The sequence below is a fragment of the Pseudomonas sp. 10C3 genome (assembly GCF_036346185.1).
In the GTDB taxonomy this organism is placed as follows: domain Bacteria; phylum Pseudomonadota; class Gammaproteobacteria; order Pseudomonadales; family Pseudomonadaceae; genus Aquipseudomonas.
In genome coordinates this window covers 114,901-171,950 of the sequence record NZ_JASJVE010000012.1, presented here as the reverse complement: position 1 = coordinate 171,950, position 57,050 = coordinate 114,901, and the positions used below count along the sequence as shown (strand labels likewise).

Sequence of the window (57,050 nt, the reverse complement as noted above, 5' to 3'; positions counted from 1 at the left end):
GCGCGTCGGTTTCCAGCACCACACTGTCCAGCGGCAGGTCGGCGATGACCCTGTGCATGCGCAGTGCTTGCGGCCAGGTCGCGGCACCGCCCAGGCCAAGCTTGAACCCCAGCTTGATGTATTCCCGGGCTTCTTCCCGACTGCCGGCAAAGGCGTGGATGATCCCGCTGCGTTGCAGTGTGTAGCGTTTGAGCGTGGCAATCACCTGTGCATGGCTGCGCCGCACATGCAGCAGGACGGGCAGTTTGAAGTCGTCTGCGAGTTGCAGTTGCGCCTCGAAAAGCACTTGCTGACGTTCGCGGTCCAGGGCTTCCAGGTAATAATCCAGGCCGATTTCACCGACTGCACAGACTTGCCTATGGCCCTTCAGCCGTGTCAGCCAGTCGCCTAGCTCCGTCAAATGCTCCGGACGATGCTCATCGAGGAACACAGGATGCAGGCCGAACGCGGCGTACAGTCCCGCATCGCTTTGCACCAGATCCCACACGCGCTGCCAGTTGCGCTGATACACGCCCAGCACCACCAACCGTTGCACACCCATGGCCCGACAATTGGCCAGGACTGTCTGACGATCTGCGTCGAAATCCGGGAAGTCCAGGTGGGTGTGGGTGTCGATCAGCGCCATGCTCAGGCCTCGCGAATCCGCTGCTTGAAGGTCCGCGCGATGGCGTGGACGCCAGGTTGGTAGTCATCCTTCTCGATGGCCGCCAGCGCCAGGGCCAGTGCTTTCTCTGCGATCAGGTGATGCTGCTGGGCCATGGCGTTGACCGGCAGGGGTAAAAAATCCAGCAACTGCGTGTCGCCGAACGTGCCCAGGTGCAAGTGTGCAGGGTTGAGCGCGTGGCTTTGCAGCAGGTCGAAAACACCCTGCAACAGCACGTATGAAGTGGTGACCAACGCATCGGGTAAATGCCCGAGCCGTTCGAGCAAATCGCCGGCCAGACGCCGACCGCAGGCACGGCTGAAGGCCTCGCCCTGTTCGAGTATCACTGCGCCCTCGAAACCTTCGAGCGCGTGTTGAAAGCCGGAGGCGCGAGCGCGGCTGATACTGAGCTCAGGGCGCGCACCGATCAGCGCAATGTGTCGTGGCAGCGGCTTGAGCAGGCTGCGGGTAAGTTGCAGGCTGGCTTCATGGTCGTCACTGACCACTGAGCAAAAGCGCGTGGCGTCCATTTCCCGGTCGATGGCAATGATCGGCAATCCGGCTTTCTGTAGCTCGCCGTAGCTGTCATCGCTGTCTGGCAGGCAGCTGGCGACGAACAGGGCATCGCAGCGTCGGGCGCGAAACAGCTGTAACAATTGCAATTCACTGACAGGCGCATCATCGGAGCTGGCGATCAGCAGTTGATAGCCGTGGGCGCGGGCGCCTTGCTCCAACGCTTTGGCGATGCAGGCGTAGCTGGGGTTTTCCAGGTCAGGCAGGATAAAACCGAGGGTGCGGGTGTGGCGGCTGCGCAAACCGGCGGCCTGCGGATTGGGGCGGAAGTCATGCTCCTCGACCACCTTGCGCACGCGCTCGACCGTAGCGCTGCTGATGCGCTGCTGTTCGGCCTTGCCGTTGATCACATAGCTGGCGGTCGTAACGGACACACCGGCCAGACGGGCAATATCAGTGAGTTTCAAGCCGAGAATTCCTTTCGTTGTTTGTGTGCGCGCCGATCTGTGTGGAAATTCTATGTTGCCTGGTGAATGTTCTGCGTCAATCACTCCTCATGAAGCTCCCTGCTTTTTCGTGGGGCTTTGAAAAAACTTCCGCCTGCCATCTGACGGTTGGACTTCAACGGCAGCAGATTATCGAGTAACGTGCCGGACTTGATAGATTAAACGATTCAGCAAGGCAAATTTTCTGCCGTAATCTACAACACGGGACTGTCAGACAGTTATCCCTTCATCGCCTAAGCTGTCGTTCAATTCAACCCGTTCTTGTTCATCGGTTCCTAAAACAAGAAGCAAGCGCCCAACGGCGCTACAAAGGAGAAAGGCATGCTCGAACTCACCGTAGAGCAAATATCCATGGCCCAGACGGCTGTGGATAAGTCCGCCGCATTGCACCTGCTTGCCGATAAGCTGGCTGCCGATGGACTGGTCGCCGAGGGCTACCTTGAGGGTTTACAGGGCCGTGAAGCACAAGGCTCGACTTTTCTGGGCCAGGGCATCGCCATTCCCCACGGTACTCCCGAAACCCGTGACCTGGTCTTCGCCACAGGCGTGCGCTTGCTGCAGTTCCCCGAGGGCGTGGACTGGGGCGATGGGCAGATGGTTTATCTGGCCATAGGTATAGCTGCGAAATCCGACGAGCATCTGCGTTTACTGCAATTGCTCACGCGTGCATTGGGCGAAACCGATCTGGGCGAAGCGTTGCGTCGGGCGAAGAGCCCCGAGGCGTTGCTGAAATTACTTCAGGGTGCGCCGCAGGAGTTGGCGCTCGATGCGCAGATGATCAGCCTTGGCGTGTCGGCGGATGACTTTGAAGAGCTGGTATGGCGTGGCGCGCGGCTGTTGCGCAAGGCCGATTGCGTCAGTAATGGCTTCGCGGCCGTACTGCAACAGGTTGAAGCGCTGCCTCTAGGCGATGGTTTGTGGTGGCTGCACAGCGAGCAGACGGTCAAGCGTCCAGGGTTGGCGTTTGTCACGCCAGATAAACCGATTCGCTTTCTGGGTCAGCCACTCAATGGCTTGTTCTGTCTCGCCAGCCTGGGCGAGGCCCATCAGGCATTGCTTGAGCGTCTATGTGCGCTGCTGATCGAAGGCCGTGGCCACGAGTTGGGCCACGCCACCAGCAGCCGTGCGGTGCTCGCGGTATTGGGGGGTGAACTGCCGCAGGATTGGCCGAGTGAGCGTATTGCACTGGCTAACGCCCATGGCTTGCATGCACGCCCGGCGAAAAACCTCGCGCAATTGGCTAAAGGTTTTGAAGGCGAGATTCGGGTGCGCATCGTCGACAGTAGTGAAGCCGCCGTCTCGGTCAAGAGCCTGAGCAAGCTGCTCAGCCTGGGTGCGCGCCGCGGCCAGGTGCTGGAGTTTATTGCTGAACCGAGCATCGCCGCCGATGCCTTGCCCGCGATACTCGCCGCTGTGCGAGAAGGTCTGGGCGAAGACGTCGAGGCGTTGCCACAGGAAGCCCTGGCCGTTGAAGTTGATGTTGTAATCACCACCGTATCTGAGGCTGAGGCATGGGGCCCGAGTCTGGTTGCACCGGCCGAGGGCAGCCTGATTCAGGCCATCGCAGCGGCCCCCGGTATCGCCATGGGGCCGGCGCACATTCAGGTGCCACAGACCTTCGATTATCCGCTACGCGGAGAGTCCTTCTCTGTCGAACGTGAGCGTTTGCAGCAGGCGCTGGGCGAGATTCGCCAGGATCTTGAAAGGCTGATCCAGCACAGTCAGGCGCAAGCCATTCGCGAGATTTTCACCACCCACCAGGAAATGCTCGATGACCCCGGCCTGACCGATGAAGTCGGCAGCCGCCTGGAGCAGGGCGAAAGCGCGGAAGCGGCCTGGATTGGCGTGATTGACGCCGCCGCACGGCAACAGGAGCTGTTGCAGGACGCCCTGCTGGCCGAGCGCGCCGCGGACCTGCGTGACATCGGGCGTCGGGTGCTGGCTCAGCTGTGTGGTGTCGAGACCATAGTCGAGCCTGAACAACCCTACATTCTGGTGATGGAGGAAGTGGGGCCATCGGACGTGGCGCGCCTGGATCCGGCACGAGTGGCGGGTATTCTGACAGCCCGGGGCGGCGCGACGGCGCACAGTGCGATTGTCGCCCGTGCCTTGGGCATTCCGGCGCTGGTGGGGGCGGGTGATGCGGTGCTGCTGATCGCTCCGGGCACGTTGCTGCTGCTGGATGGTCAGCGGGGACGTCTGAGTGTCGCACCGGATTCGGCGGCCTTGCAGCGTGCCACGCAAGAACGTGATACCCGCGACCAACGTTTGCAGGCTGCGGCGGCGTTGCGTCTGGAGCCTGCGTTGACCCGGGACGGGCATGCCGTCGACGTGTTCGCCAATATCGGCGACAGCGCGAGCACGGCCATTGCGGTCGAGCAGGGTGCCGAGGGCATTGGCTTGTTGCGCACCGAACTGATTTTCATGGCCCACACCCAGGCGCCGGACGAAGCGACCCAAGAAGCCGAATACCGCCGTGTGCTTGATGCGCTCGCCGGGCGGCCTTTGGTTGTCCGGACTCTGGATGTGGGTGGCGACAAGCCCCTGCCGTACTGGCCGATCGATAAAGAGGAGAACCCTTTCCTCGGTGTGCGCGGGATTCGTCTGACCTTGCAACGCCCCCACATCATGGAAAGCCAGCTGCGCGCCTTGTTGCGCGCAGCAGACAATCGCCCGCTGCGAATCATGTTTCCCATGGTTGGCACCGTCGAAGAATGGCGCCAGGCGCGTGACATGACGTTGCGTTTGCGCGAAGAGATCCCGGTCGCGGATTTGCAGTTGGGCATCATGATCGAGGTACCGTCGGCGGCACTCTTGGCCCCGGTGCTGGCCCGTGAGGTGGACTTCTTCAGCGTGGGCACCAATGACCTGACCCAATACACCCTGGCCATCGACCGGGGTCATCCGACGTTGTCCGGGCAGGCCGATGGTTTGCACCCGGCCGTCTTGCAATTGATCGACATCACCGTGCGTGCCGCCCACGCCCATGGCAAATGGGTGGGGGTGTGTGGCGAGTTGGCGGCGGACCCGTTGGCGGTGCCGATCCTGGTCGGCCTGGGCGTGGATGAGCTGAGTGTTGGCGCGCGCAGCATTGGCGAGGTCAAGGCCTGCGTGCGCGAGTTGAACCTGCGTACGACGCAGCAGTTGGCGCAGCAGGCGCTGACCCTGGGGACTGCTGGCGAAGTGCGCACAATGGTGGAAGCCATGTTCATGGAGGTCATGTAATGGCGAAAATTCTGACCCTGACCCTGAACCCGGCGCTGGACCTGACTGTGCAGTTGGATCAGTTGCAGGTCGGCCAGGTCAATCGCAGCAACGCCATGCTCAGCCATGCGGCAGGCAAGGGCCTGAATGTTGCGCAAGTGCTGGCTGACCTCGGGCATGACCTGACGGTGGCGGGCTTTCTTGGTGTCGATAACCAGCAGGCGTTCGAATCGCTGTTTGCGCATCGACAGTTCACCGACGAGTTCATTCGCGTGGCCGGGGAAACCCGCAGCAACATCAAACTGGCGGAAAGCAGTGGACGCATTACCGATCTGAATGGTCCAGGTCCGTTCGTCAGCGAAGACGCGCAGCAGGCGCTGATGGCCCGTCTTGAACAGATCGCTCCCGACTTCGATGTGGTGGTGGTCGCGGGCAGTTTGCCGCGTGGCGTCAGTCCTGAATGGTTGCACGCGCTGCTACTGCGCCTGAAAGCACTGGGCTTGAAAGTGGCGCTGGATACCAGTGGCGAGGCATTGCGGGTTGGATTGACGGCGGGCCCGTGGCTGATCAAACCCAATACCGAAGAGCTGGCCGACGCTCTGGATGCGCCGATCATTTCCATCGCGGCACAGGCTGAGGTGGCGAGCCGCTTGCGGGCACAGGGCGTCGAACATGTGGTGATTTCCCAAGGGTCGGAGGGTGTGCACTGGTTCAGTACCGGTGTGGCCCTGCAAGCCTTGCCGCCCAAGGTGGTGGTTGCCAGCACCGTGGGTGCCGGTGATTCGCTGTTGGCCGGGATGGTTCACGGGTTGCTCGGCGGCCATCCGCCGCAACAGATTTTGCGCACGGCCACCGCCATTGCGGCGATGGCGGTGACACAGATTGGCTTTGGCATCAGCGATGTCGCACACCTGAAGCTGCTGGAAAAAGGCGTCAGCGTGCGCGCCCTGACAGAACAATAAGAGGGATTGTGATGAAGTTAGCCATTGTTACGGCCTGCCCGAACGGCCAGGTCAGCAGCGTGCTCAGCGCCCGGTTGCTGGACGCGGCAGCGCAGCGTCAGGGTTGGAGCACCAACGTTGAAATCCATGATCCGCACACGCCCGGCAATCGTTTATCGCCCGAGGCCGTAGCGGCGGCGGATTGGGTATTGGTCGTCAATACCGGTCCGCTGGACCTGAGCCGGTTTGTCGGCAAGCGTCTGTTTCAGACGTCACCGGCCCAAGCGTTGCAGGATGTCGAAAGCTTTTTGCGCATGGCAGCCGAGCAGGCGACGGTCTATGTCGCCCCGCAAACGGCGCCACTGCAAACGGTCGCAAGTACTGGCGCAAAGCCAAAGCTGGTCGCGGTCACTGCTTGCCCGACCGGGGTTGCCCATACCTTTATGGCCGCCGAAGCCATCCAGCAAGCGGCCAAGCGCCTCGGCTACGACCTGCAGGTCGAAACCCAGGGCTCGGTCGGCGCGCGTAACCCGCTCAGTGCCCAAGCCATTGCCGACGCCGATGTGGTGTTGCTTGCCGCAGACATCGAGGTCAACACCGAGCGTTTCGCCGGTAAGCGCATTTATCGTTGCGGCACCGGCATTGCCCTCAAACAGGCTGAGGCCACGCTGAAAAAAGCTTTGGCTGACGGGCAGGTCGAGTCTTCGGCTGCCGCCGGTCAAGTCGCCCCGAGACAAGAGAAAAGTGGGGTCTATAAGCACCTGCTGACGGGCGTGTCGTTCATGCTGCCGATGGTGGTGGCGGGGGGCTTGTTGATTGCGCTGTCGTTCGTTTTCGGCATCACCGCGTTCAAGGAACAGGGCACCCTGGCTGCCGCGCTGATGCAGATCGGTGGAGACGCTGCGTTCAAACTGATGGTGCCGTTGCTCGCCGGTTACATCGCCTATTCCATCGCCGACCGTCCGGGCCTGGCGCCGGGGATGATCGGCGGGTTGCTCGCCAGCACCCTGGGCGCCGGTTTTATTGGCGGGATCATCGCCGGCTTCCTGGCCGGTTACAGCGCATGGGCGATCAATCGTTATGCGCGATTGCCCGCCAGTGTCGAGGCGCTCAAGCCGATTTTGATCATCCCGCTGCTGTCGAGTCTGTTCACCGGGCTGGTGATGATCTACGTGGTCGGCAAGCCGGTAGCAGGCATGCTCGAGGCGTTGACGCATTTCCTCGACAGCATGGGCACGACCAACGCGATCCTGCTCGGTGTGTTGCTTGGCGCGATGATGTGCGTCGACCTGGGCGGGCCGATCAACAAGGCGTCTTACGCGTTCTCGGTCGGGCTGTTGGCGTCGCAGAGTTATGCCCCGATGGCCGCCGCGATGGCAGCGGGCATGGTGCCGCCGATTGGCATGGGGATCGCCAGCTTTATCGCGCGGCACAAGTTTGCACAGAGTGAACGCGAGGCCGGTAAAGCTGCGCTGGTGTTGGGGTTGTGCTTCATCTCCGAAGGCGCGATTCCTTTTGCGGCCAAGGACCCGTTGCGGGTGATTCCCGCGAGTGTCGCTGGCGGCGCGTTGACCGGTGCTTTGTCGATGTTTTTCGGCTGCAAACTGATGGCGCCTCACGGCGGCCTGTTCGTCATGCTGATCCCCAACGCGATCAACCATGCGCTGTTGTATTTAGTCGCCATCGTCGCAGGGAGTTTACTGACGGGGGTAGCGTATGCGGTTTTGAAGCGGCCGGAAGGGGTGGAAATGGAAGGGGTGCCGGTGGTCTGACGGACCGAGCCTCCTATCAAAAAACCTATAACAAATTGATTGATAAGTAATTTTTAAAAAATAAAATGATCCCATGTAGGCGCTGACTTGTTTGCGAATCGGCTACGCAGCAGTCGTAAAATGGCTGGATTCACCCCCGCATGAAGGTCGTCCCGCCCTTTTCGCAGACAAGTCAGCTCCTACGTCCATGGGCCTATTGCACGATTCCACTTCCACTACCCTCGCGTGGTGGATTGCCAGTACGCCTCAGAAAAGGGACGGGGGCGCTCTACAAAACGCAAATTCCCTGCGGCTTTAGAATCCTGGCTGGCCTATCATTAGCCACCTAACGACAGGTCAGGGTTTGAACCGCATGCTGGGTATATTTTTTGAAACCCTGAACATCACCGCGCCCGTGTTTGCCATGCTGTTTCTGGGCGTGTTGCTCAAGCGGGTGGGCTGGATCAACGACAGCTTTATCCATACAGCTTCCGCGCTGGTGTTCAACGTCACCATGCCTGCGCTGTTGTTTCTCGGCATTATTCATGCGGATCTGCATGCGGCCTTGCAGCCCAGGCTGCTCGCTTATTTTGTCGTGGCGACGTTGCTGAGTTTTGCCTTGTCCTGGGGGTGGGCGATCTGGCGTTGCCCACATGAGGATCGCGGGATTTATACCCAGGGCGCCTTTCGCGGGAACAACGGCGTCATCGGCCTGGCCCTGGCTGCCAGCATGTACGGCGACTATGGCATTTCCCTGGGGGCGATTCTCGCTGCGCTGGTGATCCTGTTTTACAACACGCTGTCGACCATCGTGTTGGCAGTCTACAGCCCGGTGATCAAGTCCGATCCGTGGAGCGTATTCAAAAGCATCCTGTGCAACCCCTTGATCATCAGCGTGCTGGCAGCCGCGCCTTTTGCCTATTTCAACATCGGCTTACCGGGTTGGCTGGAAACGTCCGGCAAGTACCTGGCGCAGATGACCTTGCCGCTGGCATTGATCTGCATCGGCGGCACCTTGTCACTGGCGGCATTGCGCAAGAGTGGTGACATGGCAGTCAGCGCCAGTCTGGTGAAGATGGTCTGGCTGCCGGTGTTCTGTACCTTGGGCGCCTGGCTGTGTGGTTTTCGCGGGGCGGAACTGGGGATTCTGTTCCTGTACTTCGGCAGCCCGACCGCTGCGGCCAGCTTTGTCATGGCGCGTGCGGCCAATGGCAATCATGAGCTGGCTGCGGCGATCATCGTCATCACCACCCTGGCGGCGGCGGTGACGACTAACCTCGGCATTTTCATTCTGCAATGGGGCGGTTGGATCTAGTCCGCTTTTTGGTAGGTGTCGATCACTTCCTGCGCTGCACGAAACGCATCGATCGCCGCCGGTACGCCGGCATACACCGCACAATGCAGCAGCGCTTCGCGAATCTCTTCGACCGTACAGCCATTGTTCAACGCGCCGCGCACATGGCCTTTGAGTTCTTGCGGGCATTTGAGCGCGGTAAGGGCAGCAAGGGTGATCAGGCTGCGGGTTTTCAGCGGCAGACCTTCGCGGTTCCAGACGCTGCCCCACGCATGTTCGTTGACGAAATCCTGCAGCGGTTGGGTGAAGTCGGTGGCGTTGTTCAGCGCCCGGTCGACGAATGCATCACCCATTACCTGGCGGCGCATGTTTACGCCGCTGTTATTGCTGTCAGTCATGGCAATCTCCTCAATGTTGGCGCCGCCAGGCTCGAACTGTACTGAGCGCAAGCAAGGCGGCAAGCAGGGGTAGCACGAAATGAATCATCAGTTTTTCAAGGGTGTCAGCCAGCGGCATGCCGGTGGTGAACGAAATAATATGCAGCCCATAGGCGCCATACAGGGCCAGGAGCAGCAAGCCTTCAGCGCGGGTTACCCGCAGACCTGAATAGAACACTGGCAGGCAGAGTGTCGCGACAGCCAGCATGACCGGTATATCGAAACTCAGCGCGTTGGGCGAGACCGATAGAGGGGCCGGCGCGATCAAGGCGGTCAGGCCGAGCACCCCCAGCAGGTTGAACAGATTGCTGCCAATCACGTTGCCGGCGGCAATGTCCCGCTCGCCACGCCACGCGGCGATCAACGAGGTGGTCAATGCCGGCAGCGAGGTGCTGACGGCGATAACGGTCAGTCCGATTATCCGTTCGGAAAGGCCCAGGTCCTGGGCTATCACCACGGCGGCTTCCACCAATAAGCGTCCGCCGACCACCAGCAAGGCCAGACCGCAGGCCATTACCACCAGACTGCTGAACCATGGAGCTTTCTTGTGCAGTGCCTCTGTCGGGGTATTTTTCTGAAGATGACTGTGGCTACTGCCATGCGCGGATCGACGCAGCAGGATCAACAGATAAATCAAAAGGGTAATCAGCAGGATCGAGCCATCCAGCGCGCTGAGCTCACCATTGTACGAGAGGCCGAAGACCAACAGGCTGGCGCCGATCATCAGTGGAATATCCACGCGCACCAACTGTCTGGCCACCCGTAGCGGAATGATTAGCGCCGAGAAACCAAGGGTTACCAGGATATTGAAGATATTGCTGCCGATCACGCTGCCCACGGCGATGTCCGGGCTGTCGGAAAAGGCTGCTTGCAGGCTGACCGCCATTTGCGGGGCGCTACTGCCCAGTGCGACCACGGTCAGGCCAATGATGAGCGGGCGGACCTTAAGGCTGGCGGCCAGACGCACAGCAGCGCGTACCGACAGCTCGGCACCGATCACCAGCAGGAGCAAGCCACCAAACAGCTGAAGCAGGCTTGGCAGCGGAAGCGTCGATAGCTCGAGAATTCAGATCACCCTTCAGTCGCTCAAGGTTTGCACGCGCACTCGCGTTACGCCGCTGTGCAGCATACCCAGTTGTGCAGCGGCTTTGCGTGACAAATCAATCAAGCGCCCACGGACATGCGGGCCTCGGTCGTTGATACGTACTACGACGGTCTTGTCGTTGTCCAGATCGGTGACCAACACCCGCGTGCCGAAAGGCAGCTCGCGATGGGCGGCGGTCAGGGCGTTTTGATCGAAGCGTTCACCACTGGCGGTACGTTTGCCTTGATGTTTGGCGCCGTAATAGCTGGCGCCGCCGACTTCGTTGTAACCGCGTGGGTCGATGTTATGGCTGGCGCAACCGGCCAGTAGAGTAAGCAGTGCACAAGCGCTGAAGAGCCGCCACATGGATTTTGGTCCTTCATGTTGAGCAGGTTTGGGTCGGCACAAATCCCCTGATACAGGAGCTGACGCGCAACTACGCGTCCCGCTGTGAAGACCAGGCAGCGCGGTCGGTCAGATACTCCGCGCCGTATGGCCTTCGCAGACAAGTCAGTTACTACCCTGGGCCGATGTATCAGCCTTCGAGCTTGCTTTTGAGCAATTCGTTCACTTGTTGTGGGTTGGCTTTGCCCTTGGATACCTTCATTGCCTGACCAACGAAGAAACCGAACATTTTGCCGCGTTTGGCTTCATCGGCGGCGCGGTACTGTTCGACCTGTTCGGCGTTGGCGGCCAGCATCTCGTCCAGCATCGACTCAATGGCGCCACTGTCGGTGACTTGTTTCAGACCGCGCTGGGCAATGACCTCGTCAGCGCTGCCTTCACCGTTGGCCATGGCCTCGAACACCATTTTGGCAATTTTGCCGGAGATGGTGTTGTCGGTAATGCGCAGCAACATGCCGCCCAGCTGCTCGGCACTGACCGGTGCTTGCTCGATTTCCAGGCCCAGTTTGTTCAACAGGCTACCCAGTTCGACCATGACCCAGTTGGCCGCCAGCTTGGCGTCGCCGCCGATGCTGACTACTTTTTCGAAGTAATCGGCTTGCTCGCGGCTCGACGCCAGCACGCTCGCGTCGTAGGCCGACAGACCGAATTGCGCCTGGAAGCGCTCGCGCTTTTGCGGCGGCAGCTCAGGCAGGGTGGCGCGCACTTCAACCAGGAACGCGTCTTCGATCACCACGGGCAGCAGGTCTGGATCGGGGAAGTAACGGTAGTCGTTGGCTTCCTCCTTGCTGCGCATGGAGCGGGTTTCGTCTTTGGCTGGGTCGTACAGGCGGGTTTGCTGGATGACCCGGCCGCCGTCTTCGATCAGCTCGATCTGGCGTTGTACTTCGGTGTTGATCGCCTTCTCGATGAAGCGGAACGAGTTGACGTTCTTGATCTCGCAACGCGTGCCGTATTCAACCTGGCCCATTGGCCGGATCGACACGTTACAGTCGCAGCGCAGCGAACCTTCGGCCATGTTGCCATCGCAGATGCCCAGGTAACGAACCAGCGCGTGGATCGCCTTGACGTAAGCCACGGCCTCCTTGGCGGTGCGCATGTCCGGCTCGGACACGATTTCCAGCAATGGCGTGCCAGCGCGGTTGAGGTCAATCCCAGTCATGCCGCTGAAGTCTTCATGCAGGCTTTTGCCCGCATCTTCTTCCAGGTGCGCGCGGGTAATGCCGACCCGTTTGACCGTGCCGTCTTCCAGCGTGATATCCAGGTGGCCTTTGCCGACGATTGGCAGCTCCATCTGGCTGATCTGGTAGCCCTTGGGCAAGTCCGGGTAGAAGTAGTTCTTGCGCGAGAACACATTGTGCTGACCGATCTCGGCATCAATCGCCAGACCGAACTTGACCGCCATGCGCACCGCTTCTTCGTTCAGCACCGGCAACACGCCTGGCATGCCCAGGTCGATCAGGCTGGCCTGGGTGTTGGGCTCAGAACCGAATGTGGTGCTGCTGCCGGAGAAAATCTTCGATTGGGTGGCGAGCTGGGTGTGAATTTCCAGCCCGATCACAACTTCCCATTGCATGTTCATTCCTCAAAAAATGCCAGGGAGATTTGAAAGTGTAGCGAGCGACGGCAAGACAAGGCGGAAACTGGCGAGCAAGCGGAGTTGACTTTAGTCAATGAGCATTGCGAGCCAGTTTTCAACGCAGTATTACCGAGCGCAGCAGCTTTCAAAATCCCTGGGGGGCGCGGGTGTGCCAGTCAGTGACTTGCTGATACTGATGCGCGACGTTGAGCAGGCGGCCTTCCTGGAAGTACGGGGCGAGCAGTTGCACGCCGACCGGCAGGCCCTCGACGAAACCGGCAGGCATGGACAAGCCCGGCAGGCCCGCGAGGTTGGCGGTAATGGTGTAGAAATCTTCCAGATAGGCAGAAATCGGGTCGTTGTTCTTGGCGCCGATTTTCCAGGCCGGGTTAGGCGTGGTCGGACCGAGGATCACGTCGACTTCAGCGAACGCGTTCATGAAGTCGTTCTTGATCAGGCGCCGGACTTTCTGCGCTTGCAGGTAATAAGCGTCGTAGTAACCGGCCGACAGTACGTAAGCACCGACCAGGATCCGCCGCTGAACTTCCGGGCCGAAGCCTTCGGCGCGTGAGCGCTTGTACAGATCGGTCAGGTCTTTCGGGTCTTCGCAGCGATAGCCAAACCGCACACCGTCGAAGCGCGAGAGGTTGGAGGATGCTTCCGCCGGGGCGATCACGTAATAGGCCGGGATCCCGTGTTGCAGGTTCGGCAGGCTGACGTCCTTGACCACGGCACCGAGCTTTTCCAGCTCCTTGACGCTTTCAAGTACCAGCTCGGCGATGCGCGGGTCGAGACCCGCGCCGAAGTATTCTTTCGGGATGCCGATGCGCAGGCCTTGCAGCGAGCCATTGAGGCAGGCGGAATAATCCGGCACAGGCTCGTCGATGCTGGTCGAGTCCTTTGGATCGAAACCGGCCATGCCTTGCAGGAGCAGGGCACAGTCTTCCGCGTTACGCGCAAGCGGGCCGGCCTGATCGAGGCTGGAGGCATAAGCGATCATGCCCCAGCGCGAAACGCGACCGTACGTCGGTTTCAGGCCGGTAAGGTTGGTCAGCGCTGCCGGTTGGCGAATCGATCCGCCGGTGTCAGTGCCCGTTGCAGCAGGTATCAGACGAGCGGCAACGGCGGCTGCCGAACCACCGGACGAACCGCCGGGAACGTATTCGAGGTTCCACGGGTTTTTCACCGGGCCGTAGTAGCTCGATTCATTGGCAGAACCCATGGCGAATTCGTCCATGTTGGTCTTGCCCAGCGTGACCGTGCCGGCAGCCGCGAGCTTGGCAACTACGGTTGCGTCATACGGTGATGTAAAGTTGTCGAGCATCTTCGAGCCGCAGCTGGTGCGTACGCCCTCAGTGCAGAACAAGTCTTTATGCGCCAGTGGCGCGCCCAGCAGCGGACCGCTCTCACCGGCTGCGCGGCGAGCATCGGCAGCTTGCGCCTGGCTGATCGCCAGCGCTTCGGTCTGTGTGATGAAGCTATTGAGCTGCGGGTCGAGCTGGGCGATACGCGCCAGCAGAACCCGGGTCAATTCTTCGGAAGAAAACTTTTTGTCGGCGAGTCCGCGGGCGATCTCGGCCAGAGTCAATTGATGCATTGCAGGCTCTTTCCCTTACTCGATGACTTTCGGAACCAGATACAGGCCTTTTTCGACCGCTGGTGCGATGGCTTGGTAAGTCTCGCGATTATTTCGCTCGGTCACGACGTCCGCACGCAGACGTTGAGAGGCCTCCAGCGGGTGCGCAAGGGGCTCTATACCGCTGGTATCGACGGCCTGCATCTGGCTGACCAGTTCGAGGATACTATTAAGTGCTTCGGTAGTACGCGGAATATCGGCGTCATTGAGGCCAAGTCGAGCCAAATGAGCGATTTTTTCCACGTCGGAGCGTTCAAGCGCCATGGGATTCTCCAGTGGAAAGCAAACGGATGTCATCCGTGTGGTAGATTGTCGGAACACTATCGCATTTCTACGGTCATAAGGCCGCGAACGTCTAGGGTCGTGCTCGGAAAAACAGCCAATTTAACATATTGGCTCCTTGCCCAAAATCCCTGTCGTTGTTAGAGTTTGCCGCACTTTTTTACCCACGCGTTGCCTAGGGTCCCTTTCCCATGTTCAAGAAACTGCGTGGCATGTTTTCCAGCGATCTGTCTATCGACCTGGGCACTGCCAACACCCTTATTTACGTGCGAGAGCGCGGTATTGTTCTGAATGAACCGTCGGTTGTGGCCATTCGCACCCACGGTAATCAGAAGAGCGTCGTTGCTGTCGGGATGGAGGCCAAGCGTATGCTGGGCCGGACTCCAGGCAATATTGCAGCTATTCGCCCAATGAAAGACGGTGTTATCGCCGATTTCAGTGTGTGCGAAAAAATGCTGCAGTACTTCATCAACAAGGTTCACGAAAACAGCTTTCTGCAGCCTAGCCCTCGTGTGCTGATCTGCGTACCGTGCAAATCCACCCAGGTGGAGCGCCGGGCGATCCGTGAATCAGCTCTGGGTGCGGGCGCTCGCGAAGTGTTTCTGATCGAAGAGCCAATGGCTGCGGCAATCGGTGCAGGTCTGCCGGTTGAAGAAGCTCGCGGTTCGATGGTGGTCGATATCGGTGGTGGTACCACTGAAATCGCGCTGATCTCCCTCAACGGTGTGGTGTATGCCGAATCCGTGCGCGTGGGCGGCGACCGTTTCGACGAAGCGATCATCACCTATGTGCGCCGTAACTACGGCAGCCTGATCGGTGAGTCGACTGCAGAACGCATCAAGCAGGAGATTGGTACGGCCTACCCGGGCGGTGAAGTACGTGAAGTCGACGTACGTGGTCGTAACCTGGCCGAAGGCGTTCCACGTGCCTTCACCCTGAACTCCAACGAAGTGCTTGAAGCACTGCAGGAGTCCTTGGCGACTATCGTTCAGGCGGTGAAAAGCGCCCTGGAACAATCGCCGCCGGAACTGGCTTCGGACATCGCCGAACGCGGTCTGGTGCTCACGGGTGGTGGCGCGTTGCTGCGTGACCTGGACAAACTGCTGGCTCAGGAAACCGGTTTGCCGGTGATCGTTGCCGAAGACCCGCTGACCTGCGTTGCTCGTGGCGGTGGTCGTGCCCTGGAAATGATGGATAAGCACACCATGGATCTGCTCTCCAGCGAATAAGTTCGCCGGACGACTCTCCACGTGGCCCCGTTTACAGGTAGCACTCAGTAGTGCTACCTGTATGCGTTGGGCTGACGCCAACATTTGGTGTTCAACTTCTCAATCTGCGTCCAGGCCGGTTCCATGCCGAATAAGCACAACCCGTTGAAGCTCAACCCAGCAAAAACATGCCTGGGAGGAGCGGCCTATTAAACCGCTTTTCGCAAAAGGTCCCTCTCTGGGCGTGCGCCTGTTGGTGCTGGTGGTGTTGTCGGTTGCGCTGATGGTAGTGGATGCCCGCTTTACGGTGCTCAAGCCCGTTCGCAGTCAGATGTCACTGGTGTTGATGCAGTCGTACTGGGTCGCTGATCTACCACAGCGCTTGTACCAGGGTGTCGCCAGCCAGTTCGGCAGTCGTACCGAACTGATCGCCGAAAACGAAAAGCTCAAGACCGAAGCCTTGCTCCTGCAAGGGCGCCTGCAAAAACTGGCGGCCTTGACCGAGCAGAACGTACGTCTGCGCGAGTTGCTCAACTCTTCCGCACTGGTCAATGAAAAGGTCGAAGTGGCCGAGTTGATCGGCATGGACCCCAACCCCTTCACGCATCGCATCATCATCAACAAAGGCGAGCGCGATGGGGTGGTCCTCGGTCAGCCGGTACTCGATGCCCGTGGCTTGATGGGGCAGGTGGTCGAACTGATGCCCTACACCTCACGGGTCCTGCTGCTGACAGACACGACCCACAGCATTCCTGTGCAGGTCAATCGTAACGGTCTGCGTGCCATTGCCAGCGGCACCGGTAACCCGGAGCGCCTGGAATTACGCCACGTCGCCGACACCGCTGATATCAAGGAAGGCGATTTGCTGGTGAGTTCCGGCCTCGGTCAGCGCTTCCCGGCAGGTTATCCGGTGGCGACGGTCAAAGAAGTGATCCATGACTCCGGTCAGCCGTTCGCCATCGTGCGTGCGGTGCCGACCGCTGCGCTGAATCGCAGTCGTTACCTGTTGCTGGTGTTCAGTGATAGCCGCTCGCCTGAGCAGCGCGCCGCCGATGCGGCGCAAGCCCAGGAAGCGATTGATCGGCAAGCAGCCGACCCTGCCGCAACCCCAGCCAATCCCGCTGCGGCCCATGCACCCGCTACTGCGCCGACGATCCCGGCGGCTACGCATGCAAATCCTGCGTCCGCTGCGCCTGCCCACGCGCCTGCAGCGTCTGCCACTCATTCACCGGCAACCGCTGTGTCGAAACCGGTCGCCAAGCCCGCTACGTCCAAGCCAGCGGTCGCCGCGCCTGCTACCCCTCGGGAGAGGCAATAATGGTTAATCTCGCCCGTGCAAAAAACGGCTGGGTGGTCTGGTTCACGTTCGCGGTAGGTTTACTGCTGAGCGTTTCACCATTGCCGCAGTTCATGGAAATCTTTCGCCCGCTATGGCTGGCACTGCTATTGGCTTTCTGGGCATTGGCGTTACCGCACAAAATCGGTATGACCACCGCCTGGCTGCTCGGTCTGGCCGAGGACGTGCTGTATGGCACGTTGCTGGGGCAGAACGCGCTGATCCTGACCCTGATTACCTTCCTTGTGTTGTCGTTGCAGCAGCGCTTGCGTATGTTCCCGATGTGGCAACAAAGTCTGGTGATTCTGGTGATTTTCGGTCTGGCGCAGTTGGCTCAGCTCTGGCTCAGCGCCTTGACCGGCAATCGTCAGCCGACGCTTGCACTGGTGTTGCCAGCGCTGGTCAGCGCGTTATTGTGGCCGTGGGTGAGTTATGGCCTGCGAGGGTTGCGTAACCGCTTGAGTATCAATTAGGCGGATTCACATTCGCCTGACGTTTCGCCCCGTGACATGTTTTGCGTAGCGCGTATTGCAGAGTGGCAACGCCCACGATCACTGACAGGGAGATGTCCTTATGCCCCCGCTCTATCTGGCTTCGGGCTCACCCCGTCGCCGTGAACTGCTGACGCAGATAGGCGTGCCTTTTACTTCGCTCAGTGCACAGATCGATGAAACCCCTTTGCCCGACGAGGCCCCGATGGCCTACGTCGAACGGCTTGCGCGAGGCAAAGCCGAGGCCGGTCTGGCGTTGCTGGCAGTCAGCGAAGGGGGCTCCAGCCCTTGTGTGATCGGTGCTGACACCGCCGTGGCGCTCAATGGAAAAATCCTCGGCAAGCCGGTCGACGAAGCCGATGCCCTGGCGATGTTGAGCGCCTTGTCCAGCCATGAACACGAAGTGCTGACTGCCATCGCTGTGATCAACAACCAGCGTTGTGAAACCCGTGTGGTCCGCAGTCTGGTGCGCTTTCGCTCGATTCAGGTTGAGGAAGCCAAGGCTTACTGGGCCAGCGGCGAGCCACACGACAAAGCAGGCGGTTACGCGATTCAGGGGCTGGCGGCTATTTTTGTCGCCGATCTGCACGGCAGTTATTCGGCGGTGGTCGGATTGCCGTTGTGCGAAACCGCAGAACTTCTTGGCCGTTTCGGCATACCCTGTTGGCAACGCCTGGAAGGTAATAAACCATGAGTGAAGAGATTCTGATCAACATCACGCCGATGGAGTCGCGTGTTGCCGTGGTTGAGAACGGTGTGCTGCAGGAAGTCCACGTTGAGCGGACCCAGCGTCGCGGCATCGTCGGCAACATTTATAAAGGCAAAGTCGTACGGGTTCTACCCGGCATGCAAGCGGCCTTCATCAACATCGGCCTGGACCGCGCAGCGTTCATTCATGCGTCGGAAATTTCAATGCGCGAAGGTCCGGCCGTTGAAAGCATCAGTGCGCTGGTGCATGAAGGCCAGAGCTTGGTAGTGCAGGTCACCAAAGACCCGATTGGCAGCAAAGGTGCGCGTCTGACCACGCAATTGTCGATCCCGTCGCGCTATCTGGTGTACATGCCCAAAACCTCCCACGTCGGGATCTCCTTGAAAATCGAAGACGAAGCCGAGCGCGAGCGTCTTAAAAAGGTGGTCACCGATTGTGTTGCGCTGGAAGGTATCAAGGAGGCCGGCGGTTTCATCCTGCGCACGGCAGCTGAAGGCGCTGGTGCGGATGAAATCCTGATGGATATCCGCTACCTGCGCCGTCTCTGGGATCAGATCGGCGAGCAGATCAAGACCGTGGGAGCCCCCAGCGTTATTTATGAAGACCTGGGCCTGGCCCTGCGCACCCTGCGGGATTTGGTCAGCCCGCGCATCGAGAAGATCCGTATCGATTCGCGCGAGACCTTCCAGCGGACCACCCAATTTGTCGCCGAGCTGATGCCGGAAATCGCGGATCGCCTGGAGCATTACCCAGGGGAGCGACCCATTTTCGACCTGTACGGTGTCGAAGATGAAATCCAGAAAGCCCTAGACCGCAAAGTGCCACTCAAATCCGGCGGGTATCTGGTCATCGATCCAGCCGAAGCGATGAGCACCATTGACGTGAACACCGGGGCGTTCGTCGGTCATCGAAACCTCGAAGAGACCATCTTCAAGACCAACCTGGAAGCGGCCACCGCGATTGCCCGTCAATTGCGCCTGCGCAATCTGGGCGGGATCATCATCATCGACTTCATCGACATGGAGGATGGCGAGCACCAACGCCAGGTCCTGCGTACGTTGGAGAAACAACTGGAGCGTGATCACGCCAAAACCAACATCATCGGTATTACCGAGTTGGGCCTGGTGCAGATGACCCGCAAGCGCACCCGCGAAAGCCTTGAACAAGTGCTGTGCGAGCCTTGCAGCAGTTGCCAGGGGCGCGGCAAGTTGAAGACGCCCGAGACGGTCTGTTATGAAATTTTTCGCGAAATATTGCGTGAAGCCCGCGCTTATCAAGCGGAAGGCTATCGTGTATTAGCCAATCAGAAAGTCGTGGACCGTTTGCTCGATGAAGAGTCGGGTAACGTTGCCGAGCTGGAAGGTTTTATCGGTCGTACCATTCGTTTTCAGGTCGAGACCATGTATTCCCAAGAACAATATGACGTGGTGTTGCTCTAACTCACCAACAATCCGTCAGCTTCAGTACTAATGGCAGGAAGCCTTCTAATGAGAACTCTGCGTGGCAAATGAGCAATTCCTGACCCCATCGATGACTGCACGGCCGCGTCGCCTGCACGCGCAGCCTTCAGCCCTGAGGGCCAGCTGACATGGAGCGTCTGACGCGTTTTCTTGCCGCCTTGACTCGCTGGAGTCTGGGCGTGTGCGCTTTGGGGTTAGTCTTGACGGCGCTGTATGTCAGCCTCGGCCGACAGCTAGTGCCCTTGGTGGCCGAGTACCGTGGTGAAGTTGAAACCGAGGCCCGCGCGGCGCTGAATATGCCGTTGAGTATTGGCAGCCTCGAAGGTCGCTGGCACGGTTTTACCCCAACACTGCTGGCTCACGATGTGATGGTGGGCGAGGGCGCCAGTGCCCTGCGGCTGGACAATGTGCGGGCGGTGCCTGACATCTGGGCCAGCCTGTTGGCCCGTGAAGTGCGCATCGCTCACCTGGAATTCAATGGCCTGCAACTGAGTCTCAAAGAAGACAAGGATGGCCATTGGGCGCTTCAGGGTTTGCCGGTCAAGGACGATAAGCCCTTCGACCCGGAACAGTTGTTGACCCAGATGCAGGCGGTTGCAGAGCTGTCGTTGCTCGACAGCCAGATCACCTTTCAGCCATACGAACAGGCGCCTTCGACCCTCACGTACGTCAGCTTCAGTTTGCGCACCGGGAGCAGCAGTCAGCGCCTGGACGCGCGTATGACTTTGCCTGATGGTCAGCCGATGGCGCTCAACCTGCGCTCGCGGGTGCAGGCGGAAAACTGGCGTGATGGCGAGGCCGATGTCTACTTGAGCCTGCCGCAGAGTGACTGGGCGCGCTGGTTGCCGGCCAGCCTGACCCGGCAATGGACGGTCTCCACACTCAAGGCTGGCGGTGAGTTCTGGCTGACCTGGGGCAAAGGCACGCTGCAAAGTGCTGTGGCGCGAGTCAATGCCCCGCTGTTGAAAGGGGTCTATGCCGCTCGCAAGGCGACGAAAATCGATAATCTGGCACTCAACGCCTGGTTCCAGCGCAGTAACAGTGGTTTCAGCCTGTCGCTTGAGTCATTGGCCATGAACCTTGGCGACAAACGTTGGGAAAGCCGCATTCAGCTCAAGCAGCAGGACGCGACCCCGGACGTTGAAGAGCTTTGGCATGTGCAGGCCGATCGCCTGGACCTGACGCCGATCACCCCGATACTCGATTCCCTGGCGCCATTACCGGACGCGCTGATGACGGTGCTCGACAACCTGAAAGTCACGGGTGGATTGCGCAACGTGCTGCTCGATTACCGGCCACAAGCCGAGGGCGACAAACGTCTAAGCTTTGCGGCCAATCTGGACAAGGTCGGCTTCAATGCCTATCACGGCGCACCGGCGGCCGGGAATGTCAGCGGCAGCATCAGCGGTGATCTGGGGCAAGGCGAACTGCGCCTGGCTACGGATGACTTCATGCTGCATTTGTACCCGATATTCACTCATCCCTGGCAATACCGAAAGGCCAATGCCCGGCTGACCTGGAAGCTGGATGAGCAAGGCTTTACCCTGATTGCCCCGTACATCCAAGTGGTGGGCGACGAAGGAAAAATCGCCAGCGACTTTCTGATACGCCTGCATTTCGATAGCACCCAGGAAGACTACATGGATCTTCGGGTCGGCATGGTCGAGGGTGACGGTCGTTACACTGCCAAGTACCTGCCAGCCGTGCTCAGCCCGGCACTGGACGGATGGCTGCGCACCGCGATCCTGGGAGGCGCGGTGGATCAGGGGTTCTTCCAGTATCAAGGCTCGCTCAGAAGCGATGCAACAGCCGCTGCGCGCAGCATCAGTCTGTTTTTCAAGGTGCACGACGCCTCGCTGGCGTTCCAGCCGGGCTGGCCACAGCTCAATGGCGTGGACGGGGATGTATTCGTCGAGGACAGCGGAGTCCGCATCAAAGCCAGCAAGGGCAGGCTTCTGGATACCCAGGTCAGCAATGTCCAGGTCAATATTCCGCATGTGACTAACGGGCAAGTCAGTCACTTGCTGGTCGACGGTGATTTCGTCGGTGGTTTGGGTGATGGCCTGAAGATTCTTCAGGAGGCCCCCATCGGCACGGCGGATATGTTTGCGGGCTGGCAAGGCGACGGTTCGTTGCAGGGCAAGCTGAAGTTGGACATTCCCCTGGCTAAAGGCGAAGGGCAGAAGATTGCAGTGGACTTCAATACCGCCGCTGCACGCTTGAAGCTGAGCGAGCCGCCGCTGGAGTTGACTCAGCTCAAGGGGGCATTCCGTTTCGACAACGCCAAGGGCTTGAGCGGCAGCGGCATACGCGCTCAAGCGTTTGAGCGGCCGATCACCGCGCAGATTTATGCGGAAGGAAAACCGGGGGCGATCACCACCCGAGTCGTCGCCAATGGTCAGGTTGCACTGAAGAAACTCACCGATTGGCTCGGCGATACTCAGCCGTTGCCGGTGTCCGGTGACTTGCCGTACCAGGTGCAGATCACCCTTGACGGGGCCGACAGTCAACTGCGGGTCAACTCAAACCTAAAAGGTTTGGCTGTCGATCTTCCTGCACCCTTTGGCAAAACGGCTGATGACGTGCGAGAGAGCGAGTTTCGCATGACCTTGCGCGGCGCTGACCGGCGTTACTGGGCCACTTACGATGCTTTGGCCAATCTGGCATTCGTGGCGCCAGGCGGCAATATCGCAGAAGGCCGGGGCGAGCTTTTTCTCGGCACGGACGCTGCGGTTCTGCCTGACCCTAAAGGTTTAAGAGTGCGCGGGGCACTGTCCGAGTTGGACATTGCGCCATGGAAAACCATCGTCGAACGCTACGCTGGTAATGATCCCGGGGGCAGCGCCAAGCAGTTACTGCGTAGCGCAAACCTGCAGATTGGAAAATTGAATGCGCTGGGCACCACGCTTGATCAGGTCGATGTGCAGCTCAATCGAAAAGACGCCTCCTGGTCTTTGGCGGTCGACAGCGCCTTGCTCAAGGGCACGGCCAGCCTGCCCGATGCAAAAGCCGCCCCTATTGGCATTGACCTTCTCTACGTGCGTTTGCCTGCGCCTGATCCCAATGCAGCGGCGGTAGAGAATGGCAAGGACCCACTGGTCGATGTCGATCCACGGCAGATTCCGGCGATGGATATCAAGGTCTCTCAGTTGTTCCAGGGTGATCAGTTGATCGGAGCGTGGTCGCTCAAAACCAGGCCAACCGCTGCGGGCGTGCGGCTTTCCGATTTGAGTATGGGGCTCAAGGGGATGTTGTTACAGGGCGACGGTGGCTGGGAAGGCGCGCCGGGATCGACCAGCAGCTGGTACAAGGGCCGTGTCGGCGGCAAGAATATTGCGGATGTACTGAAGGCTTGGGGTTTTGCACCCACCGTGACCAGCGATACGTTCGAGCTGAACGCCGACGGCCGTTGGCCCGGTTCGCCTGCCTGGATTGGGATCAAGCGCTACTCGGGCAGCCTGGATGCCACGTTGCGCTCCGGCCAGTTCGTTGAAGTGGAGGGGGGCGCCCAAGCCCTGAGGGTGTTCGGTCTGCTCAACTTCAACTCCATAGGTCGTCGTTTGCGCCTGGACTTCTCGGACTTGCTTGGCAAGGGCTTGAGTTACGACCGGGTCAAAGGGCTGCTGGTCTCCAGTGATGGGGTGTACGTGACCCGTAACCCGATCACCCTGACCGGACCGTCGAGCAATATTGAACTTGAGGGCACGCTGGACATGGTCAACGACCGGGTCGATGCCAAGCTACTGGTGACATTGCCGGTGACCAATAACTTGCCGATTGCGGCGTTACTCGTCGGCGCGCCGGCCATTGGTGGGGCCTTGTTCCTGGTCGACAAACTGCTGGGTGACCGCGTGGCGCGATTCGCTAGTGTGCAGTACCGCGTTGAAGGCCCTTGGAAAGAGCCGAAGATCACGTTCGACAAACCCTTTGAAAAACCTCAATAGCGCGCCATGGAGTACAGTGGTGGCACGTCTTGTCCGGAGCGCGCCATGTCTTTTGCTGTAGTTCAAATGGTCAGCCAGAGCGATGTCCTGGTCAATCTGACTCACGCTCGCCGCCTGCTTGAACAGGCTGCCGAGTCTGGAGCGCGCCTGGCGGTGCTCCCGGAAAATTTTGCCGCCATGGGCCGTCGCGACGTTGCCGATATCGGTCGCGCCGAGGCTCAAGGCCAGGGTCCGATCCTGCCATGGTTGAAACTGGCCGCTCGCGACCTCAAATTATGGATAGTGGCTGGCACGTTACCGCTACCACCGGCTGATCGGCCGCGGGGTAAAGTCACCGCGTGTTCATTGCTGATCGATGAACACGGCGAGCAAGTGGCACGCTATGACAAACTGCATTTGTTCGATGTGGACGTTGCCGACAACCGTGGGCGTTATCGGGAGTCGGATGATTACGCCCATGGTGACAATGTGGTGGTCGCCGATACGCCGGTGGGACGTCTGGGTTTGAGCGTGTGTTACGACCTGCGCTTCCCTGAGTTGTATAGCGCGCTGCGTGAAGCGGGTGCGCAATTGATCACTGCACCGTCGGCCTTCACTGCTGTCACCGGTGCCGCGCATTGGGACATCCTGATCCGGGCGCGTGCGATAGAGACCCAGTGCTATGTGCTGGCGGCGGCGCAAGGGGGACTGCACCCCGGTCCAAGGGAAACCTACGGGCATGCTGCGATCATCGACCCTTGGGGGCGCGTGCTGGCTGAGCAGGCCCAGGGCGAAGCGGTGCTGCTGGCCGAACGTGATAGCGATGAACAGGCGTCCATACGGGCGCGGATGCCGGTGTCTGATCACCGGCGATTTTTTTCGCGGGACGCATTGCGGCCTGCGCACACCTCGGAGTGAATATGAGCGACTTGTCCTCTGTCAGCGAACACCTTTTAGCGCCTGGCGGCCTGAGCCTCGACAGCTTGCAGTCGGTACTGGGCGAGCTGGCTGGCCCAGGGATCGATGCGGCTGACCTGTATTTCCAGGGGCAGATTTCCGAGTCCTGGTCGTTGGAAGACGGCATCGTCAAGGAAGGCAGTTTCAACCTCGATCAGGGCGTCGGTGTACGGGCGCAATCGGGTGAGAAAACCGGATTTGCCTACAGCAATGCGATTACCCCTGAGGCCCTGAGCCTTGCCGCACGTGCTGCGCGTTCGATTTCCCGCGCCGGGCAGGAAGGTCAGGTGCAAGCATTCACCACGCAGGATGTGGCCCAGTTGTATGCGCCGGACAACCCTCTGGACGTGATGACGCGCGCGGAAAAGGTCGAGCTGCTCAAGCGCATCGACGTTGCCACGCGAGCATTGGATGCACGTATTCAGCAGGTCACGGTCAGCATGGCCGGGGTTTGGGAGCGGATTCTGATCGCGTCCACCGATGGCAGCCTGGCGGCGGATGTGCGTCCGCTGGTGCGTTTTAATGTCAGTGTTATCGTCGAGCAGAATGGCAGACGCGAACGAGGTGGTCATGGCGGTGGCGGGCGTACCGATTACCGGTACTTCCTCACGGATGACCGTGCCATGGGTTATGCCCGTGAAGCGTTGCGTCAGGCACTGGTGAATCTTGAAGCGATCCCCGCACCTGCTGGCACGTTGCCGGTGGTGCTCGGTTCCGGTTGGTCCGGCGTACTGCTGCACGAAGCGGTTGGCCATGGTCTGGAAGGCGATTTCAACCGCAAAGGCAGCTCGGCGTATAGCGGGCGAATGGGTGAAATGGTGGCGTCCAAGCTGTGCACTATCGTCGATGATGGCACGCTGGCCGGTCGTCGAGGCTCGTTGACGGTGGACGATGAAGGCACGCCGACCCACTGCACCACGCTGATCGAAAACGGCGTGCTCAAGGGTTACATGCAGGACAAGCTCAACGCTCGGTTGATGGGCGTGGCACGTACCGGTAACGGTCGTCGCGAGTCCTATGCGCACCTGCCAATGCCCCGCATGACCAACACTTACATGCTGGCCGGGCAAAGCGACCCGGAGGAAATCATCGCGTCGGTGAAGAGGGGTATCTACTGCGCCAACCTCGGCGGCGGTCAGGTTGATATCACCAGCGGCAAATTCGTGTTTTCGACCAGTGAGGCCTATTTGATCGAAGACGGTAAAATCACTGCGCCAGTCAAAGGTGCGACCTTGATCGGTAATGGGCCTGAAGCCATGAGTCGAGTGTCGATGGTCGGTAACGACCTGGCGTTGGACAGCGGCGTGGGCACCTGCGGCAAAGACGGTCAGTCAGTGCCAGTAGGTGTCGGTCAGCCGACCTTGAAGATCGATGCGATCACGGTAGGCGGTACGGGGTCCTGAAAGACTGCGCCGAATGAATCGCAGGGTGCGACTCATTCGGTGCTTGAACACTAGCGCAGGCCGCGCTTTATGTCGTCCAGGTCGCGGATGTACTTGAACAGTTTGCGGCTGGCGGCAGGTGGCTTGCTTTGGGCAAGTTCATGCTGGGCCTGGCGTATAAGCGAACGCAGTTGCTGACGATCTGCTTCCGGATAGTCGCCGACAAACTTCTCGAGTACGTCGTCGGTGCCTGTGATCAAGCGATCACGCCAGCGTTCCAGACCGTGAAAACGTTCGTTGTATTGGCGAGTGGAGGCATCAAGTTGATCAAGCAACACCAAAATGGCGTCCAGGTCTTGATCGCGCATCAGCTTGCCGATGAACAGGATATGCCGTTTACGCGCAATGTTTGCGGTGTGCTTGGGCGCTTCGGCCAAGGCCCGGCGCAGCGCGTCGGTCAAGGGCAGTTTCGCCAGCAAGTCAGGCTTGAGTGTTGTCAGGCGCTCGCCAAGGTCAACCAGAGCATGAAGCTCGCGTTTGACCTGAGTTTTGCTTTTACCCTCATCGAGGGAGTCGTCGTAAGAATCAACCATGGGGGCAGTCCGCTAATAAACGCCGCCATGATAACCAGTCAGGGGCCACTTGTCCGGCCCGGTCGGTATTCGGCTTGTGCCGAAAGCAGAATTTGATGGAGAAAGTCATGAGTACAGCTCAAAGCGTAGGCCCGCAAGCCTTGCCTGCACTGCAAGAACAGGTCGAGCAAATCATTGCCGAAGCCAAGCGTCAGGGCGCAAGCGCCTGTGAAGTGGCGGTGTCCCTGGAGCAGGGCTTGTCGACCACGGTTCGCCAGCGTGAAGTGGAAACTGTCGAGTTCAATCGCGATCAGGGCTTTGGTATCACCTTGTATGTCGGTCAGCGCAAAGGCTCGGCCAGTACCTCCGCCAGTGGCGCTGACGCTATTCGCGAAACCGTAGCGGCGGCGTTGGCGATTGCCAAACACACCTCCGAAGATGAATGCTCCGGCCTCGCCGACGCTGCGCTGATGGCTAAAGAACAGCCAGACTTTGATCTATTCCACGCGTGGGATATCACCCCGGAACAAGCCATTGAGCGTGCCTTGATCTGTGAGGCGGCGGCGTTCGATGCCGACAGCCGGATCAAAAATGCCGACGGCACCACGCTCAACACCCATCAAGGGTGTCGCGTGTATGGCAATAGCCACGGTTTTGTTGGCGGCTCTGCCTCGACACGCCACAGCTTGAGCTGCGTGATGATCGCCGAGGGCGAAGGGCAGATGCAGCGCGACTACTGGTACGACGTGAGTCGCCAGGGCGAGTTGTTGGCGGACGCACAAAGCATTGGCCGTCGCGCGGCACAGCGTGCGGCCAGCCGCTTGGGTGCGCGCCCGGTACCGACGTGTGAAGTTCCGGTGTTGTTCGCTGCGGAATTGGCGGGCAGCTTGTTTGGCCATCTTTTGTCCGCCATTTCCGGCGGCAATCTGTATCGCAAATCATCCTTTCTGGAAGGAGCGATGGGGCAGCGCCTGTTTCCTGAATGGCTGACTCTCGACGAACGGCCGCACCTGATGCGCGCCATGGGGAGCTCGGCGTTCGACGGTGATGGCTTGGCAACCTATGCCAAACCATTTGTGGAGAATGGCGATTTAGTGTCCTACGTTCTGGGTACTTACTCAGGCCGCAAGCTAGGTTTGCCGAGTACAGCCAACTCAGGCGGCGTGCATAACCTGTTCGTCACCCACGGTGTGGAAGATCAGGCAGCGCTGCTGCGCCGCATGGGTCGCGGCTTGCTGGTCACTGAGTTGATGGGCAGTGGTTTGAATATGGTCACCGGCGACTACTCTCGTGGAGCGGCAGGCTTTTGGGTCGAGAACGGCGAAATCCAGTTCCCGGTTCAGGAAGTCACCATCGCCGGCAACCTGCGCGACATGTTCAAACAAATCGTCGCCGTCGGCAGCGATCTCGAACTGCGCAGCAATATCCGCACAGGCTCTGTGTTGATCGAGCGCATGACGGTTGCGGGTAGCTGATCTGCATTAAAAAAGGCGCTTCATGCTCGCTGCACGAAGCGCCTTAATCTTAATGTACGAGCGGCCTCAATACGCGGCACTGTCACACAGTAAACTCGGTCGAGGTAGGCGCTGACTTGTCTGCGAATAAGCCCGGCACGGGCTTCCGGCAGGTTTGGGTTTGACCCGGGGTCTACAGATTTACGAAAGCTCACCTCTCGTATTCCAATCACATAGATTTTTTTAATAGCTCCAGGCCTGCCCGCGAATGAGTCAATACGGTCCGTCGCCTGCTGTCACTCGCCTTCATCAAACCGATTGTTGATCAGCTCAATCAAGTCTTCGAGTGCTGCCTGTTCGTCTTCGCCTTCAGTATGCAGGTGGATATCGGTGCCTTTTCCTGCTGCCAGCATCATCACGGCCATGATGCTTTTGCCGTCGACCATGCTGTCGGGCGCGCGACCTACTCTGATCTGGCAGGGGAATCTTCCGGCGACGCCGACGAATTTAGCGGCGGCGCGCGCGTGCAAGCCAAGCTTGTTGATGATAGTGATTTGACGAACGGGCATCGCGATGAGGGTCCTTTCAGCTGAGGTCGCGGTGGCGGACCTGAACGTTCTTGAGGGATTGTTGCAAGACCTGACCCAGGCGCTCGGTCAGGTAGACAGAGCGGTGGTGCCCGCCGGTGCAGCCAATGGCAATAGTCACGTAGGCGCGGTTGCTGGCTGCAAAGCGTGGCAACCATTTGTTCAGGTACGCGTAGATGTCCTGGAACATCTCTTCTACATCCGGCTGTGCCGTCAAATAATCGGCTACGGGCTGGTCGAGCCCGGACAGTTCGCGCAACTCCGGCTTCCAGTAGGGATTGGGCAGGCAGCGCACATCGAATACAAGATCAGCATCTACTGGCATGCCACGTTTGAAACCAAACGACTCAACCAGAAACGCGGTGCCTGGCTCCGGCTTGTTCAGCAGGCGCAGTTTGAGCATGTCACGTAGTTGATAGAGGTTCAGGTGCGTGGTGTTGATTTTCAGATCGGCCAGATCGATGATCGGCCCAAGCAGGTTGCTCTCGTCACGTATCGCTTCGGCAAGCGAGCGGTTGGTGCTGCTCAGGGGGTGGCGACGACGGGTTTCAGAGAATCGTTTTAGCAGGGTCTCTTCATCGGCGTCGAGGTACAGCACATCGCATTGGATGTGGCGGCTGCGGACCTCTTCCAGTAATTCGGGAAAACGCGACAGATGGCTCGGCAGATTGCGCGCGTCGATGGACACGGCGACCAGCGGCTGAGCCAGTTCGGTATGAATCAGGGCACGTTCAGCCAGCTCCGGGAGCAGGCCTGCAGGCAGGTTGTCGATGCAATAGAAGCCGTTGTCTTCCAGTACATCCAGTGCTGTGCTCTTGCCGGAGCCGGATCGGCCGCTGACGATGATCATGCGCATCATTAATGGCCGTTCTGCACGTCCAGCACCACTTGATAAAGCGCTTCATCGCTTTGGGCGCTGCGTAGGCGGTCGCGCACATCGGCGCGGTCGAGCATGCTGGCTATCTGACGCAGCAGCTCCAGGTGTTCGTCGGTGGCGGCTTCCGGGACTAGAAGGACAAAAAGCAGGTCTACAGGCCTGCCGTCGATGGCGTCAAAATCTACGGGGGTGTCGAGGTGCAGGAGGGCGCTGATGGGCATTGGGCAGCCCGCCAGCCGGCAATGCGGGATGGCGATGCCATTGCCGAAACCGGTCGAGCCGAGTTTTTCGCGGGCAATAAGGCTCGTGAGTACCAAGTCCGAATCAAGCTCCGTTTCACGGCCGATCAGTTTGGCAACTTGCTCAAGAACATTTTTTTTACTGCTGCTCGGCACGTTCACGAGTGAACGGCCGGCAGTCAGGATATTTTCAAGTCGGATCATGGGTTGTGGGTGTTAGCGAGCAGTCGCACCTTTCAGGATGTTCTGCTGCTTTTCCTTATGCTTGAGCAATTGTCGGTCCAGCTTGTCAGTGAGTAGGTCGATTGCCGCATACATGTCGTCATGTTCTGCGTTAGCGACCACCTCTCCACCGTGGATGTGCAGTGTGGCTTCGATTTTCTGTTTCAGTTTCTCGACTGCCATCGTTACCTGCACATTGGTAATCTTGTCAAAGTGCCCTTCGAGCTTCTTGAATTTGAGCTCGATGTATTCGCGCAGGGGCTTGGTCACTTCCAATTGGTGTCCACTGATGTTGACTTGCATACAGCGTCTCCTTCGTTGCCAGTACATAAAGAGGCAGGCTTGAATGCCTACCACTGGAACGCTACGGCGTACGGCCACCCTTACATCAATCGCTTGCGTTCGCTTGAAGGTGCTATCCCAAGTGATTCGCGGTATTTAGCGACCGTGCGCCGAGCTACCTGAATGCCTTGTGCCTCCAGTAAACCAGCGATCTTGCTGTCACTCAACGGCTTTTTCTGATTTTCCGCAGCTACCAGTTTTTTGATGATCGCGCGAATGGCCGTGGACGAACACTCTCCGCCCTCTGAGGTGCTTACGTGACTGGAAAAGAAATATTTCAGTTCGTAAATACCGCGCGGGGTATGCATGAATTTTTGCGTGGTCACACGTGAAATCGTCGATTCGTGCATGCCTACCGCTTCGGCGATGTCATGCAGAACCAAGGGTTTCATGGCTTCGTCGCCATACTCAAGAAAGCCGCGCTGGTGCTCGACGATCTGCGTGGCCACTTTCATCAGCGTTTCGTTGCGGCTCTGCAGGCTCTTGATGAACCAGCGTGCCTCTTGCAACTGATTGCGCATGAAGGTGTTGTCAGCGCTGGTGTCGGCCCTGCGGACGAACCCTGCGTATTGGGGGTTGACCCGCAGACGGGGCACGGACTCTTGATTGAGCTCTACCAGCCAGCGCTCGTTGTCTTTGCGCACGATCACGTCGGGCACAACGTATTCGGCCTCGCTCGACTCGATCTGCGAGCCTGGGCGCGGGTTGAGGCTCTGCACCAGTTCAATGACCTGGCGCAGTTCGTCTTCCTTGAGCTTCATGCGCCGCATCAGCTGAGCGTAGTCGCGGCTGCCAAGCAGGTCGATGAAGTCTCCGACCAAGCGTTGTGCCTCGGCCAGCCAGCGAGTCTTCGCGGGGAGCTGACGCAATTGCAGTGACAGGCATTCGCTCAGGTTGCGAGCGCCGATACCCGCGGGTTCGAATTGCTGGATACGGTGCAGTACTGCTTCGATTTCATCCAGTTCGACATCCATTTCCGGGTCGAAGGCATCGAGGATTTCCTCAAGCGACTCGTCCAGGTAGCCCTGATTGTTGATGCAGTCGATCAGCGTGACGGCGATCAACCGATCAGTATCGGACATGGGGGCCAGATTCAATTGCCACAACAGATGGCTTTGCAGGCTCTCGCCGGCCGATGTGCGAGTGGTGAAGTCCCATTCGTCATCGTCGTTGTTGCTGCTGGGCAGGCTGCTGGCACTGGTCTGATACACGTCATCCCAAGCGGTATCAACGGGCAGCTCGTTGGGGATGCGGTCGTTCCAGTCGCCTTCTTCCAGGTTGTCCACCGTCGGGGCGGGCTCCTGGTAGGTAGGTTCCTGTACGTCAGGATTGGGTTTCTCTATGTTGTCGGCCAACGGATCGGCATTGTCGAAGTCGTCGCCTTCTTCCTGGCGTTCCAGCATAGGGTTCGACTCCAACGCTTCCTGGATTTCCTGTTGAAGGTCCAGGGTCGACAATTGGAGGAGGCGGATGGCCTGTTGCAGCTGCGGTGTCATCGTCAGCTGCTGGCCCATTCTCAGGACTAGCGATGGTTTCATGGCAGGGGCTTAACACCTTATTTCGCCGGCGCACATGCGCCATCCACTACAGGGCGCCGAAGCGCCAACTTAAGCAAATTATATGCCTGAAACCTAAGTGTTTGCCTAGAGTGTGATGACAATTAATGTTCTTGTCAGCACTGCACCCTAGCGTCCGTCGCCGATGAAGAGCGAAACACCGCAGAGCTTACAGGCGGAATTCATGGCCGAGGTAAACCTCTTTAACCAGTTGGTTAGCCAGAATGGTTTCTGAATCACCCTCAGCGATCAGTTGCCCGTCGTTGACGATGTAAGCGGTTTCACAAATATCCAGGGTGTCACGTACGTTGTGATCGGTGATCAGTACGCCGATGCCCTTGGCTTTCAAGTGATAAATGATTTGCTTGATATCGCCGACGGAAATGGGGTCGACACCGGCAAACGGTTCATCGAGCAAGATGAATTTTGGCGAAGTCGCCAGTGCGCGAGCGATTTCCACACGACGGCGTTCACCGCCGGACAGGCTCATGCCCAGGTTGTCGCGTATGTGGCTGATGTGGAACTCCTGCAGCAGGCTTTCCAGCTCCTTGCGACGCGCTGTACGGTCGAGTTCCTTGCGGGTCTCGAGGATCGCCATGATGTTATCGGCAACCGACAGTTTGCGAAAAATCGAGGCTTCCTGCGGCAGATAGCCGATCCCGGCGCGTGCGCGACCGTGCATGGGTTGATGGCTGACGTCTTGATCGTCGATCAAGACGCGACCCTGATCGGCCTGGACCAAACCTACGATCATGTAGAAACAGGTGGTTTTGCCAGCACCGTTAGGGCCAAGCAGCCCCACGATTTGCCCGCTCTCGATCGAGAGACTGACATCGCGCACAACCTGGCGACCCTTATAGCTTTTAGCCAGATGCTGGGCTTTAAGCGTCGCCATTACGGAGCCTTCTGCGGTGCGGGTTTGTTTTTCGGCTGGATGACCATGTCGATCCGCGGACGTGGTGCCGTCACCTTGGCTCCGTTGGCGCGGCCGGCATTGACGATTTGTTTCGTCGTGTCATAGACGATTTTCTCGCCTTCGGACGTATTGCCGTCGTTGATGACCTTGGCCTTGTCGATCAGGATGATCCGGTCAAGGGCGGCGAAGTACTGGATGGTCACGCCGTACGCTTGAACGATAGGCTTGTCGACGGCAGGTTTCTGTTCGTAGTAAGCAAGATTGCCAACGGCGGTAAATACGTCGACTTCACCTGTTGGCGTCCGGGTGATGGTCACGGTGTTGCCCGTGATCTTCATGGAGCCTTGGGTGATGATGACATTGCCTTTGTAGGTGGCAATGCCCTGCTTGTCATCGAGTTGCGCATCGTCAGACTGAATATGAATAGGCTGATCGCGGTCCGTCGGCAAAGCCCAGGCGCTCACGCTTCCCAGTGCTGCGCCCAAACCGAGCAAAAAAGGGAGGGTTTTAACGAGCCTCATACTGTCCTCTTACGTTGGACAGCAGGTGCATCCTGCCGTCGTTCAAATACGCTTTCATACCCGTGCCAGTGGATACGCCGCCGAAACCGTCGATTCTAACGGCTTGCTCGGTCTGCGCATATTGCTTCTGTGGGAATACAGTCATTCGACTGCTGGTAATAATCGTTGTCCGGTTTTTTTCGTCAGTGCGTGCGATACGTACTGAATCGATGAGCTCGACCTCGGTGCCGCCGGGAGACACTTCTCCCTTCTTGCTCTGGACATGCCAGGGAAAGAGGGCGCCGCGATACAGTTGCAGATCTGGATTGGTCAGCAGGGTGATGTCGGAAATCTGCACATGTTCGACCTTGTCGGCGGTCATGTCGTATTGAAGCTTGCCGTCTGGCAGGAACTGCAGGCTGTGAGCATTCATCGCATAAAAGTCGATGGCGGCCGGGTCAACGGGTGCAGCCCGCTGCTCCAGAAAGGTTTCAGGGCTGATGTTCCAGTAGCCTGCGGCCGCCAGCATCAGCGCAAGCACGCCCAGAATCAAAAACCGGCGAATCTTTTTACTCAGCATAAATGACTTCTATAAGTAGGCGGCGTGGGCCGCTTCAAGGCTGCCTTGAGCGCTAAGGATCAACTCGCAAAATTCGCGCGCCGCGCCTTCGCCGCCGCGAGCCTGAGTAATGCCGTGGGCATGTTGGCGAACAAAACTGGCCGCATTGGCGACCGCCATGCCAAGGCCAACGCGCCGAATGACAGGCAAGTCTGGCAGGTCGTCACCCAAGTACGCGACCTGTTCATAGCTTAGATTGAGTTGGGCAAGTAGTTCGTCAAGAACGACCAGTTTATCTTCGCGGCCTTGATACAAGTGCTGGATGCCCAGATTCTGCGCGCGGCGCTCGACCACCGGTGTGCGACGCCCGCTGATGATAGCGGTGTGCACGCCCGAGGCAATCAGCATTTTTATGCCTTGGCCATCGAGTGTATTAAACGTTTTGAACTCACTGCCGTCTTCGAGAAAGTACAGGCGTCCGTCCGTCAGCACGCCATCGACGTCGAAAATGGCCAGTTTGATGTTCTTGCCGCGTTGCAGCAGATCCTGCATCGTCGCTTCGCTCATTACATAACCCCCGCGCGCAGCAGGTCTTGCAGGTTGAAGGCGCCAATAGGGTGGTCGTTCTTGTCGACCACGATCAAGGCTCCAATTTTGTGGTCTTCCATGATTTTCAACGCCTCGGCTGCAAGCATCTCGGGGCGAGCAGTCTTGCCATGGAGTGTCATCACTTCGTCGATGCTCGCCTGACGAATATCGATGCTGCGGTCCAGGGTTCTGCGCAAATCGCCGTCGGTAAATATCCCGGCGAGGCGGCCATCGGCCTCCACAACGGCAGTCATGCCCAAGCCCTTGTGGGTCATTTCCATCAGCGCATCACGCAGCAGCGTGCCGCGTTGAACCTTTGGCAAATCTTCACCGGTATGCATGACGTGTTCGACTTTGAGCAACAAACGTCTGCCAAGCGCGCCGCCAGGGTGGGAGAAGGCAAAGTCTTCCGCCGTGAACCCGCGCGCTTCGAGCAGGGCGACCGCCAGTGCGTCGCCCATCACCAGTGCGGCGGTAGTCGAGGACGTAGGGGCCAGGTTCAGTGGGCAGGCCTCTTGCGTGACGTAAACGTTGAGATTGATTTCTGCGGCCTTGGCCAGCGGCGAATCAGGGTTGCCGGTCAGGCTGATCATCTTGATGCCCAAGCGTTTGATCAGTGGCAGCAAGGTGACGATTTCGGCGGTCGAACCCGAGTTGGAAATCGCCAGAATGATGTCGTCGCGGGTGATCATGCCCATGTCGCCATGGCTCGCTTCAGCCGGGTGGACGAAGAACGCGGTGGTGCCCGTGCTTGCCAGGGTGGCGGCAATCTTGTTGCCGATGTGCCCGGACTTGCCCATGCCGACCACTACGACACGGCCTGTACCGGCCAGAATCATCTCGCAAGCGCGTACGAAATCTGCGTCGATATGGGCCAGCAAGCCTTCTACGGCTTCTATTTCGAGGCGGATGGTGCGTTGTGCTGTTTGAATCAGGTCGCAGGATTGGCTCATGTCAAAAATCGGTCAGCCTGATGAAAAGGCGGCGATTATAGCGGTAATGGCTCAATCCCTCACGCTTGATCGTCCGACTTTGTTGTGCGCCGTAAATCAGGTCAGGTATACGCGGACTGATTGTGTCCTTTGTAGGACGTTTTGCAATTGTTCGAATTATCTGTCTCGCACCTTAACGAAAGAGGCTTCTACCGTGGGCCGCGCGCGCGGGCGGTGGTATAGTTCGCCGCCGGTTCTGCCCCCCGGACAGCCACTGCGCGTGTCTTGCGGCACGGACCTGGCGTCAGAGTGTGAGGCTGCATCGCAAGGAGTTTAGATGAGTGCCGATAACGCCTACGCGGTCGAGCTGAAGGGTGTCACCTTCATGCGCGGGACGCGCAGCATTTTCAATAATGTTGATATTCGTATTCCTCGGGGCAAGGTCACCGGCATCATGGGACCTTCCGGCTGTGGCAAAACGACCTTGCTGCGTTTGATGGGTGCGCAGTTGCGTCCCAGCAAAGGCGAAGTGTGGGTCAACGGCCAGAATCTGCCGAAATTGTCGCGCAGCGACCTGTTCGACGCACGCAAGCAAATGGGCGTGCTGTTTCAGAGTGGCGCCTTGTTCACGGACCTCGATGTGTTCGAAAACGTGGCCTTTCCGCTTCGCGTGCACACCGATTTGCCGGAAGAAATGATCCGCGACATCGTCTTGCTCAAATTGCAAGCGGTCGGACTGCGCGGTGCCATCGAGCTGACGCCCGACGAGTTGTCTGGCGGCATGAAGCGCCGTGTGGCATTGGCTCGGGCGATTGCCCTTGACCCGCAAATCCTGATGTACGACGAACCCTTCGTGGGCCAGGACCCTATTGCCATGGGGGTGCTGGTGCGCTTGATTCGGTTGCTCAACGATGCGTTGGGGATCACCAGTATTGTGGTGTCCCACGACCTTGCCGAAACAGCGAGTATCGCGGACTACCTGTATGTAGTGGGCGATGGCGAGGTATTGGGGCAGGGGACCCCCGAGGAACTGATGAACTCGGACAACCCTCGTATTCACCAATTCATGACCGGCGAACCTGATGGCCCTGTGCCATTTCACTATCCGGCACCGGATTATCGCGACGAACTTTTGGGGAAGCGCTGATGCGCAGAAAGTCACTACTGGAGCGGATTCGTCTATTCGGGCACGCTGCGATCGATAGCATTACGGTGCTGGGGCGCTCGGGCATATTTCTGGTTCATGTGTTGTTCGGCCGAGGCGGCATTGGCGGCAGTTTTCAACTGCTGGTCAGGCAGCTGCATTCAATCGGCGTCATGTCCCTGCTGATCATTGTGGTCTCGGGGGGCTTCATTGGCATGGTGTTGGCGCTTCAAGGCTTCAACATCCTGACTAAATATGGCTCGGAGCAGGCCGTCGGGCAGATGGTTGCGTTGACCCTGTTGCGTGAGTTGGGGCCTGTGGTTGCGGCTCTGCTGTTCGCCGGGCGCGCGGGTTCCGCGTTGACCGCTGAAATCGGCAACATGAAATCCACTGAGCAATTGTCCAGTCTGGAAATGATTGGCGTCGATCCACTCAAGTACATCGTTGCGCCGCGTCTGTGGGCTGGTTTCATCTCTCTGCCGTTGTTGGCGATGATCTTCAGTGTGGTCGGAATCTGGTGTGGCTCCTGGGTTGCGATCGACTGGCTGGGCGTTTACGAAGGCTCATTCTGGTCAAATATGCAAAACAGCGTGTCCTTCAGGGATGACGTGCTCAATGGTGTTATTAAAAGCGTAATCTTTGCTTTTGTGGTTACCTGGATTGCCGTGTTTCAGGGTTACGACTGTGAGCCCACTTCGGAAGGGATCAGTCGTGCCACCACTAAAACAGTGGTGTATGCCTCGTTGGCCATATTAGGCCTGGACTTTATTCTGACTGCCCTGATGTTTGGAGACTTTTGATGCAAAACCGCACCCTGGAAACCGGTGTCGGCCTATTCCTGCTGGCCGGGATCTTGGCTTTGCTGTTGCTGGCCTTGCGGGTCAGTGGTTTGAGCGTAAGCGCGACCAACGACAGCTATAAACTTTATGCCTACTTCGACAATATTGCCGGTTTGACTGTCAGAGCCAAGGTGACCTTGGCGGGCGTTACAATCGGCAAGGTCACTGCTATCGATCTGGATCGCGACAGTTTTACCGGTCGGGTGACAATGGAGGTTGAAAAACGGGTGAATAACCTGCCATCGGACTCCACGGCTTCCATTCTTACCGCCGGTTTGCTGGGCGAGAAGTACATCGGTCTCAGCGTGGGCGGGGAAGAGGCGCTGCTCAAAGACGGCGGCACGATCCACGATACCCAGTCGTCGCTGGTGCTGGAGGATCTGATCGGTAAATTCCTGCTCAATACTGTGAGTAAAGACGCCAAATGAGGAGCTTTTCCATGATGTCGATCTTGCGCCGTGGCCTGCTTGTATTGCTGGCTGCGCTTCCATTGGTTGCGAATGCTGTGGCCGCGCCGTCCGCCCATGATCTGGTGGATCGCACGACCAAGGAGTTGCTGAGCGATCTGGCCGCTCATAAAGAGCAATACAAAACCAATCCGAGCGCCTTTTACGATGCATTGAATCGCATCGTCGGCCCAGTAGTGGATGCCGAGGGCATCTCGAAAAGCATCATGACGGTCAAGTACTCTCGCAAAGCGACACCTGAACAAATGCTGCGTTTTCAGGATAATTTCAAGCGGAGTCTGATGCAGTTCTATGGCAACGCACTGCTCGAATACAACAATCAGGGCATTACAGTCGCCGCAGCCAAAGAAGAAAATGACACCCGCACCAGCGTCGATATGCAGGTCAAGGGCAACAACGGCGCCCTGTATCCCGTGTCCTACACACTCGAGAAAATCAACGGCGAGTGGAAAGTGCGTAACGTCATTATCAACGGCATCAACATTGGCAAGCTGTTCCGTGATCAGTTTGCTGACGCCATGCAGCACAATGGCAATGACCTTGATAAAACCATCAACGGTTGGGCGGGCGAAGTTGCCAAGGCCAAGAGCACCATCGATCAAGCGGCCGAGAAACCTGTCAATGAGTGAATCAGGTGTTCGTCTTGGCGCTGCAGGTGAGTTGTACCTGAGTGGCGTGCTCGACTTCCGCACCGGGCCGGCCTTGCGCAAGCAAGGTCAGGCCCTGATCAAGGCCTGCACCGCGCCGGCGTTGATTCTGGACTGTTCCGCAGTGGAAAAATCCAGCAGTGTCGGCCTGGCTTTGCTGCTCGCGTTCATGCGCGATGCCGACGCTGCCGGAAAAGCTGTCAGCGTTCAGTCGCTGCCGGAAGATATGCGCCAAATTGCCCAAGTGTCCGGCTTGATTGAGTTGCTGGAACCGAATCAGCCGTCATAAAAGAAAGCTTTCCGTCCGAGTCTGTCATTCCGGGGTTCGCAGCGAGGGGGCTTTTTTGTATGATGGCCGACCCGCGCGCGTAGGGCGCCGATCGAGGTTAAGCATGCAGGCCGTAGAAGTTAAAAGCTTCCTTGAAGGAAAGCTGCCGGAAATCCAGGTAGAAGTTGAAGGTGAAGGCTGCAATTTTCAGCTGAATGTGATCAGTGACGAGATGGCGACCCTTAGCCCAGTCAAGCGTCAGCAGCAGATCTATGCCCATTTGAACCCTTGGATCGCCGATGGCAGCATCCATGCGATCACTATGAAATTTTTCAGCCGCGCTGCATGGGCCGAGCGCACCTGAGCCAATTGGCGTCGAGATTCTAATGGATAAACTGATTATTACTGGCGGCGTTCGTCTTGATGGCGAAATCCGCATTTCCGGGGCGAAGAACTCTGCCCTGCCGATTCTTGCTGCAACGTTGCTGGCCGATGGGCCGGTGACGGTGTGCAACCTGCCGCACCTGCACGACATCACCACCATGATCGAGCTGTTCGGGCGCATGGGCATTGAGCCTGTGATCGACGAAAAGCTTAGCGTTGAAATCGACGCGCGCACCATCAAGACCCTGATCGCCCCGTACGAATTGGTGAAAACCATGCGTGCTTCGATTCTGGTGCTGGGTCCGATGGTTGCTCGTTTCGGCGAAGCAGAAGTGGCGTTGCCTGGTGGTTGCGCCATCGGCTCGCGTCCGGTCGATTTGCACATCCGTGGCCTTGAAGCCATGGGCGCGACCATCGACGTCGAAGGCGGCTACATCAAAGCGAAGGCGCCAGAAGGCGGCCTGCGTGGAGCGAACTTCTTCTTTGATACCGTCAGCGTGACCGGTACCGAAAACATCATGATGGCAGCCAGTCTGGCCAACGGCCGTAGCGTGTTGCAGAACGCTGCCCGTGAACCGGAAGTGGTCGACCTGGCCAACTGCCTGATCGCCATGGGTGCGAACATCACCGGCGCGGGCACTGACACCATCACCATCGATGGCGTTAAGCGCTTGCACGGTGCCACCTATAAAGTGATGCCTGACCGCATCGAGACCGGCACTTACCTGGTAGCGGCGGCGGCCACTGGCGGTCGCGTCAAGCTCAAGGACACCGATCCAACCATTCTGGAAGCTGTGTTGCTCAAGCTCCAGGAAGCGGGCGCTGAAGTCACTACTGGCGCTGACTGGATCGAACTGAACATGCACGGCAAGCGGCCTAAAGCCGTGAACCTGCGCACCGCACCCTACCCGGCGTTCCCGACCGATATGCAGGCGCAGTTCGTTGCGCTGAACGCTATCGCCGAAGGCACCGGTGCCGTGATTGAAACGGTCTTCGAAAACCGTTTCATGCACGTCTATGAGATGCAACGCATGGGCGCACAGATCCTGGTTGAAGGTAATACCGCGGTCGTGACCGGTGTTGATCTACTCAAAGGCGCGCCCGTCATGGCGACCGACCTGCGTGCTTCGGCCAGCTTGGTGATCGCAGCATTGGTTGCTCAGGGCGACACGTTGATCGATCGCATTTACCACATTGACCGTGGTTATGAATGCATCGAAGAAAAACTGCAGATGCTCGGCGCCAAGATCCGTCGCGTTCCGGGCTAGGGCCTGCGTACTGATCGTTCTGCACTAATGTCCTGGACCTGAATTCGTTCAGCGCAGGACACGTGAGGCACACGGATGTGCCCGATTGCTAAGGACCTACGTTTCCCATGTTAACCATCGCACTGTCCAAGGGCCGCATTCTTGACGACACCCTGCCGCTTCTCGCTGAAGCAGGCATTGTGCCGACCGAGAATCCGGACAAAAGCCGCAAGCTGATTATCCCCACGACTCAGGCAGATGTACGCCTGCTGATCGTGCGCGCCACCGATGTGCCAACGTATGTCGAACATGGCGCCGCCGACCTGGGCGTTGCCGGTAAAGATGTGCTGATGGAATACGGCGGTCAGGGCCTCTACGAGCCACTGGACCTGCAAATTGCCCAGTGCCGTCTGATGACTGCCGGTGCTATCGGCGCAATCGAGCCAAAGGGCCGTCTGCGTGTGGCGACCAAGTTCGTCAACGTTGCCAAGCGTTACTACGCCGAGCAAGGCCGTCAGGTCGATATCATCAAGCTCTATGGCTCGATGGAACTCGCTCCCCTGATCGGTTTGGCCGACAAAATCATCGACGTGGTCGACACCGGCAACACGCTGCGTGCCAACGGCCTCGAACCTCAGGAGCTGATTGCAACTATCAGTTCGCGTCTGGTGGTGAACAAGGCTTCGATGAAGATGCAACATGCGCGCATCCAGGCGCTGATCGATACGCTGCGTAAAGCAGTTGAGTCGCGACACCGCGGCTGATCCACCTGCGCGACGTTAAGTCGCGCCCATCTATCCGTGTCATAGCCAAATTTCTCAGGTGCCCGCGCGGATGGCTTGGTAGCTTAGGGCGATCACGCCCACCCGGCACCTGAGCAAATCGCCAATTATTGAGGCTTCGCTATGACCGCTTCCACTGCAATACGCCGACTTGATGCTGCTGACTCAGACTTTGCACGCCATCTGGATCATCTGCTGAGCTGGGAAAGTGTGTCTGACGACTCAGTTAATGAGCGTGTACTCGACATCATCAAGGCTGTGCGTGAGCGTGGTGACGCGGCGCTGGTGGAATTCACTCAGCGTTTCGACGGGCTTGAAGTGGCCACCATGGCAGAGCTGATTCTGCCCCGCGAGCGCCTGGAACTGGCCCTGACCCGCATCACTGCTGCGCAACGCGAAGCGCTGGAAAAAGCCGCCGACCGCGTGCGCATCTACCACGAAAAGCAAAAACAGGACTCCTGGACCTACACCGAAGCCGACGGCACGGTGCTGGGCCAGAAGGTCACGCCTTTGGACCGTGCAGGTCTGTATGTGCCCGGTGGCAAGGCGTCTTATCCGTCATCGGTATTGATGAATGCGATTCCGGCCAAAGTGGCTGGCGTGGCCGAAGTGGTCATGGTCGTACCGACGCCTCGTGGCGAAATCAATGAGCTGGTCCTCGCGGCGGCCTGCATTGCGGGTGTTGATCGCGTGTTCACCATCGGCGGCGCTCAGGCAGTGGCCGCGCTGGCCTATGGCACCGAAAGCGTACCCAAGGTCGATAAAGTCGTCGGCCCTGGCAACATCTATGTTGCCACCGCCAAGCGTCACGTCTTCGGCCAGGTCGGCATCGACATGATCGCCGGTCCTTCAGAAATTCTGGTGGTGTGCGATGGCCTGACAGATCCGGACTGGATCGCCATGGACCTGTTCTCCCAAGCCGAGCACGACGAAGACGCTCAGGCGATTCTGGTCAGCCCGGATGCCGAGTTCCTCGACAAAGTGGCGGCGAGTATCGCCAGGTTAATGCCGACCATGGAGCGCGCCGAGATCATCAAGACCTCGATCACCAGCCGTGGCGCCCTGATCAAAGTGGCCGACATGCAGCAGGCCATTGAAGTGGCCAACCGTATTGCCCCGGAACACCTTGAGTTGTCGGTGGCCGATCCTGAAGCCTGGTTGCCGCAGATTCGCCATGCGGGTGCGATCTTCATGGGGCGTCACACCAGCGAAGCGCTGGGCGATTACTGCGCCGGTCCGAACCACGTATTGCCGACCTCCGGCACCGCGCGTTTCTCGTCACCGCTGGGGGTGTATGACTTCCAGAAACGTTCGTCGATCATTTATTGCTCGGAACAAGGTGCTTCCGAGTTGGGCAAAACGGCCTCGGTGTTGGCGCGCGGTGAGTCCCTGACCGCCCATGCCCGTAGCGCCGAATACCGGATCGTCGACAGCAAAGAACAGGAAAAAAAAGCATGAGCAAATTCTGGAGTCCTTTCGTTAGCGATCTGGTGCCTTACGTGCCGGGTGAGCAGCCGAAGCTGACCAAGCTGACCAAGCTCAACACCAACGAAAATCCGTACGGGCCATCGCCAAAAGCATTGGCGGCGATGCGCGCCGAGCTGTCCGACGACCTGCGCCTGTACCCGGACCCGAACAGCGACCTGCTTAAGCAGGCGGTTGCCAGGTATTACGGCGTGCAGGGTAATCAAGTGTTCCTCGGCAATGGCTCCGATGAAGTGCTTGCTCACGCCTTCAACGCGTTTTTCAAGCACGATCTACCCCTGCTTTTTCCGGATATCAGCTACAGCTTCTATCCGGTGTATTGCGGTTTATACGGGATCGATTTCACCGCAGTGCCGCTGGACGAGCACTTCCAGATTCGTCTTGAGGATTACGCGCAGCCTAACAGCGGCGTCATTTTCCCTAATCCGAATGCGCCAACCGGTTGCCTGCTGGCGCTGGACGCCATTGAGCAGTTGCTCAAGGCCAATACCGAATCGGTAGTGGTGGTGGACGAGGCATACATCGACTTTGGTGGCCAAACCGCGATCAGTCTGGTGGACCGTTACCCGAACCTGCTGGTCACGCAAACCCTATCCAAGTCGCGTTCGCTGGCTGGGCTGCGGGTGGGCTTGGCGGTGGGGCATCCGGATCTGATCGAGGCGTTGGAGCGGGTCAAGAACAGCTTCAACTCTTATCCACTGGATCGCTTGGCGATTGTCGGTGCGGCCGCTGCGTTTGAAGACCGTGAGTATTTCGACGCCACCTGCAAGGCAGTTATCGACAGTCGTGACGCGTTGGTCGAGCAGTTGAAGGGCAAGGGTTTCGACGTATTGCCTTCAGCGGCCAACTTCATCTTCGCGCGTCACCCGAAGCATGACGCAGCGGGGCTGGCGGCCAGGTTGAGGGAGCAGGGCGTTATCGTTCGGCACTTTAAACAAGAACGCATCGCGCAGTTCCTGCGGATCAGCATTGGTACGCCAGAGCAGAATCAGGCGTTGCTCGAGGGGTTGGGCGAGCTCTGATTTATAAGGTTTGCTAGAAAAGCCGTGGAAGCGAACTCATTCGCTCCCACGGTCTAGCTGATTTACCGCGTTATTCTTCTGTTGCTGGCTTCGTCAGCGGCGGCGGACGCAAGCCGACTTCAGCGGTCAGCTTGATATCCTTACCGTTGCGCATTACCTCAATGTCGATTTTGTCGCTTGGCTTGGTGCGCGCTACCTGATTCATCGAACGCCGACCATCGCCGGCAGGTTCGCCGTTGATGCTCAGGATCACGTCGCCGAGTTGCAGACCCGCTTTTTGCGCCGGGCCGTCCTGGAAAATGCCGGCCACCACAATGCCTGGGCGGTCTTTCAAGCCGAAAGACTCGGCCAGGTCCTGGGTCAGTGGTTGAACTTCGATCCCTAGCCAGCCGCGAATCACCTGGCCGTGCTCAATGATTGCTTTCATCACCTCCAGCGCCAGTTTGGTCGGGATCGCAAAGCCTATGCCTTGCGAACCGCCGGACTTGGAGAAAATCGCCGTGTTGATCCCGGTCAGATTACCGGCGGCATCCACCAACGCCCCGCCGGAGTTGCCGGGGTTAATCGCCGCATCGGTCTGGATGAAGTCTTCGTACGTATTGAGGCCCAGTTGATTGCGCCCAGTGGCACTGATGATGCCCATGGTCACGGTCTGGCCGACCCCAAACGGGTTGCCGATTGCCAGCGCGACGTCGCCGATACGGATGTTGTCCGAGAGGGCGATGGTGATCGAGGGCAGATTCTTCAGGTCTATTTTCAGGACTGCCAGATCGGTCTCGGGGTCGCTGCCGATCACCCGGGCCAATGTTTCACGACCATCCTTGAGTGCCACCACGATCTGATCAGCGCCAGCGGTCACGTGGTTGTTGGTCAGCAGGTAGCCTTCCGGGCTCATGATTACGGCTGAGCCGAGGCTCGACTCCATACGCCGCTGTTTGGGCAGGTTGTCGCCGAAGAAGCGTCTAAATTGCGGGTCTTCGAACAGTGGGTGATTCGACTTGTTGACCACTTTGGTCGTGTACAGGTTGGCCACGGCAGGTGCTGCGATGATAACCGCATCGGCATAGGACACCGGACCCTTCTGCACCGTAGACGACTGCGGCGCCTGTTGCAGATTGACGTCTTGGCTAGGCAACCCCACCCATTGCGGGTAGCGCTGAATAACCAGCAGAGCGATGAGCACGCCAGCCAGCAATGGCCAGCCGAAGAAACGCAGTGCCTTGAGCATTGAGCAAAGTCCTGATGATTGCCAAGCGCAGCAGCTTTTTGCCTGAGCTGCGCCATAATGGCGGGCATTATACGAGTACCGAGCAGCGCTGAACTGCATATTTAGGAGTCTTTTATGGCTGTTGCCCTGAGCACCCTGGTCGAGGAAGCGGACCGCTATCTGAGCAGCTCGCGGATCCAGGATTATTGCCCCAACGGATTGCAAGTCGAGGGCCGTCCGCAAGTGATGAGGATCGTCAGCGGTGTCACTGCCAGTCAGGCCTTGCTCGATGCCGCGGTCGAGGCTCAGGCGGATTTGATTCTGGTGCATCACGGCTACTTCTGGAAGGGCGAGAATCCTTGCGTCACGGGCATCAAGCAGCGTCGCCTGAAAACGTTGCTCAAGCATGACATTAGCTTGTTGGCTTACCACCTGCCGCTGGACCTGCACCCCGAAGTCGGGAATAACGTGCAACTGGCTCGCCAGCTGGACATCACCGTCGAAGGCCCCTTGGATCCGGACAATCCGCGCATCGTCGGGCTGGTGGGTTCGTTGGCCGAGCCCGTGACGCCCCGTGACTTCGCCCGGCGAGTGCAGGACGCGCTGGGTCGAGAGCCGTTGCTGATCGAAGGCAGCAAAATGATTCGTCGGGTCGGGTGGTGCTCCGGGGGTGGTCAGGGTTATATCGATCAGGGTGTGCTGGCCGGTGTCGATCTGTACCTCAGTGGCGAGGCATCGGAGCAGACGTTTCATAGCGCGCGGGAAAACGACATCAGTTTTATCGCCGCCGGTCACCACGCCACCGAGCGCTATGGTGTTCAAGCGCTGGGGGATTATTTGGCGCGACGCTTTGCGCTGGAGCATCTGTTCATCGATTGTCCTAATCCGATTTGAAGACCCAAACGAGGCGATCTATTCATAGAACGTTTCGATCTAGCTGGCCCCCTGAATAGAAGCAGGCGCTGTGCTAGAGTGCCCGGCTCGAACACGGCCCGCTGGCCGTCCATCCGTACGTTTTCGTGAGTAGCTATGGTCGACAAACTGACGCATCTGAAACAGCTGGAGGCGGAAAGCATCCACATCATCCGCGAGGTCGCCGCCGAGTTTGATAACCCGGTGATGCTGTACTCCGTCGGTAAAGATTCCGCCGTAATGCTGCACTTGGCGCGTAAAGCGTTCTTCCCGGGAAAATTGCCGTTTCCGGTGATGCATGTCGATACCCGGTGGAAGTTCAAGGAAATGTACAGCTTCCGCGACCGTATGGTCGAAGAACTGGGCCTGGATCTGATCGTGCACGTCAATCCGGACGGCGTGGCGCAGGGCATCAGTCCTCTGACTCACGGCAGCTCCAAACACACCGATATCATGAAGACCGAAGGCCTCAAACAGGCCCTCGACAAATACGGCTTCGATGCCGCGTTTGGTGGTGCTCGCCGCGATGAAGAGAAGTCTCGCGCCAAAGAGCGTGTGTATTCCTTCCGTGACAGCAAGCATCGTTGGGACCCGAAGAACCAGCGTCCCGAGCTGTGGAACGTGTACAACGGCAAGGTCAACAAGGGCGAGTCGATCCGGGTATTCCCGCTGTCGAACTGGACCGAGCTGGATATCTGGCAGTACATCTACCTCGAAGGCATCCCGATCGTACCGCTGTATTTTGCGGCCGAGCGTGATGTGATCGAGATGAATGGCACCCTGGTCATGATCGACGACGAGCGTCTCCTGAACCACCTCAGCGATGAGGACAAGGCGCGTATCGTCAAGAAGAAAGTGCGTTTCCGTACACTCGGCGACTACCCGTTAACGGGCGCGGTTGAGTCCGAGGCGACCAGCCTCACGGATATCATTCAGGAAATGCTCCTGACGCGAACGTCCGAACGCCAGGGCCGAGTCATCGATCACGATGGCGCCGGTTCCATGGAAGACAAGAAACGTCAGGGCTATTTCTAAACAGGGTGTCTCACATGTCGCATCAATCAGAATTGATCAGCGAGGACATCCTCGCCTATCTGGGCCAGCACGAACGCAAGGAACTGCTGCGCTTCCTCACCTGCGGTAACGTCGACGACGGCAAGAGCACGCTGATCGGCCGCCTGTTGCATGACTCCAAGATGATCTACGAAGATCACCTGGAAGCCATTACCCGCGACTCGAAAAAAGTCGGCACCACCGGCGACGATATCGACCTGGCATTGCTGGTAGACGGCCTGCAGGCCGAGCGTGAGCAGGGCATCACCATCGATGTCGCGTATCGCTACTTCTCCACCGCCAAACGCAAATTCATCATTGCCGATACCCCAGGCCATGAGCAGTACACCCGCAACATGGCCACTGGTGCGTCGACTTGTGACCTGGCGATCATTCTGGTGGACGCCCGTTACGGCGTGCAGACCCAGACCCGCCGCCACAGCTTCATCGCGTCGCTGTTGGGCATCAAGCACATCGTCGTCGCCATCAACAAGATGGACCTGAAGAACTTCGATGAAGGGGTTTTCGAGTCGATCAAGGCCGATTACCTGAAGTTTGCCGATGGCATCGCGCTCAAGCCGACCACCATGCATTTCGTCCCGATGTCCGCGCTGAAGGGCGACAACGTGGTCAATCACAGCGAGCGTTCGCCGTGGTACACCGGCCAGACGCTGATGGAAATTCTCGAGACCGTAGAGTTTGCGGCGGATCGTAACTTCACCGACCTGCGTTTCCCGGTGCAGTACGTTAACCGTCCGAACCTGAACTTCCGTGGTTTCGCCGGCACCCTGGCCAGCGGCATCGTGCACAAAGGCGATGAAATCATCGTGTTGCCGTCCGGCAAGACCAGTCGGGTTAAATCCATCGTCACCTTTGATGGCGAACTGGAACACGCCGGTCCAGGCCAGGCCGTGACCCTGACCATGGAAGACGAAGTCGACATCTCCCGTGGCGACTTGCTGGTGCATGCCGACAGCATTCCGCAGATCACTGACAGCTTCGACGCGATGATGGTCTGGATGGCTGAAGAGCCAATGCTGCCGGGCAAGAAGTACGACATCAAGCGCGCCACCAGCTACGTGCAGGGTTCTGTTGCCAGCATCGCCTACAGGGTCGACGTCAACACCTTGGCCGAAGGCCCGGCCAGCGCGTTGCAACTGAACGAAATCGGTCGGGTCAAGATCAGTCTCGACAGCGCGATTGCGCTGGATGGCTATGACAGCAACCGCACCACGGGTTCTTTCATTGTTATTGATCGGTTGACCAACGGCACCGTTGCCGCGGGCATGATCATCGCTCGCCCAGTCGTTGTCGGTGGTAGCCATCATGACTACAAGGCTCACGTTGCCACTGAAGAGCGTGCGCGCCGTTTCGGCCAGCAGCCTGCCACCGTATTGTTCAGCGGCTTGTCCGGCGCTGGCAAAAGCACTCTGGCCTATGCCGTGGAGCGCAAGCTGTTCGACATGGGGCGTGCGGTTTACGTGCTTGACGGCCAGAACCTGCGCCATGACCTGAACAAAGGTTTGCCGCAGGACCGTGCCGGGCGTACCGAAAACTGGAGACGTGCCGCGCATGTCGCACGCCAGTTCAACGAAGCGGGCCTGCTGACACTGGCGGCATTCGTTGCGCCGGACGCCGAAGGTCGCGAACAGGCTAAGTCGCTGATCGGTGATGATCGTCTGATCACCGTTTACGTCCAGGCTTCGCCAGCGGTCTGCCGCGAGCGTGATCCGCAGGGTCTGTATGCCGCCAATGGCGACAACATCCCGGGTGAGTCCTTCGCGTATGACGTGCCATTGAATGCCGATCTGGTGATCGACACTCAATCGCTGTCACTCGACGACAGCGTCAAGCAAGTCCTGGAACTCCTGCGCAGCCGCGGCGCGATCTGATCGCTGTCCGCTGACAAAAAGACCCTGCGAAGGCGTGATTCTTCGCAGGGTTTTTTATGGCCTGTAAGTTGTGCATCAGATGATGTTTTGTGGGTGTCAAAGCGCAAAATAATAGTCTGAGTTATCTATGCATATGTATGGCCTGGGCGAGGTATTAATCTGATCAAGTGGGTGCTCAATTATTGTTTGTAGAGATAAGTATGAGTATTCAATATGTTCCGTTTCAAGGAAGTGGTTCTTCAGTATTGCCACCCAATCAGATCATGTCGCCAGGACAATTTCTGGTATCTCCGAATGGGCGTTTCCGATTGGAGTTGCAAGGCGACGGGAACTTGGTGATCAAGGATCATGGCGTGGTTGCCTAGATTGCTGACACTGGCCAACCTTATAGCAAGACTCTGTCCTCTCAAAAGAAAATGGTTGGGGCTCCGCGCTTCATTGTGAGCAACAGTGGCTTCTTGTACGACAGCCTCCGGAGCCGTACCTGGATTGCCGAGAGCAGCCACACGCGTGACAAGTCAGTCTGGTACAACAGCTATTTGGCCTTGCAGGATGACGGGAATATGGTCATCTACGACAATCGAACAGGGGCCTTATGCTGGGCTCGCTTTGGGTTTGTGCCTGGACGATCTGTGCCAAAAATATATAAAATTTTGTTTCAGTCAAAAGAGCATCCCATCTGGAGGTTTGACTTCTGGTGATTTTTCAAGGGGTACGATATTAGATGCGATTGTAGGCGTTAGCGGCGTTCGGCACACTCAGGCCTGATGTCGCATTTAAAATCTAGGTCGGGGTCGTGTTTTTTAAACATGAAGCAGTTTCTATAGCAGTCTTCCGATACGCAGCCTGAAAGCAGTACACAGATGATGATCGTTACGATTGTTTTCATATGTCCTCCTAATTTCGGAAGAGCATAGTTTCAGGTCGAAATGTTATATAGACTCCGCAGTCCGAAAGTGTTGTAGGAAAAATCTATATCGAATCGCTGCCACTCGACAACAGCGTCAAGCAAGTTCTGGAACTGCTACGCAGCCGCGGCGCGATCTGATGGGTATGAGGCGGTGTGTCTGACACACCGCCATCGCGGACAAGGGGCTCCTACAGGTTTGCGGCACACAAAACCCTGTGAGCGTGTTTGCAACTACGCGTCCCGCCCAAATAAAAAAACCGTCGCTCGGTCAGAGCGGCGGTTTTTTGTGTTTCGAGCTCAGTTTATTTTTTCAAACCGTAATGCTCATCGAGCATGCCGGGGGCGTTCGGTGTTTTGGGCGCGTAATCCTTCGGCGCTTCTGTGGTGCGGGGTGGCGTCAGTCGGTCGCGAGGCGCTTGTGGCGCATCGGCGTGCAGGCTGGCCAGCAAGCGTTGACGTGTCACTTCGTCCAGCGCCAGGCGGTTGGCACCATCGGAGAGATGGTCCTGTACTTCCTGGAAATTCTGCGAAAGCTTGTTCACCAGGGTTGCCGTGCTGTTGAAGTGGGTAACCACTTCGTTCTGATAACTGTTGAAGCGCTCCTGAACATCATCCAGCTGACGCTGCGTGCTGTTAGGGGCGGCGTTGGGCAGCAAACGAGCGACCAGGAAACCAATGACGACGCCGACAACCAGGGCAAGCGTCGGCAACAACCAAACTGAGAGCGAGAGTTCCACGAGTCCTTCCTCTATAAACGGCTTTGCTTTACGTTAACGGCTCGAACCTGTGCTGTATACCGTGACACGCTCACGGGTATGCAAGTCACAGACTATCAGCTAGACGAGTCGACCCATTTCGAGGTCACGGAGTTCATTCTTGCTCATCCGCGAAACCCCTGTATTGATTGATGGCCCGGTAGGCCAGCTTGAAGCCCTTTACCTCGATCTTGAGGACGCCCGCGGCATGGCGCTGATCTGCCATCCTAACCCGGTGCAGGGTGGAACCATGCTCAATAAAGTCGTGTCGACGTTGCAGCGCACTGCTCGCGACGCCGGTTTGATCACCCTGCGCTTCAATTATCGCGGGGTTGGCGCCAGCGCTGGCGCACACGATATGGGCTCTGGCGAAATCGATGACGCCGAAGCCGCAGCGCAATGGTTGCGTGAGCAGCATCCTGAACTGCCGATCACGCTGTTTGGGTTCTCCTTTGGCGGCTTTGTCGCCGCCAGCCTGGGCGGACGCCTGGAAGCCAAGGGTGAGCAACTGAGTCATCTGTTCATGGTGGCTGCGGCGGTGGCGCGTCTGGGTAATGAGCATGTACTGCCGCAGAACTGCCCGCTGACCCTGATTCAGCCCGAGGCTGATGAGGTTGTCGACCCGCAAGCGGTTTACGCATGGTCCGACGCCCTTGAGCGCCCCCATGAGCTACTGAAAGTGGCAGAATGTGGGCACTTTTTTCATGGCAAGCTGACCGAGCTCAAAGAGCTGGTCCTGCCGCGCCTTTCGAATTGATTGCAGCCACAAGCGTCTGACTCCATAGGCGCCTAACCCTATAAGCGACTAGCCATGACCACTCGTATCCTGACCGGTATCACCACTTCCGGCACGCCACACCTTGGCAACTATGCCGGCGCCATCCGTCCGGCCATCGTCGCCAGCCGCCAGAGCGATGCCGATTCATTCTATTTCCTGGCCGACTACCACGCGCTGATCAAATGCGATGACCCGCTGCGCATTCAGCGCTCGCGTCTGGAAATCGCTGCAACCTGGCTGGCTTCTGGCCTGGACGTGAATCGGGTCACTTTCTATCGCCAGTCGGATATCCCGGAAATTCCTGAACTGACCTGGCTGCTGACCTGTGTCGCGGCCAAGGGGTTGCTCAACCGCGCACATGCCTACAAGGCTTCGGTGGACAAAAACGTCGAAGCCGGCGAAGACCCGGACGCAGGCATCACCATGGGCTTGTACAGCTATCCGGTGCTGATGGCCGCCGACATCCTGATGTTCAACGCGCATAAAGTGCCGGTCGGTCGTGACCAGATTCAGCACGTCGAAATGGCTCGCGACATCGGTCAGCGTTTCAACCATCTGTTCGGCAAGGGCAAGGAATTCTTTGTCATGCCCGAAGCTTTGATTGAGGAGGGCGTTGCCACGCTGCCGGGGCTGGACGGGCGCAAAATGTCCAAAAGCTACGACAACACGATCCCGTTGTTCAGTAGCCCCAAGGACATGAAAGAGGCGATCTCGCGCATCGTCACTGACTCGCGTGCGCCGGGCGAAGCCAAGGATCCTGATAATTCGCACCTGTTTACCCTCTATCAGGCCTTCGCAACGCCTGAGCAAGGCGCTGAGTTCCGTTCTGAGCTGTTGCAGGGCCTGGGTTGGGGCGACGCCAAGCAGCGCTTGTTCCAACTGCTGGAGAGCGAGCTGAGCGAGGCGCGTGAGCGCTACCACGGGTTTATGGAGCGTCCAGCCGATCTGGAAGACATTCTTCTGGCGGGTGCGGAAAAAGCGCGAAGCGTCGCAACACCGTTTCTCGGTGAGTTGCGTGAGGCGGTCGGCCTGCGTTCTTTCCGCAGCGTCGTACAAAGCGCGGACACCGGTAAGAAAAAAGCAGTGAAGGGCGCGCGCTTCGTCAGCTTCCGTGAAGATGACGGCAGTTTCCGTTTCCGGCTGCTGTCTGCCGATGGTGAGCAATTGCTGCTGTCGCGCAATTTTGCCGACGGCAAGACGGCCGGTGCTGTCAGCAAGCAGCTACAGCAAAGCGGCGAACTGGACCTGCGCAGTGAGGAAGACCGTTTTAGCGTATGGCTGGAGGGTGCTTGTGTGGCAGACAGTCCGCTGTTTTCCGACAGCGTTGCGCGTGACGCAGCCATCGAAAACCTGAAAGCGGCACTGGCCCCGCAATAGGTCTGATTGCCATTTTCAAGGGTCGTCGCTACAGTGGCGGCCCGTTTTTCTTGCCTTGCTAACGAATATGACCCCCCTAGAACGATATCAAGCTGATCTGAAAAACCCCGACTTCTTCCACGATGCTGCGCAGGAAAACGCTGTGCGCCATTTGCAGCGCCTGTACGACGATCTGGTCGCCGCGCAGCAGAACAAGCCAGGGATGTTCGGCAAACTGTTCGGCAAGAAAGAGCAGGTGCCCGTCAAGGGCGTGTACTTCTGGGGTGGCGTTGGCCGGGGCAAGACGTACCTGGTCGATACCTTCTTCGAAGCCTTGCCGTTCAAGGCAAAGGTTCGCACTCACTTCCACCGCTTCATGAAGCGTGTGCACGAAGAGATGAGGACTCTCAGCGGCGAGAAGAATCCGCTGGTCCTGATTGCCAAGCGTTTTTCCGATGAGGCGCGAGTGATCTGCTTCGATGAATTTTTCGTTTCGGACATCACCGATGCGATGATTCTCGGGACCTTGATGGAAGAGTTGTTCAAAAACGGCGTAACCCTGGTCGCTACGTCGAACATTGTGCCGGACGGTCTGTACAAAGACGGTCTGCAGCGCGCGCGCTTCTTGCCTGCCATCGCCCTGATCAAGCAGCACACTGAAATCGTTAACGTCGACAGCGGTGTGGATTACCGTCTGCGCCATCTGGAGCAAGCCGAGCTGTTCCATTTTCCGCTCGATGCTGCCGCCGAGGAGAGCCTGCGCAAGAGTTTCCGTGCATTGACTCCGGACTGCGCCCAAGCGACCAAGGACGACGTGCTGATGATCGAGAATCGTGAGATTCGCGCGCTGCTGACGTGCGATGACGTGGCCTGGTTCGATTTTCGTGAACTGTGCGACGGCCCGCGCAGCCAGAATGACTACATTGAACTCGGCAAAATCTTTCACGCCGTGTTGATCAGCGGCGTCGAGCAGATGAGTGTGACCACTGACGATATCGCTCGGCGCTTTATCAACATGGTCGACGAGTTCTACGACCGCAACGTCAAGCTGATCATTTCCGCCGAGGTTGAGCTAAAAGACCTGTACACCGGTGGCCGCTTGAACTTCGAGTTCCAGCGCACGCTCAGCCGTCTGCTGGAAATGCAGTCCCATGAGTTCCTGTCGCGGGCACACAAGCCCTAGGCTGGATGCACAGCCTTCGTAGGGTGTGCCCATTCACCTCAAGCCGCTTGCAGAAACTGTTGTCGATACTGGTTCGGTGACAGTTCGGTGTGCTGGCGGAAGAGTCGGGCAAAGAAGCTGGCATCGTCGTAGCCGACTTCGTAGCTGATGGTCTTGATGCTTTTGCGGGTGCCGGAAAGCAGGCCCTTGGCGGTTTCTATGCGCAGCCTTTGCAGGTAATGCAGGGGCTTGTCTCCCGTGGCGGTCTGGAAGCGGCGCATGAAGTTGCGGATGCTCATGCTGTGTTCCCGGGCGACATCTTCGAAGCGAAACTTGTCAGCAAAATGCTCTTCGAGCCATTGCTGTATCTGCAGAATGATCACGTCCTGATGCAGTTTTTGCCCGCCGAAACCCATTCGTCCCGGCGAATAGTTGCGTTGCACCTCGTAAAGAATGTCGCGGGCTACGGCTTGCGCGACATTGGCCCCGCAGAAGCGCTCGATCAGGTAGATGTACAGGTCGCAGGCTGACGTCGTGCCGCCCGCGCAATACACATTGTCCGCATCGGTCAGGTGCTTTTCCTGATTGAGTAGCACCGCAGGGAAGCGCTCGCCAAACTCGCTGAAGAATCGCCAATAAGTGGTCGCCTCCTTGCCATCGAGCAGGCCTGCCTGTGCCAGCCAGAAAACGCCGCTGGCTTCGCCGCACAGTACGGCGCCCTTGGCGTGTTGCTCGCGCAGCCATGGCAGCACTTGAGGGTAGCGCAGGCACAGTGCATCGAAGTCATCCCAGAACGCGGGCAGGATGATCACATCGCTGTGTTCCAGGCCGCCATCCACGGGCAGGATCACATCGCTGAAACTGCGCACAGGAAGCCCGTCTGGGCTGACGATACGGGTTTCGAAAGTCGTTTTGAGGCCCTGGCCCAGCTGTTTGCCGTAGCGCAGGCTGGCGAGATGGAAAAAATCTTTGGCTTGCATCAGGGTTGAAGCGAATACCCCCTCAATGGCCAGGATGCTGACGCGCCGCAGGGGCGCGGAGTGTTGGGTAGACATAATTCTTTTGTTCTTATATGGGAAAGTGGTCAAACAACGGCTGGATCGTCTTATTTTTTGGCGGATGTGTCCAGTGTCCTTGCGCAGGTCATGGGCTTAGGCTCTGCATGCCAATCCGGGCTTACCCACTTTCGCAGGTGCCGCATGATCCCTAGAACCCTGTTCAGCTCCGAGCACGAACTTTTCCGTAGTAGCGTACGTAAATTCCTCGAACAGGAGGCCGTGCCTTTTCATGCTCAATGGGAAAAACAGGGCTACATCGACCGTGCACTTTGGAACAAGGCGGGGGAGCAGGGGATGCTGTGCTCGCACCTGCCCGAGGAATATGGCGGCATGGCGGCTGACTTCCTTTACAGTACCGTGGTGATCGAGGAGGTCGGTCGGTTGGGTTTGACTGGTATTGGTTTCTCTCTGCACTCGGACATCGTTGCGCCGTACATCCTGCATTACGGCAGCGAAGCGTTGAAGCTCAAGTACCTGCCCAAGCTGGTGTCGGGCGAGATGGTGACCGCGATCGCGATGACCGAGCCGGGCGCAGGCTCGGACCTGCAAGGGGTGAAGACCACCGCCGTGCTGGACGGTGACGAGTATGTGATCAACGGTTCGAAAACGTTCATCACCAACGGCTTTCTGGCCGATTTGGTCATTGTGGTGGCGAAGACCGACCCCAAAGCGGGCGCCAAAGGCACCAGTTTGTTCCTGGTTGAAGCCGATGCACCGGGCTTCGCCAAGGGTAAGCGTCTGGAAAAGGTCGGGATGAAGGCGCAAGACACGTCTGAACTGTTTTTCCAAGATGTGCGTGTGCCCAAGGAGAACCTCTTGGGGCAGGCTGGCATGGGGTTCGCGTACTTGATGCAGGAATTGCCGCAGGAGCGCCTCACCGTCGCCATAGGGGCCTTGGCATCGGCTGAGGCGGCCTTGGCGTGGACGTTGGCGTACACCCGGGAGCGTAAGGCGTTCGGCAAGGCGATTGCCGAGTTCCAGAACACTCGCTTCAAGCTCGCCGAAATCGCGACCGAAGTGCAGATCGGTCGCGTGTTCGTTGATCGTTGCCTGGAGCTTCATCTGCAAGGCAAGCTGGACGTGCCGACAGCCGCGATGGCGAAGTATTGGTGCACGGACCTGCAATGCAAGGTGCTCGACGAGTGCGTGCAACTGCATGGTGGCTACGGCTTCATGTGGGAATACCCGATTGCCCGGGCTTGGGCGGATGCTCGGGTGCAGCGGATTTACGCCGGGACCAACGAAATCATGAAAGAGATCATCGCCCGGGCGTTGTAACGCAGGTTGGCGCCGTATTACGGCGCCGGGTTTGGGTGATCCTTGTGAATCGCTTCGATGCCTGCCAGCACTTCATCGGAAAGATTTAGCTCGAAACTGGCGATATTGCTGTCCAGTTGTTCGAGGGAGGTCGCGCCGATGATGTTGCTGGTGACGAACGGTTGGCAAGTGACAAAAGCCAGGGCCATTTGCGCAGGGTCGAGGCCGTGCTCACGCGCCAGAGCGACGTAACGGCTGCAGGCGGCTTCCGATTGCGGATTGAAATAGCGGCTGAAGCGGCTGTAAAGGCTCAGGCGGCCTTTGGGCGGTCGTGCGCCGTTTTCGTACTTTCCTGACAGTATGCCGAAGGCCAGTGGCGAGTAAGCCAGCAGGCCGCATTGCTCGCGAATGGCGATTTCTGCAAGGCCGACCTCGAACGTCCGATTGAGCAGGTTGTAAGGGTTCTGGATCGACACTGCACGCGGCCAGCCGCGGCTTTGCGCCAACTCCAGAAATTTCATTGTGCCCCACGGCGTTTCGTTGGACAGGCCGATGTGCCGGATTTTGCCAGCCTTGACCTGCGCGTCGAGTGCTTCGAGGGTGTCTTCGAGGGGCGTGAACTCGCCTTCTTTGTGCGTGTAGCCCAGTTGGCCGAAGAAGTTGGTGCTGCGTTCGGGCCAATGCAGCTGGTACAAGTCGATGTAGTCAGTCTGCAGGCGCTTGAGGCTGGCATCCACGGCGGCAACGATGTGCTCGCGATTGTGTTTGAGGTTGCCGTCACGGATGTAATCAATGGTGTTGCCAGGCCCGGCGATCTTGCTGGCCAGAATCCAGTCGGCGCGATCACCTCGGGTTTTGAAGTAATTACCGATGAACCGCTCAGTGGTGGCGTAGGTGTCGGCTTTGGGGGGTACAGGGTACATTTCCGCCGTATCAATGAAGTTGATCCCGGCAGCCTTGGCTCTTTCGATCTGTGCAAAGGCCTCTGTTTCGCTGTTCTGCTCGCCCCAGGTCATGGTGCCCAGACACAGGGCGCTGACATTCAGGTCGGTCCGGCCGAGTCGGCGGTAATCCATATTTTTCTCCTTAAATTGAGGGGAATCATAAAAGCAGGTTGAAATTTTTTTCGCAATCGGCATAATTCCGCAGCTCTTTGCAGTGGAAGTGATGCGCCGTCTGCCGAAGAATCTTGCCGTATTACGGACGCGCCGACCCGAGCCCCCGACAGCGTCTGTTTCCGGCTGCCTTTGACCTTGTCAAAGTACGCACTATTCAGTAAGATCCGCCGTCTAATTTATCAGGGCGGCCCCTGAGGCTATTAAAGAATGAAGACTTTTACT

General features: G+C 58.3%; 54 protein-coding genes (2 of these 54 only partly in view). 31 read left to right on the top strand and 23 right to left on the bottom strand.

The genetic code is table 11. From position 1 onward, the window contains the following. Positions 1-631, bottom strand: the 5' portion of a protein-coding gene (locus QN399_RS13800; RefSeq protein ID WP_322182866.1) for a TatD family hydrolase. Its footprint begins 179 nt before the window's first position; the window shows 631 of its 810 coding nt (coding positions 1-631); it begins with the start codon at positions 629-631; its stop codon lies off the left edge, out of view. Beyond that, positions 628-1,623, bottom strand: a complete 996-nt coding sequence (gene cra / locus QN399_RS13795; protein WP_330201046.1) for a catabolite repressor/activator — start codon at positions 1,621-1,623, stop codon at positions 628-630. Before cra ends, QN399_RS13800 begins: the two co-directional genes overlap by 4 nt. Before the next feature lie 360 nt (positions 1,624-1,983). Here cra and ptsP point away from each other — a divergent pair, with 360 nt between their 5' ends. The 4 genes from ptsP to QN399_RS13775 all read left to right on the top strand — a co-directional run bounded on the left by ptsP (position 1,984) and on the right by QN399_RS13775 (position 8,873). Further along, a complete protein-coding gene (gene ptsP, locus QN399_RS13790) occupies positions 1,984-4,887 on the top strand; it encodes a phosphoenolpyruvate--protein phosphotransferase (protein ID WP_330201045.1) in 2,904 nt (967 codons plus the stop codon). Continuing rightward, positions 4,887-5,828, top strand: a complete 942-nt coding sequence (gene pfkB / locus QN399_RS13785) for a 1-phosphofructokinase (RefSeq protein WP_322181931.1) — start codon at positions 4,887-4,889, stop codon at positions 5,826-5,828. Before ptsP ends, pfkB begins: the two co-directional genes overlap by 1 nt. Positions 5,829-5,839: 11 nt before the next feature. Next, positions 5,840-7,579: a PTS fructose-like transporter subunit IIB gene (locus QN399_RS13780; protein WP_323566285.1), complete on the top strand. Its 1,740-nt coding sequence runs from the start codon at positions 5,840-5,842 to the stop codon at positions 7,577-7,579. Positions 7,580-7,931: 352 nt separating this feature from the next. Beyond that, positions 7,932-8,873 (top strand): AEC family transporter, encoded by a 942-nt coding sequence (locus QN399_RS13775; protein WP_322181927.1) that lies wholly within the window; start codon positions 7,932-7,934, stop codon positions 8,871-8,873. Here the strand turns inward: QN399_RS13775 and QN399_RS13770 are convergent. The 6 genes from QN399_RS13770 to gatC all read right to left on the bottom strand — a co-directional run bounded on the left by QN399_RS13770 (position 8,870) and on the right by gatC (position 14,257). Then, positions 8,870-9,250 (bottom strand): carboxymuconolactone decarboxylase family protein, encoded by a 381-nt coding sequence (locus QN399_RS13770; protein WP_322181925.1) that lies wholly within the window; start codon positions 9,248-9,250, stop codon positions 8,870-8,872. The genes QN399_RS13775 and QN399_RS13770 overlap by 4 nt on opposite strands. Before the next feature lie 10 nt (positions 9,251-9,260). Further along, on the bottom strand, positions 9,261-10,322 hold the full coding sequence (locus QN399_RS13765; protein WP_330201055.1) for a calcium/sodium antiporter: 1,062 nt from the start codon (positions 10,320-10,322) through the stop codon (positions 9,261-9,263). Between the two features lie 45 nt (positions 10,323-10,367). Beyond that, on the bottom strand, positions 10,368-10,739 hold the full coding sequence (locus tag QN399_RS13760; RefSeq protein WP_322181923.1) for a septal ring lytic transglycosylase RlpA family protein: 372 nt from the start codon (positions 10,737-10,739) through the stop codon (positions 10,368-10,370). A 169-nt stretch (positions 10,740-10,908) separates the two neighbouring features. Then, positions 10,909-12,354 (bottom strand): Asp-tRNA(Asn)/Glu-tRNA(Gln) amidotransferase subunit GatB, encoded by a 1,446-nt coding sequence (gene gatB / locus QN399_RS13755; RefSeq protein ID WP_322181921.1) that lies wholly within the window; start codon positions 12,352-12,354, stop codon positions 10,909-10,911. A 148-nt stretch (positions 12,355-12,502) separates the two neighbouring features. Further along, the gene (gene gatA / locus QN399_RS13750; protein ID WP_322181919.1) at positions 12,503-13,954 is read right to left on the bottom strand and encodes an Asp-tRNA(Asn)/Glu-tRNA(Gln) amidotransferase subunit GatA; all 1,452 of its coding nucleotides are present in this window, start codon (positions 13,952-13,954) and stop codon (positions 12,503-12,505) included. Between the two features lie 15 nt (positions 13,955-13,969). After that, positions 13,970-14,257 (bottom strand): Asp-tRNA(Asn)/Glu-tRNA(Gln) amidotransferase subunit GatC, encoded by a 288-nt coding sequence (gene gatC / locus QN399_RS13745; protein ID WP_219062314.1) that lies wholly within the window; start codon positions 14,255-14,257, stop codon positions 13,970-13,972. Between the two features lie 209 nt (positions 14,258-14,466). Here gatC and mreB point away from each other — a divergent pair, with 209 nt between their 5' ends. From mreB to tldD, 8 genes are all read left to right on the top strand, one after another. After that, positions 14,467-15,504, top strand: a complete 1,038-nt coding sequence (mreB, locus tag QN399_RS13740) for a rod shape-determining protein MreB (protein WP_020292894.1) — start codon at positions 14,467-14,469, stop codon at positions 15,502-15,504. Between the two features lie 187 nt (positions 15,505-15,691). After that, positions 15,692-16,801, top strand: a complete 1,110-nt coding sequence (gene mreC / locus QN399_RS13735) for a rod shape-determining protein MreC (RefSeq protein ID WP_322278456.1) — start codon at positions 15,692-15,694, stop codon at positions 16,799-16,801. Continuing rightward, positions 16,801-17,292, top strand: a complete 492-nt coding sequence (mreD, locus tag QN399_RS13730; protein WP_219062313.1) for a rod shape-determining protein MreD — start codon at positions 16,801-16,803, stop codon at positions 17,290-17,292. Before mreC ends, mreD begins: the two co-directional genes overlap by 1 nt. Positions 17,293-17,392: 100 nt before the next feature. Continuing rightward, positions 17,393-18,004: a Maf family protein gene (locus tag QN399_RS13725; protein ID WP_322181912.1), complete on the top strand. Its 612-nt coding sequence runs from the start codon at positions 17,393-17,395 to the stop codon at positions 18,002-18,004. Beyond that, positions 18,001-19,458 (top strand): ribonuclease G, encoded by a 1,458-nt coding sequence (gene rng / locus QN399_RS13720; protein ID WP_322181910.1) that lies wholly within the window; start codon positions 18,001-18,003, stop codon positions 19,456-19,458. The genes QN399_RS13725 and rng overlap by 4 nt, the downstream gene beginning before the upstream one ends. Before the next feature lie 149 nt (positions 19,459-19,607). Continuing rightward, positions 19,608-23,423 (top strand): YhdP family protein, encoded by a 3,816-nt coding sequence (locus tag QN399_RS13715; protein ID WP_322217986.1) that lies wholly within the window; start codon positions 19,608-19,610, stop codon positions 23,421-23,423. 45 nt (positions 23,424-23,468) lie between these two features. After that, positions 23,469-24,320: a carbon-nitrogen hydrolase family protein gene (locus QN399_RS13710; protein ID WP_322217983.1), complete on the top strand. Its 852-nt coding sequence runs from the start codon at positions 23,469-23,471 to the stop codon at positions 24,318-24,320. 2 nt (positions 24,321-24,322) lie between these two features. Then, the gene (gene tldD, locus QN399_RS13705; RefSeq protein ID WP_322181904.1) at positions 24,323-25,762 is read left to right on the top strand and encodes a metalloprotease TldD; all 1,440 of its coding nucleotides are present in this window, start codon (positions 24,323-24,325) and stop codon (positions 25,760-25,762) included. 50 nt (positions 25,763-25,812) lie between these two features. On the opposite strand, the gene yjgA is transcribed toward tldD, so the two are convergent. Then, positions 25,813-26,334 carry a ribosome biogenesis factor YjgA gene (gene yjgA / locus QN399_RS13700; RefSeq protein ID WP_322181902.1) on the bottom strand — a complete coding sequence of 174 codons (522 nt, stop codon included), beginning with the start codon at positions 26,332-26,334 and terminating at the stop codon, positions 25,813-25,815. A gap of 107 nt (positions 26,335-26,441) precedes the next feature. On the opposite strand from yjgA, the gene pmbA reads away from it, so the two are divergent. Beyond that, a complete protein-coding gene (gene pmbA / locus QN399_RS13695; RefSeq protein ID WP_322181899.1) occupies positions 26,442-27,788 on the top strand; it encodes a metalloprotease PmbA in 1,347 nt (448 codons plus the stop codon). 275 nt (positions 27,789-28,063) lie between these two features. Here the strand turns inward: pmbA and QN399_RS13690 are convergent, their stop codons facing one another. From QN399_RS13690 to QN399_RS13645, 10 genes are all read right to left on the bottom strand, one after another. Next, positions 28,064-28,336: an HPr family phosphocarrier protein gene (locus QN399_RS13690; RefSeq protein ID WP_322181895.1), complete on the bottom strand. Its 273-nt coding sequence runs from the start codon at positions 28,334-28,336 to the stop codon at positions 28,064-28,066. A 16-nt stretch (positions 28,337-28,352) separates the two neighbouring features. Beyond that, on the bottom strand, positions 28,353-29,210 hold the full coding sequence (gene rapZ, locus QN399_RS13685; protein ID WP_330201054.1) for an RNase adapter RapZ: 858 nt from the start codon (positions 29,208-29,210) through the stop codon (positions 28,353-28,355). Between the two features lie 2 nt (positions 29,211-29,212). Beyond that, positions 29,213-29,674 (bottom strand): PTS IIA-like nitrogen regulatory protein PtsN, encoded by a 462-nt coding sequence (ptsN, locus tag QN399_RS13680; protein WP_322181893.1) that lies wholly within the window; start codon positions 29,672-29,674, stop codon positions 29,213-29,215. A 12-nt stretch (positions 29,675-29,686) separates the two neighbouring features. After that, positions 29,687-29,995: a ribosome-associated translation inhibitor RaiA gene (raiA, locus tag QN399_RS13675; protein ID WP_322181890.1), complete on the bottom strand. Its 309-nt coding sequence runs from the start codon at positions 29,993-29,995 to the stop codon at positions 29,687-29,689. A gap of 80 nt (positions 29,996-30,075) precedes the next feature. Next, a complete protein-coding gene (locus QN399_RS13670; protein ID WP_322181888.1) occupies positions 30,076-31,572 on the bottom strand; it encodes an RNA polymerase factor sigma-54 in 1,497 nt (498 codons plus the stop codon). A 187-nt stretch (positions 31,573-31,759) separates the two neighbouring features. Then, on the bottom strand, positions 31,760-32,485 hold the full coding sequence (lptB, locus tag QN399_RS13665; RefSeq protein ID WP_219062300.1) for an LPS export ABC transporter ATP-binding protein: 726 nt from the start codon (positions 32,483-32,485) through the stop codon (positions 31,760-31,762). Further along, positions 32,485-33,027 carry a lipopolysaccharide transport periplasmic protein LptA gene (lptA, locus tag QN399_RS13660; RefSeq protein WP_322181885.1) on the bottom strand — a complete coding sequence of 181 codons (543 nt, stop codon included), beginning with the start codon at positions 33,025-33,027 and terminating at the stop codon, positions 32,485-32,487. Before lptA ends, lptB begins: the two co-directional genes overlap by 1 nt. Continuing rightward, positions 33,014-33,586 carry an LPS export ABC transporter periplasmic protein LptC gene (lptC, locus tag QN399_RS13655; protein WP_322181883.1) on the bottom strand — a complete coding sequence of 191 codons (573 nt, stop codon included), beginning with the start codon at positions 33,584-33,586 and terminating at the stop codon, positions 33,014-33,016. The genes lptA and lptC overlap by 14 nt, the downstream gene beginning before the upstream one ends. Before the next feature lie 9 nt (positions 33,587-33,595). After that, complete coding sequence (gene kdsC / locus QN399_RS13650; RefSeq protein ID WP_322181881.1) at positions 33,596-34,132, bottom strand: 3-deoxy-manno-octulosonate-8-phosphatase KdsC; 537 nt, start codon at positions 34,130-34,132, stop codon at positions 33,596-33,598. After that, positions 34,132-35,106, bottom strand: a complete 975-nt coding sequence (locus tag QN399_RS13645; protein ID WP_322181879.1) for a KpsF/GutQ family sugar-phosphate isomerase — start codon at positions 35,104-35,106, stop codon at positions 34,132-34,134. Before QN399_RS13645 ends, kdsC begins: the two co-directional genes overlap by 1 nt. A gap of 316 nt (positions 35,107-35,422) precedes the next feature. On the opposite strand from QN399_RS13645, the gene QN399_RS13640 reads away from it, so the two are divergent. From QN399_RS13640 to hisC, 10 genes are all read left to right on the top strand, one after another. Continuing rightward, positions 35,423-36,232 (top strand): ABC transporter ATP-binding protein, encoded by an 810-nt coding sequence (locus QN399_RS13640; RefSeq protein ID WP_322181877.1) that lies wholly within the window; start codon positions 35,423-35,425, stop codon positions 36,230-36,232. After that, positions 36,232-37,029, top strand: a complete 798-nt coding sequence (mlaE, locus tag QN399_RS13635) for a lipid asymmetry maintenance ABC transporter permease subunit MlaE (protein ID WP_322181875.1) — start codon at positions 36,232-36,234, stop codon at positions 37,027-37,029. Before QN399_RS13640 ends, mlaE begins: the two co-directional genes overlap by 1 nt. Beyond that, entirely contained in the window at positions 37,029-37,496 is a 468-nt protein-coding gene (mlaD, locus tag QN399_RS13630; protein ID WP_322181873.1) for an outer membrane lipid asymmetry maintenance protein MlaD, read from the top strand. Before mlaE ends, mlaD begins: the two co-directional genes overlap by 1 nt. Before the next feature lie 11 nt (positions 37,497-37,507). After that, entirely contained in the window at positions 37,508-38,164 is a 657-nt protein-coding gene (locus QN399_RS13625) for an ABC transporter substrate-binding protein (protein WP_330201044.1), read from the top strand. Then, complete coding sequence (locus QN399_RS13620) at positions 38,157-38,471, top strand: STAS domain-containing protein (RefSeq protein WP_322181869.1); 315 nt, start codon at positions 38,157-38,159, stop codon at positions 38,469-38,471. Before QN399_RS13625 ends, QN399_RS13620 begins: the two co-directional genes overlap by 8 nt. A 103-nt stretch (positions 38,472-38,574) precedes the next feature. Continuing rightward, positions 38,575-38,814: a BolA family protein gene (locus QN399_RS13615; protein ID WP_219062290.1), complete on the top strand. Its 240-nt coding sequence runs from the start codon at positions 38,575-38,577 to the stop codon at positions 38,812-38,814. A gap of 22 nt (positions 38,815-38,836) precedes the next feature. Next, positions 38,837-40,102: a UDP-N-acetylglucosamine 1-carboxyvinyltransferase gene (murA, locus tag QN399_RS13610; protein WP_219062289.1), complete on the top strand. Its 1,266-nt coding sequence runs from the start codon at positions 38,837-38,839 to the stop codon at positions 40,100-40,102. A gap of 107 nt (positions 40,103-40,209) precedes the next feature. Further along, positions 40,210-40,845 carry an ATP phosphoribosyltransferase gene (gene hisG / locus QN399_RS13605; protein ID WP_322181866.1) on the top strand — a complete coding sequence of 212 codons (636 nt, stop codon included), beginning with the start codon at positions 40,210-40,212 and terminating at the stop codon, positions 40,843-40,845. A 141-nt stretch (positions 40,846-40,986) separates the two neighbouring features. Then, positions 40,987-42,321 carry a histidinol dehydrogenase gene (gene hisD / locus QN399_RS13600; protein WP_322181864.1) on the top strand — a complete coding sequence of 445 codons (1,335 nt, stop codon included), beginning with the start codon at positions 40,987-40,989 and terminating at the stop codon, positions 42,319-42,321. Further along, on the top strand, positions 42,318-43,370 hold the full coding sequence (gene hisC, locus QN399_RS13595; protein WP_330201043.1) for a histidinol-phosphate transaminase: 1,053 nt from the start codon (positions 42,318-42,320) through the stop codon (positions 43,368-43,370). The genes hisD and hisC overlap by 4 nt, the downstream gene beginning before the upstream one ends. A 70-nt stretch (positions 43,371-43,440) precedes the next feature. Here the strand turns inward: hisC and algW are convergent, their stop codons facing one another. Continuing rightward, positions 43,441-44,598: a Do family serine endopeptidase AlgW gene (algW, locus tag QN399_RS13590; protein WP_330201042.1), complete on the bottom strand. Its 1,158-nt coding sequence runs from the start codon at positions 44,596-44,598 to the stop codon at positions 43,441-43,443. A 114-nt stretch (positions 44,599-44,712) separates the two neighbouring features. On the opposite strand from algW, the gene QN399_RS13585 reads away from it, so the two are divergent. The 3 genes from QN399_RS13585 to cysN all read left to right on the top strand — a co-directional run bounded on the left by QN399_RS13585 (position 44,713) and on the right by cysN (position 48,434). Continuing rightward, the gene (locus tag QN399_RS13585) at positions 44,713-45,471 is read left to right on the top strand and encodes a Nif3-like dinuclear metal center hexameric protein (protein WP_322181857.1); all 759 of its coding nucleotides are present in this window, start codon (positions 44,713-44,715) and stop codon (positions 45,469-45,471) included. A 135-nt stretch (positions 45,472-45,606) separates the two neighbouring features. Next, a complete protein-coding gene (gene cysD / locus QN399_RS13580) occupies positions 45,607-46,524 on the top strand; it encodes a sulfate adenylyltransferase subunit CysD (RefSeq protein WP_219062283.1) in 918 nt (305 codons plus the stop codon). A gap of 14 nt (positions 46,525-46,538) precedes the next feature. After that, positions 46,539-48,434 (top strand): sulfate adenylyltransferase subunit CysN, encoded by a 1,896-nt coding sequence (cysN, locus tag QN399_RS13575; protein ID WP_322217966.1) that lies wholly within the window; start codon positions 46,539-46,541, stop codon positions 48,432-48,434. Between the two features lie 1,212 nt (positions 48,435-49,646). Here cysN and QN399_RS13570 read toward each other — a convergent pair. After that, on the bottom strand, positions 49,647-50,081 hold the full coding sequence (locus tag QN399_RS13570; protein WP_322181852.1) for a DUF1043 family protein: 435 nt from the start codon (positions 50,079-50,081) through the stop codon (positions 49,647-49,649). A gap of 139 nt (positions 50,082-50,220) precedes the next feature. Here QN399_RS13570 and QN399_RS13565 point away from each other — a divergent pair, with 139 nt between their 5' ends. The 3 genes from QN399_RS13565 to zapE all read left to right on the top strand — a co-directional run bounded on the left by QN399_RS13565 (position 50,221) and on the right by zapE (position 53,416). Then, complete coding sequence (locus tag QN399_RS13565; protein ID WP_322181850.1) at positions 50,221-50,856, top strand: alpha/beta fold hydrolase; 636 nt, start codon at positions 50,221-50,223, stop codon at positions 50,854-50,856. 54 nt (positions 50,857-50,910) lie between these two features. Beyond that, the gene (locus tag QN399_RS13560; protein ID WP_330201041.1) at positions 50,911-52,254 is read left to right on the top strand and encodes a tryptophan--tRNA ligase; all 1,344 of its coding nucleotides are present in this window, start codon (positions 50,911-50,913) and stop codon (positions 52,252-52,254) included. Between the two features lie 67 nt (positions 52,255-52,321). After that, positions 52,322-53,416 carry a cell division protein ZapE gene (gene zapE, locus QN399_RS13555; RefSeq protein ID WP_219062277.1) on the top strand — a complete coding sequence of 365 codons (1,095 nt, stop codon included), beginning with the start codon at positions 52,322-52,324 and terminating at the stop codon, positions 53,414-53,416. 38 nt (positions 53,417-53,454) lie between these two features. On the opposite strand, the gene QN399_RS13550 is transcribed toward zapE, so the two are convergent. Beyond that, entirely contained in the window at positions 53,455-54,375 is a 921-nt protein-coding gene (locus QN399_RS13550) for a GlxA family transcriptional regulator (RefSeq protein ID WP_322182858.1), read from the bottom strand. Between the two features lie 219 nt (positions 54,376-54,594). Here QN399_RS13550 and QN399_RS13545 point away from each other — a divergent pair, with 219 nt between their 5' ends. Next, positions 54,595-55,731 carry an acyl-CoA dehydrogenase family protein gene (locus tag QN399_RS13545; RefSeq protein ID WP_322217960.1) on the top strand — a complete coding sequence of 379 codons (1,137 nt, stop codon included), beginning with the start codon at positions 54,595-54,597 and terminating at the stop codon, positions 55,729-55,731. 17 nt (positions 55,732-55,748) lie between these two features. Here the strand turns inward: QN399_RS13545 and QN399_RS13540 are convergent, their stop codons facing one another. Next, on the bottom strand, positions 55,749-56,786 hold the full coding sequence (locus tag QN399_RS13540) for an NADP(H)-dependent aldo-keto reductase (RefSeq protein WP_330201040.1): 1,038 nt from the start codon (positions 56,784-56,786) through the stop codon (positions 55,749-55,751). A gap of 249 nt (positions 56,787-57,035) precedes the next feature. Here QN399_RS13540 and rplM point away from each other — a divergent pair, with 249 nt between their 5' ends. Continuing rightward, a protein-coding gene (gene rplM, locus QN399_RS13535; RefSeq protein ID WP_322181840.1) for a 50S ribosomal protein L13 crosses the window boundary here: on the top strand, positions 57,036-57,050 show its 5' end (the start). 414 nt of this gene lie beyond the right edge of the window; 15 of the gene's 429 nt are visible here — the first part of the coding sequence; the start codon lies at positions 57,036-57,038; its stop codon lies off the right edge, out of view.

Coding starts and splice junctions, on each gene's coding strand:
- yjgA (WP_322181902.1), bottom strand. CDS start 26,334: ATGGTTGATTCTTACGACGACTCCCTCGATGAGGGTAAAAGCAAAACT.
- QN399_RS13780 (WP_323566285.1), top strand. CDS start 5,840: ATGAAGTTAGCCATTGTTACGGCCTGCCCGAACGGCCAGGTCAGCAGC.
- QN399_RS13625 (WP_330201044.1), top strand. CDS start 37,508: ATGATGTCGATCTTGCGCCGTGGCCTGCTTGTATTGCTGGCTGCGCTT.
- mreB (WP_020292894.1), top strand. CDS start 14,467: ATGTTCAAGAAACTGCGTGGCATGTTTTCCAGCGATCTGTCTATCGAC.
- cysN (WP_322217966.1), top strand. CDS start 46,539: ATGTCGCATCAATCAGAATTGATCAGCGAGGACATCCTCGCCTATCTG.
- QN399_RS13775 (WP_322181927.1), top strand. CDS start 7,932: ATGCTGGGTATATTTTTTGAAACCCTGAACATCACCGCGCCCGTGTTT.
- cysD (WP_219062283.1), top strand. CDS start 45,607: ATGGTCGACAAACTGACGCATCTGAAACAGCTGGAGGCGGAAAGCATC.
- QN399_RS13715 (WP_322217986.1), top strand. CDS start 19,608: ATGGAGCGTCTGACGCGTTTTCTTGCCGCCTTGACTCGCTGGAGTCTG.
- pfkB (WP_322181931.1), top strand. CDS start 4,887: ATGGCGAAAATTCTGACCCTGACCCTGAACCCGGCGCTGGACCTGACT.
- zapE (WP_219062277.1), top strand. CDS start 52,322: ATGACCCCCCTAGAACGATATCAAGCTGATCTGAAAAACCCCGACTTC.
- QN399_RS13585 (WP_322181857.1), top strand. CDS start 44,713: ATGGCTGTTGCCCTGAGCACCCTGGTCGAGGAAGCGGACCGCTATCTG.
- QN399_RS13770 (WP_322181925.1), bottom strand. CDS start 9,250: ATGACTGACAGCAATAACAGCGGCGTAAACATGCGCCGCCAGGTAATG.
- rng (WP_322181910.1), top strand. CDS start 18,001: ATGAGTGAAGAGATTCTGATCAACATCACGCCGATGGAGTCGCGTGTT.
- QN399_RS13540 (WP_330201040.1), bottom strand. CDS start 56,786: ATGGATTACCGCCGACTCGGCCGGACCGACCTGAATGTCAGCGCCCTG.
- murA (WP_219062289.1), top strand. CDS start 38,837: ATGGATAAACTGATTATTACTGGCGGCGTTCGTCTTGATGGCGAAATC.
- QN399_RS13645 (WP_322181879.1), bottom strand. CDS start 35,106: ATGAGCCAATCCTGCGACCTGATTCAAACAGCACAACGCACCATCCGC.
- tldD (WP_322181904.1), top strand. CDS start 24,323: ATGAGCGACTTGTCCTCTGTCAGCGAACACCTTTTAGCGCCTGGCGGC.
- raiA (WP_322181890.1), bottom strand. CDS start 29,995: ATGCAAGTCAACATCAGTGGACACCAATTGGAAGTGACCAAGCCCCTG.
- gatC (WP_219062314.1), bottom strand. CDS start 14,257: ATGGCGCTTGAACGCTCCGACGTGGAAAAAATCGCTCATTTGGCTCGA.
- kdsC (WP_322181881.1), bottom strand. CDS start 34,132: ATGAGCGAAGCGACGATGCAGGATCTGCTGCAACGCGGCAAGAACATC.
- mlaE (WP_322181875.1), top strand. CDS start 36,232: ATGCGCAGAAAGTCACTACTGGAGCGGATTCGTCTATTCGGGCACGCT.
- mlaD (WP_322181873.1), top strand. CDS start 37,029: ATGCAAAACCGCACCCTGGAAACCGGTGTCGGCCTATTCCTGCTGGCC.
- ptsP (WP_330201045.1), top strand. CDS start 1,984: ATGCTCGAACTCACCGTAGAGCAAATATCCATGGCCCAGACGGCTGTG.
- lptB (WP_219062300.1), bottom strand. CDS start 32,485: ATGGCGACGCTTAAAGCCCAGCATCTGGCTAAAAGCTATAAGGGTCGC.
- QN399_RS13620 (WP_322181869.1), top strand. CDS start 38,157: ATGAGTGAATCAGGTGTTCGTCTTGGCGCTGCAGGTGAGTTGTACCTG.
- QN399_RS13690 (WP_322181895.1), bottom strand. CDS start 28,336: ATGCCCGTTCGTCAAATCACTATCATCAACAAGCTTGGCTTGCACGCG.
- QN399_RS13670 (WP_322181888.1), bottom strand. CDS start 31,572: ATGAAACCATCGCTAGTCCTGAGAATGGGCCAGCAGCTGACGATGACA.
- pmbA (WP_322181899.1), top strand. CDS start 26,442: ATGAGTACAGCTCAAAGCGTAGGCCCGCAAGCCTTGCCTGCACTGCAA.
- ptsN (WP_322181893.1), bottom strand. CDS start 29,674: ATGATCCGACTTGAAAATATCCTGACTGCCGGCCGTTCACTCGTGAAC.
- lptA (WP_322181885.1), bottom strand. CDS start 33,027: ATGAGGCTCGTTAAAACCCTCCCTTTTTTGCTCGGTTTGGGCGCAGCA.
- QN399_RS13545 (WP_322217960.1), top strand. CDS start 54,595: ATGATCCCTAGAACCCTGTTCAGCTCCGAGCACGAACTTTTCCGTAGT.
- hisC (WP_330201043.1), top strand. CDS start 42,318: ATGAGCAAATTCTGGAGTCCTTTCGTTAGCGATCTGGTGCCTTACGTG.
- hisG (WP_322181866.1), top strand. CDS start 40,210: ATGTTAACCATCGCACTGTCCAAGGGCCGCATTCTTGACGACACCCTG.
- rapZ (WP_330201054.1), bottom strand. CDS start 29,210: ATGCGCATGATCATCGTCAGCGGCCGATCCGGCTCCGGCAAGAGCACA.
- gatA (WP_322181919.1), bottom strand. CDS start 13,954: ATGCATCAATTGACTCTGGCCGAGATCGCCCGCGGACTCGCCGACAAA.
- QN399_RS13615 (WP_219062290.1), top strand. CDS start 38,575: ATGCAGGCCGTAGAAGTTAAAAGCTTCCTTGAAGGAAAGCTGCCGGAA.
- QN399_RS13725 (WP_322181912.1), top strand. CDS start 17,393: ATGCCCCCGCTCTATCTGGCTTCGGGCTCACCCCGTCGCCGTGAACTG.
- mreD (WP_219062313.1), top strand. CDS start 16,801: ATGGTTAATCTCGCCCGTGCAAAAAACGGCTGGGTGGTCTGGTTCACG.
- QN399_RS13560 (WP_330201041.1), top strand. CDS start 50,911: ATGACCACTCGTATCCTGACCGGTATCACCACTTCCGGCACGCCACAC.
- gatB (WP_322181921.1), bottom strand. CDS start 12,354: ATGCAATGGGAAGTTGTGATCGGGCTGGAAATTCACACCCAGCTCGCC.
- QN399_RS13550 (WP_322182858.1), bottom strand. CDS start 54,375: ATGCAAGCCAAAGATTTTTTCCATCTCGCCAGCCTGCGCTACGGCAAA.
- QN399_RS13760 (WP_322181923.1), bottom strand. CDS start 10,739: ATGTGGCGGCTCTTCAGCGCTTGTGCACTGCTTACTCTACTGGCCGGT.
- QN399_RS13710 (WP_322217983.1), top strand. CDS start 23,469: ATGTCTTTTGCTGTAGTTCAAATGGTCAGCCAGAGCGATGTCCTGGTC.
- lptC (WP_322181883.1), bottom strand. CDS start 33,586: ATGCTGAGTAAAAAGATTCGCCGGTTTTTGATTCTGGGCGTGCTTGCG.
- algW (WP_330201042.1), bottom strand. CDS start 44,598: ATGCTCAAGGCACTGCGTTTCTTCGGCTGGCCATTGCTGGCTGGCGTG.
- hisD (WP_322181864.1), top strand. CDS start 40,987: ATGACCGCTTCCACTGCAATACGCCGACTTGATGCTGCTGACTCAGAC.
- QN399_RS13640 (WP_322181877.1), top strand. CDS start 35,423: ATGAGTGCCGATAACGCCTACGCGGTCGAGCTGAAGGGTGTCACCTTC.